This is a genomic window from Gallibacterium trehalosifermentans, assembly GCF_042433055.1.
Lineage (GTDB): Bacteria > Pseudomonadota > Gammaproteobacteria > Enterobacterales > Pasteurellaceae > Gallibacterium > Gallibacterium trehalosifermentans.
Genome location: NZ_JBHLWB010000004.1, coordinates 1 through 57,474, shown reverse-complemented (window position 1 = coordinate 57,474; position 57,474 = coordinate 1). Strand labels below are relative to the sequence as shown.

The 57,474-nt window shown below is 37.9% G+C and carries 59 protein-coding genes and 4 tRNA genes (1 of these 63 only partly in view); 34 read left to right on the top strand and 29 right to left on the bottom strand.

Annotation, left to right across the window (positions count from 1 at the left end):
• A protein-coding gene (dnaA, locus tag ACFFHK_RS04745) for a chromosomal replication initiator protein DnaA (protein ID WP_382370071.1) crosses the window boundary here: on the bottom strand, positions 1–590 show its 5' end (the start). The gene continues 772 nt to the left of window position 1, outside the view; only the first 590 of its 1,362 coding nucleotides appear in the window; the start codon lies at positions 588–590; its stop codon lies beyond the left edge, outside the window.
• 330 nt (positions 591–920) lie between these two features.
• On the opposite strand from dnaA, the gene rpmH reads away from it, so the two are divergent.
• The 5 genes from rpmH (at position 921) to mnmE (ending at position 4,720) form a co-directional block, all read left to right on the top strand.
• Positions 921–1,055: a 50S ribosomal protein L34 gene (gene rpmH, locus ACFFHK_RS04740; protein ID WP_013745661.1), complete on the top strand. Its 135-nt coding sequence runs from the start codon at positions 921–923 to the stop codon at positions 1,053–1,055.
• Between the two features lie 15 nt (positions 1,056–1,070).
• Positions 1,071–1,430, top strand: a complete 360-nt coding sequence (gene rnpA, locus ACFFHK_RS04735; protein ID WP_382370068.1) for a ribonuclease P protein component — start codon at positions 1,071–1,073, stop codon at positions 1,428–1,430.
• Positions 1,394–1,657, top strand: coding sequence for a membrane protein insertion efficiency factor YidD (gene yidD, locus ACFFHK_RS04730; RefSeq protein WP_382370066.1), 264 nt, complete (start codon positions 1,394–1,396; stop codon positions 1,655–1,657). Before rnpA ends, yidD begins: the two co-directional genes overlap by 37 nt.
• On the top strand, positions 1,657–3,279 hold the full coding sequence (gene yidC, locus ACFFHK_RS04725; RefSeq protein WP_382370064.1) for a membrane protein insertase YidC: 1,623 nt from the start codon (positions 1,657–1,659) through the stop codon (positions 3,277–3,279). The genes yidD and yidC overlap by 1 nt, the downstream gene beginning before the upstream one ends.
• A 76-nt stretch (positions 3,280–3,355) precedes the next feature.
• Positions 3,356–4,720 carry a tRNA uridine-5-carboxymethylaminomethyl(34) synthesis GTPase MnmE gene (gene mnmE, locus ACFFHK_RS04720; protein ID WP_382370062.1) on the top strand — a complete coding sequence of 455 codons (1,365 nt, stop codon included), beginning with the start codon at positions 3,356–3,358 and terminating at the stop codon, positions 4,718–4,720.
• Positions 4,721–4,779: 59 nt separating this feature from the next.
• Here mnmE and accC read toward each other — a convergent pair whose 3' ends face one another.
• The 3 genes from accC to aroQ form a co-directional block, all read right to left on the bottom strand.
• Positions 4,780–6,126, bottom strand: a complete 1,347-nt coding sequence (accC, locus tag ACFFHK_RS04715; protein ID WP_382370060.1) for an acetyl-CoA carboxylase biotin carboxylase subunit — start codon at positions 6,124–6,126, stop codon at positions 4,780–4,782.
• Between the two features lie 69 nt (positions 6,127–6,195).
• Positions 6,196–6,657, bottom strand: a complete 462-nt coding sequence (accB, locus tag ACFFHK_RS04710) for an acetyl-CoA carboxylase biotin carboxyl carrier protein (RefSeq protein WP_382370058.1) — start codon at positions 6,655–6,657, stop codon at positions 6,196–6,198.
• Between the two features lie 59 nt (positions 6,658–6,716).
• The gene (gene aroQ / locus ACFFHK_RS04705) at positions 6,717–7,169 is read right to left on the bottom strand and encodes a type II 3-dehydroquinate dehydratase (protein WP_382370056.1); all 453 of its coding nucleotides are present in this window, start codon (positions 7,167–7,169) and stop codon (positions 6,717–6,719) included.
• A 219-nt stretch (positions 7,170–7,388) separates the two neighbouring features.
• Between aroQ and ACFFHK_RS04700 the strand changes: the two genes are divergently transcribed.
• Positions 7,389–8,375: a 2-hydroxyacid dehydrogenase gene (locus ACFFHK_RS04700; protein ID WP_382370054.1), complete on the top strand. Its 987-nt coding sequence runs from the start codon at positions 7,389–7,391 to the stop codon at positions 8,373–8,375.
• A 147-nt stretch (positions 8,376–8,522) separates the two neighbouring features.
• Complete coding sequence (trxA, locus tag ACFFHK_RS04695) at positions 8,523–8,849, top strand: thioredoxin (protein WP_382370052.1); 327 nt, start codon at positions 8,523–8,525, stop codon at positions 8,847–8,849.
• 63 nt (positions 8,850–8,912) lie between these two features.
• Here trxA and ACFFHK_RS04690 read toward each other — a convergent pair whose 3' ends face one another.
• The 5 genes from ACFFHK_RS04690 to smpB form a co-directional block, all read right to left on the bottom strand.
• Positions 8,913–9,599 (bottom strand): NTP transferase domain-containing protein, encoded by a 687-nt coding sequence (locus tag ACFFHK_RS04690; protein WP_382370050.1) that lies wholly within the window; start codon positions 9,597–9,599, stop codon positions 8,913–8,915.
• Positions 9,596–10,504, bottom strand: coding sequence for a DMT family transporter (locus ACFFHK_RS04685; protein WP_382370048.1), 909 nt, complete (start codon positions 10,502–10,504; stop codon positions 9,596–9,598). The genes ACFFHK_RS04690 and ACFFHK_RS04685 overlap by 4 nt, the downstream gene beginning before the upstream one ends.
• A gap of 163 nt (positions 10,505–10,667) precedes the next feature.
• Positions 10,668–11,459 carry a phosphotransferase gene (locus ACFFHK_RS04680; protein ID WP_382370046.1) on the bottom strand — a complete coding sequence of 264 codons (792 nt, stop codon included), beginning with the start codon at positions 11,457–11,459 and terminating at the stop codon, positions 10,668–10,670.
• Positions 11,452–12,264 carry a LicD family protein gene (locus ACFFHK_RS04675; RefSeq protein WP_382370044.1) on the bottom strand — a complete coding sequence of 271 codons (813 nt, stop codon included), beginning with the start codon at positions 12,262–12,264 and terminating at the stop codon, positions 11,452–11,454. Before ACFFHK_RS04675 ends, ACFFHK_RS04680 begins: the two co-directional genes overlap by 8 nt.
• Positions 12,251–12,730, bottom strand: a complete 480-nt coding sequence (gene smpB / locus ACFFHK_RS04670) for an SsrA-binding protein SmpB (RefSeq protein WP_382370042.1) — start codon at positions 12,728–12,730, stop codon at positions 12,251–12,253. The genes ACFFHK_RS04675 and smpB overlap by 14 nt, the downstream gene beginning before the upstream one ends.
• 144 nt (positions 12,731–12,874) lie before the next feature.
• Between smpB and ACFFHK_RS04665 the strand changes: the two genes are divergently transcribed.
• The 3 genes from ACFFHK_RS04665 to ACFFHK_RS04655 are packed head-to-tail and all read left to right on the top strand — an operon-like array spanning position 12,875 to position 16,971.
• A complete protein-coding gene (locus tag ACFFHK_RS04665) occupies positions 12,875–14,182 on the top strand; it encodes an acetyl-CoA C-acyltransferase (RefSeq protein ID WP_382370040.1) in 1,308 nt (435 codons plus the stop codon).
• Positions 14,182–16,323, top strand: coding sequence for a 3-hydroxyacyl-CoA dehydrogenase NAD-binding domain-containing protein (locus tag ACFFHK_RS04660; RefSeq protein ID WP_382370038.1), 2,142 nt, complete (start codon positions 14,182–14,184; stop codon positions 16,321–16,323). The genes ACFFHK_RS04665 and ACFFHK_RS04660 overlap by 1 nt, the downstream gene beginning before the upstream one ends.
• Before the next feature lie 12 nt (positions 16,324–16,335).
• On the top strand, positions 16,336–16,971 hold the full coding sequence (locus tag ACFFHK_RS04655) for a class I SAM-dependent methyltransferase (protein WP_382370036.1): 636 nt from the start codon (positions 16,336–16,338) through the stop codon (positions 16,969–16,971).
• A gap of 25 nt (positions 16,972–16,996) precedes the next feature.
• Here ACFFHK_RS04655 and cpdA read toward each other — a convergent pair whose 3' ends face one another.
• The 4 genes from cpdA to ACFFHK_RS04635 form a co-directional block, all read right to left on the bottom strand.
• Entirely contained in the window at positions 16,997–17,824 is an 828-nt protein-coding gene (gene cpdA / locus ACFFHK_RS04650; RefSeq protein ID WP_382370034.1) for a 3',5'-cyclic-AMP phosphodiesterase, read from the bottom strand.
• Positions 17,825–17,964: 140 nt separating this feature from the next.
• Positions 17,965–18,597 carry an ADP-ribose diphosphatase gene (gene nudF / locus ACFFHK_RS04645; RefSeq protein WP_382370032.1) on the bottom strand — a complete coding sequence of 211 codons (633 nt, stop codon included), beginning with the start codon at positions 18,595–18,597 and terminating at the stop codon, positions 17,965–17,967.
• A 9-nt stretch (positions 18,598–18,606) separates the two neighbouring features.
• Positions 18,607–19,038 carry a phosphate-starvation-inducible protein PsiE gene (gene psiE, locus ACFFHK_RS04640; protein ID WP_382370030.1) on the bottom strand — a complete coding sequence of 144 codons (432 nt, stop codon included), beginning with the start codon at positions 19,036–19,038 and terminating at the stop codon, positions 18,607–18,609.
• Positions 19,035–19,751 (bottom strand): 4'-phosphopantetheinyl transferase family protein, encoded by a 717-nt coding sequence (locus ACFFHK_RS04635; RefSeq protein WP_382370028.1) that lies wholly within the window; start codon positions 19,749–19,751, stop codon positions 19,035–19,037. The genes psiE and ACFFHK_RS04635 overlap by 4 nt, the downstream gene beginning before the upstream one ends.
• Positions 19,752–19,966: 215 nt before the next feature.
• Between ACFFHK_RS04635 and leuS the strand changes: the two genes are divergently transcribed.
• The 3 genes from leuS to holA are packed head-to-tail and all read left to right on the top strand — an operon-like array spanning position 19,967 to position 24,136.
• Positions 19,967–22,549, top strand: coding sequence for a leucine--tRNA ligase (leuS, locus tag ACFFHK_RS04630; protein ID WP_382370026.1), 2,583 nt, complete (start codon positions 19,967–19,969; stop codon positions 22,547–22,549).
• A gap of 57 nt (positions 22,550–22,606) precedes the next feature.
• Complete coding sequence (locus tag ACFFHK_RS04625; RefSeq protein WP_382370024.1) at positions 22,607–23,095, top strand: LPS-assembly lipoprotein LptE; 489 nt, start codon at positions 22,607–22,609, stop codon at positions 23,093–23,095.
• A gap of 3 nt (positions 23,096–23,098) precedes the next feature.
• On the top strand, positions 23,099–24,136 hold the full coding sequence (gene holA / locus ACFFHK_RS04620) for a DNA polymerase III subunit delta (protein WP_382370022.1): 1,038 nt from the start codon (positions 23,099–23,101) through the stop codon (positions 24,134–24,136).
• Positions 24,137–24,150: 14 nt separating this feature from the next.
• Here holA and mutT read toward each other — a convergent pair whose 3' ends face one another.
• The 3 genes from mutT to secM all read right to left on the bottom strand — a co-directional run bounded on the left by mutT (position 24,151) and on the right by secM (position 27,768).
• Positions 24,151–24,558, bottom strand: coding sequence for an 8-oxo-dGTP diphosphatase MutT (gene mutT / locus ACFFHK_RS04615; RefSeq protein ID WP_382370020.1), 408 nt, complete (start codon positions 24,556–24,558; stop codon positions 24,151–24,153).
• A 94-nt stretch (positions 24,559–24,652) separates the two neighbouring features.
• Positions 24,653–27,337 carry a preprotein translocase subunit SecA gene (gene secA / locus ACFFHK_RS04610; protein ID WP_382370018.1) on the bottom strand — a complete coding sequence of 895 codons (2,685 nt, stop codon included), beginning with the start codon at positions 27,335–27,337 and terminating at the stop codon, positions 24,653–24,655.
• 98 nt (positions 27,338–27,435) lie between these two features.
• On the bottom strand, positions 27,436–27,768 hold the full coding sequence (gene secM, locus ACFFHK_RS04605) for a secA translation cis-regulator SecM (RefSeq protein ID WP_382370016.1): 333 nt from the start codon (positions 27,766–27,768) through the stop codon (positions 27,436–27,438).
• 97 nt (positions 27,769–27,865) lie between these two features.
• Here secM and ACFFHK_RS04600 point away from each other — a divergent pair, with 97 nt between their 5' ends.
• Positions 27,866–28,186, top strand: coding sequence for a DciA family protein (locus ACFFHK_RS04600; protein ID WP_382370014.1), 321 nt, complete (start codon positions 27,866–27,868; stop codon positions 28,184–28,186).
• Here the strand turns inward: ACFFHK_RS04600 and ACFFHK_RS04595 are convergent.
• The 7 genes from ACFFHK_RS04595 to ACFFHK_RS04565 form a co-directional block, all read right to left on the bottom strand.
• The gene (locus tag ACFFHK_RS04595) at positions 28,167–29,057 is read right to left on the bottom strand and encodes a Dam family site-specific DNA-(adenine-N6)-methyltransferase (RefSeq protein WP_382370012.1); all 891 of its coding nucleotides are present in this window, start codon (positions 29,055–29,057) and stop codon (positions 28,167–28,169) included. The two genes, ACFFHK_RS04600 and ACFFHK_RS04595, sit on opposite strands and share 20 nt — an antisense overlap.
• A 3-nt stretch (positions 29,058–29,060) precedes the next feature.
• Positions 29,061–30,152 (bottom strand): 3-dehydroquinate synthase, encoded by a 1,092-nt coding sequence (gene aroB, locus ACFFHK_RS04590; protein ID WP_382370010.1) that lies wholly within the window; start codon positions 30,150–30,152, stop codon positions 29,061–29,063.
• Between the two features lie 35 nt (positions 30,153–30,187).
• Positions 30,188–30,715, bottom strand: coding sequence for a shikimate kinase AroK (gene aroK / locus ACFFHK_RS04585; protein ID WP_382370008.1), 528 nt, complete (start codon positions 30,713–30,715; stop codon positions 30,188–30,190).
• A 268-nt stretch (positions 30,716–30,983) separates the two neighbouring features.
• Positions 30,984–32,132 carry a type IV pilus secretin PilQ gene (pilQ, locus tag ACFFHK_RS04580; protein WP_382370007.1) on the bottom strand — a complete coding sequence of 383 codons (1,149 nt, stop codon included), beginning with the start codon at positions 32,130–32,132 and terminating at the stop codon, positions 30,984–30,986.
• Entirely contained in the window at positions 32,129–32,656 is a 528-nt protein-coding gene (locus ACFFHK_RS04575; RefSeq protein ID WP_382370005.1) for a hypothetical protein, read from the bottom strand. Before ACFFHK_RS04575 ends, pilQ begins: the two co-directional genes overlap by 4 nt.
• 11 nt (positions 32,657–32,667) lie before the next feature.
• Positions 32,668–33,237 carry a hypothetical protein gene (locus tag ACFFHK_RS04570; protein ID WP_382370003.1) on the bottom strand — a complete coding sequence of 190 codons (570 nt, stop codon included), beginning with the start codon at positions 33,235–33,237 and terminating at the stop codon, positions 32,668–32,670.
• A complete protein-coding gene (locus ACFFHK_RS04565; protein ID WP_382370001.1) occupies positions 33,230–33,871 on the bottom strand; it encodes a hypothetical protein in 642 nt (213 codons plus the stop codon). Before ACFFHK_RS04565 ends, ACFFHK_RS04570 begins: the two co-directional genes overlap by 8 nt.
• A gap of 225 nt (positions 33,872–34,096) precedes the next feature.
• On the opposite strand from ACFFHK_RS04565, the gene ACFFHK_RS04560 reads away from it, so the two are divergent.
• The gene (locus tag ACFFHK_RS04560) at positions 34,097–36,664 is read left to right on the top strand and encodes a penicillin-binding protein 1A (RefSeq protein ID WP_382369999.1); all 2,568 of its coding nucleotides are present in this window, start codon (positions 34,097–34,099) and stop codon (positions 36,662–36,664) included.
• Positions 36,665–36,718: 54 nt separating this feature from the next.
• Here ACFFHK_RS04560 and ACFFHK_RS04555 read toward each other — a convergent pair whose 3' ends face one another.
• A complete protein-coding gene (locus ACFFHK_RS04555) occupies positions 36,719–37,705 on the bottom strand; it encodes an Asd/ArgC dimerization domain-containing protein (protein ID WP_382369997.1) in 987 nt (328 codons plus the stop codon).
• A 68-nt stretch (positions 37,706–37,773) separates the two neighbouring features.
• On the opposite strand from ACFFHK_RS04555, the gene ybaK reads away from it, so the two are divergent.
• The 10 genes from ybaK (at position 37,774) to hisIE (ending at position 42,948) form a co-directional block, all read left to right on the top strand.
• The gene (gene ybaK / locus ACFFHK_RS04550) at positions 37,774–38,250 is read left to right on the top strand and encodes a Cys-tRNA(Pro)/Cys-tRNA(Cys) deacylase YbaK (protein ID WP_382369995.1); all 477 of its coding nucleotides are present in this window, start codon (positions 37,774–37,776) and stop codon (positions 38,248–38,250) included.
• A gap of 169 nt (positions 38,251–38,419) precedes the next feature.
• Positions 38,420–38,495: transfer RNA gene (locus ACFFHK_RS04545), tRNA-Lys, on the top strand.
• A 24-nt stretch (positions 38,496–38,519) separates the two neighbouring features.
• A tRNA-Lys gene (locus tag ACFFHK_RS04540) sits at positions 38,520–38,595 on the top strand.
• Between the two features lie 24 nt (positions 38,596–38,619).
• Positions 38,620–38,695: transfer RNA gene (locus ACFFHK_RS04535), tRNA-Lys, on the top strand.
• Positions 38,696–38,714: 19 nt separating this feature from the next.
• Positions 38,715–38,790 (top strand) — tRNA-Lys (locus tag ACFFHK_RS04530).
• A 359-nt stretch (positions 38,791–39,149) separates the two neighbouring features.
• Complete coding sequence (locus ACFFHK_RS04525; RefSeq protein WP_382369993.1) at positions 39,150–39,785, top strand: TfoX/Sxy family DNA transformation protein; 636 nt, start codon at positions 39,150–39,152, stop codon at positions 39,783–39,785.
• A gap of 420 nt (positions 39,786–40,205) precedes the next feature.
• Positions 40,206–40,799, top strand: coding sequence for an imidazole glycerol phosphate synthase subunit HisH (gene hisH, locus ACFFHK_RS04520; RefSeq protein WP_382369991.1), 594 nt, complete (start codon positions 40,206–40,208; stop codon positions 40,797–40,799).
• A gap of 14 nt (positions 40,800–40,813) precedes the next feature.
• Positions 40,814–41,560 carry a 1-(5-phosphoribosyl)-5-[(5-phosphoribosylamino)methylideneamino]imidazole-4-carboxamide isomerase gene (hisA, locus tag ACFFHK_RS04515; RefSeq protein ID WP_382369989.1) on the top strand — a complete coding sequence of 249 codons (747 nt, stop codon included), beginning with the start codon at positions 40,814–40,816 and terminating at the stop codon, positions 41,558–41,560.
• Entirely contained in the window at positions 41,542–42,315 is a 774-nt protein-coding gene (gene hisF / locus ACFFHK_RS04510; protein ID WP_382369987.1) for an imidazole glycerol phosphate synthase subunit HisF, read from the top strand. The genes hisA and hisF overlap by 19 nt, the downstream gene beginning before the upstream one ends.
• A gap of 24 nt (positions 42,316–42,339) precedes the next feature.
• Positions 42,340–42,948 carry a bifunctional phosphoribosyl-AMP cyclohydrolase/phosphoribosyl-ATP diphosphatase HisIE gene (gene hisIE, locus ACFFHK_RS04505; RefSeq protein WP_382370382.1) on the top strand — a complete coding sequence of 203 codons (609 nt, stop codon included), beginning with the start codon at positions 42,340–42,342 and terminating at the stop codon, positions 42,946–42,948.
• A 61-nt stretch (positions 42,949–43,009) separates the two neighbouring features.
• On the opposite strand, the gene bcp is transcribed toward hisIE, so the two are convergent.
• Entirely contained in the window at positions 43,010–43,480 is a 471-nt protein-coding gene (gene bcp, locus ACFFHK_RS04500; RefSeq protein ID WP_382369985.1) for a thioredoxin-dependent thiol peroxidase, read from the bottom strand.
• Between the two features lie 161 nt (positions 43,481–43,641).
• On the opposite strand from bcp, the gene dapA reads away from it, so the two are divergent.
• Positions 43,642–44,535, top strand: a complete 894-nt coding sequence (gene dapA / locus ACFFHK_RS04495) for a 4-hydroxy-tetrahydrodipicolinate synthase (protein WP_382369983.1) — start codon at positions 43,642–43,644, stop codon at positions 44,533–44,535.
• A gap of 54 nt (positions 44,536–44,589) precedes the next feature.
• A complete protein-coding gene (locus ACFFHK_RS04490; RefSeq protein WP_382369981.1) occupies positions 44,590–45,402 on the top strand; it encodes a pyridoxal phosphatase in 813 nt (270 codons plus the stop codon).
• Positions 45,403–45,589: 187 nt separating this feature from the next.
• Here ACFFHK_RS04490 and ACFFHK_RS04485 read toward each other — a convergent pair whose 3' ends face one another.
• Positions 45,590–46,894, bottom strand: a complete 1,305-nt coding sequence (locus tag ACFFHK_RS04485; protein WP_382369979.1) for an MFS transporter — start codon at positions 46,892–46,894, stop codon at positions 45,590–45,592.
• A gap of 173 nt (positions 46,895–47,067) precedes the next feature.
• Entirely contained in the window at positions 47,068–47,436 is a 369-nt protein-coding gene (locus ACFFHK_RS04480; RefSeq protein WP_382369977.1) for a PepSY domain-containing protein, read from the bottom strand.
• 178 nt (positions 47,437–47,614) lie between these two features.
• Here ACFFHK_RS04480 and ACFFHK_RS04475 point away from each other — a divergent pair, with 178 nt between their 5' ends.
• A complete protein-coding gene (locus ACFFHK_RS04475) occupies positions 47,615–48,088 on the top strand; it encodes a DUF192 domain-containing protein (protein ID WP_382369975.1) in 474 nt (157 codons plus the stop codon).
• A gap of 825 nt (positions 48,089–48,913) precedes the next feature.
• Here the strand turns inward: ACFFHK_RS04475 and ACFFHK_RS04470 are convergent.
• Positions 48,914–50,584, bottom strand: coding sequence for an autotransporter family protein (locus ACFFHK_RS04470; RefSeq protein ID WP_382369973.1), 1,671 nt, complete (start codon positions 50,582–50,584; stop codon positions 48,914–48,916).
• A 221-nt stretch (positions 50,585–50,805) separates the two neighbouring features.
• Here ACFFHK_RS04470 and ACFFHK_RS04465 point away from each other — a divergent pair, with 221 nt between their 5' ends.
• The 6 genes from ACFFHK_RS04465 (at position 50,806) to prmA (ending at position 56,299) form a co-directional block, all read left to right on the top strand.
• On the top strand, positions 50,806–51,513 hold the full coding sequence (locus ACFFHK_RS04465; protein ID WP_382369971.1) for an AzlC family ABC transporter permease: 708 nt from the start codon (positions 50,806–50,808) through the stop codon (positions 51,511–51,513).
• On the top strand, positions 51,510–51,803 hold the full coding sequence (locus ACFFHK_RS04460) for a branched-chain amino acid transport AzlD family protein (protein ID WP_382369969.1): 294 nt from the start codon (positions 51,510–51,512) through the stop codon (positions 51,801–51,803). Before ACFFHK_RS04465 ends, ACFFHK_RS04460 begins: the two co-directional genes overlap by 4 nt.
• 131 nt (positions 51,804–51,934) lie before the next feature.
• A complete protein-coding gene (gene proS, locus ACFFHK_RS04455) occupies positions 51,935–53,641 on the top strand; it encodes a proline--tRNA ligase (RefSeq protein ID WP_382369967.1) in 1,707 nt (568 codons plus the stop codon).
• A gap of 87 nt (positions 53,642–53,728) precedes the next feature.
• Positions 53,729–53,986, top strand: a complete 258-nt coding sequence (locus tag ACFFHK_RS04450; protein ID WP_382369965.1) for a YhdT family protein — start codon at positions 53,729–53,731, stop codon at positions 53,984–53,986.
• Positions 53,986–55,437 carry a sodium/pantothenate symporter gene (gene panF, locus ACFFHK_RS04445; protein ID WP_382369963.1) on the top strand — a complete coding sequence of 484 codons (1,452 nt, stop codon included), beginning with the start codon at positions 53,986–53,988 and terminating at the stop codon, positions 55,435–55,437. Before ACFFHK_RS04450 ends, panF begins: the two co-directional genes overlap by 1 nt.
• Positions 55,418–56,299, top strand: a complete 882-nt coding sequence (gene prmA, locus ACFFHK_RS04440) for a 50S ribosomal protein L11 methyltransferase (RefSeq protein ID WP_382369961.1) — start codon at positions 55,418–55,420, stop codon at positions 56,297–56,299. Before panF ends, prmA begins: the two co-directional genes overlap by 20 nt.
• A 62-nt stretch (positions 56,300–56,361) precedes the next feature.
• On the opposite strand, the gene ACFFHK_RS04435 is transcribed toward prmA, so the two are convergent.
• Positions 56,362–57,399, bottom strand: coding sequence for a M10 family metallopeptidase C-terminal domain-containing protein (locus ACFFHK_RS04435; RefSeq protein WP_382369959.1), 1,038 nt, complete (start codon positions 57,397–57,399; stop codon positions 56,362–56,364).
• Between the last annotated feature and the right edge of the window lie 75 nt (positions 57,400–57,474).

The following is a 57,474-nucleotide window of genomic DNA, read 5'->3' as shown; positions in this document are numbered from 1 at the left end:
ACCAACTCTTGCACAAAACGCTCTGAATGAATATAAACAACCTTTGCATCTGGTTTATTTTTTAAAATACCATTACCAATAGCGTGCAATAAATGCGTTTTGCCTAATCCAGTACCACCATATAAAAAGAGAGGGTTATAACCTTCGTCGCCAATTTTTTCTGCTACTTTTTGCGCCACAACACGCGCTAATTGGTTAGATTTACCTTGCACAAAATTGTGAAATTCATACTTAGGATTCAAATTTGTTTTAAGTTTACTATTTTGCGAATTCACTACCTGCAATGTTTCTGCAGACAATGTCATTTCTCTTACAGGTGCTACATCTTTTACAGGGCGAGTTCCTTCACGTACCCGTACGCTAAATTGCGGGTTCGCTGTTAAAAAATGAACAATTTCTTCAATCTGAACGAGATATTTATCCTGCACCCAATCACGCACAAAACGATTTGGGGCGTAAAGTACCATTGTATTTTCTGAAATATCTGCTTGTAATGGGCGAATCCATGTACTGAAATCCAGCTGGCTAATTTTATCCTGTAACTGTAAAAGGCAACTTTGCCAAAGAGAAGCTAATCTGTGCTGTTCCATAGGTATGTAATATTAATTGTTAGCAAAATTTTTCAATAATCCATCTAAAACCGAGCGATATCATACAATAAACTCAGGTTAAGATCTTCTCAAAAGATCAATTTTTCTCGTCGGGTTTATATGGATTATTACGCATTACTTCATTTTCCTAAGTAAAAGCGATAAAAAGTAAATTTTTATATTTATCCATTTGACGAAAGGCAAATTTCTGATTAGAATTGCGTCCTCTTTTTATTATAACTTTTTGTTTTAATATCTTGCTTGGTTCAAAATAGTTTGAATTTTGCTTGATTATCCATATTAAAACGTCATTATTAGGTAGATTAGAAAATGAAACGTACTTTCCAACCTTCTGTATTAAAACGTAGTCGTACTCACGGTTTCCGTGCACGTATGGCAACCAAAAAAGGTCGTCAAGTTTTAGCTCGCCGTCGTGCTAAAGGTCGTGCACGTTTAAGTGCATAATCTGCTGATCCACGAGTGTCTAAGCTAGGATTTTCAAGGGAGTTACGTTTGTTAACTCCCGCTCAATTCAACTTTGTATTCCAACAACCTTTCAGAGCGTCTTTGCCTGAACTTTCTATTATCGCTCGTCCTAATACACTTCAATCACCTCGATTAGGTTTAACTATTGCCAAAAAATATGTAAAGCGTGCTAATCAACGTAATCGAATTAAACGCATTTGTCGTGAAAGTTTCCGTTTACAACAATGCCAATTACCGAGTTATGACTTTATTATTATTGCGCGTAAAGGGATAGGTGAATTAGATAATGCGTTGTTATTTAAAGCGTTGAATAAATTATGGCAACGACATCTACGTTTCTCAAAAAAATCTTAATTGGTTTAATCCGCTTTTATCAACTTTTTATTAGCCCATTAATTGGTCCACGTTGTCGCTTCACGCCAACATGTTCACAATATGGCATTGAAGCAATTCAAACGCATGGAGTGATAAAAGGGGGTTGGCTTACTGCGAAGCGTATATTAAAATGTCATCCTTTTGGTTCGTCAGGGTATGACCCTGTACCACCTATTGATAATCATAAACCACAGAGAAAAAAATAATGGATTCAAGACGTAGTTTACTTGTTCTTGCGTTGTTGTTTATCTCATTTCTTATCTATCAACAATGGGAAATCGATAACAACCCGCAATTAGCTCAAACTCAACAAGCACAGACTCAGGCTACTCAAACTGATACCCCAGCAAGTAGTAACAGTGCTATTCAAGATGTAACGAATAACAGTCAGTCAGGACGTATTATTACAATAGAAAGTGATGTATTACGTTTAAAAGTTGACACCCTTGGTGGAGATGTTGTTAAAGCACAATTATTAAAATATGGTGCTGAATTACATTCAAACACACCATTTTCATTATTAAAAAATACACCTGAGCATGTTTACATTGCCCAAAGTGGATTAATTGGTCCAAATGGTAGTGATAATGTTTCTGGTCGTGCAAATTATCAAGTAGATGGTGAGCATTTTGCTTTAGCAGAGGGGCAAAATGAACTTACCGTTCCGTTAACTTATACGAAAGATGGTGTTATTTACCGTAAAACTTTCACGCTAACACGTGATAGCTATGATGTAAAAGTTAATTTTGAGATCAACAATACCACTGCCACACCAATTCAAGTTCAACCTTATGCACAACTTAAACATACGTTAGTGGAAAGTTCTGGTAATATTGCGATGCCAACTTATACAGGTGGCGCTTATTCTTCTGCAGATACAAACTATAAAAAATATTCGTTTGATGATATGAAGAAAGCAAATTTAGATATTAAAACGAAACAAGGTTGGGCTGCTGTTTTACAACACTATTTTGTATCAGCTTGGATCCCTAACCAAGATGCAGAAAATCAACTATATAGTTCAACACAAGGTAATTTTGCTTATATCGGCTATCGTGGTCCAATAACAACGATTGCTAGCGATGCTACAGATACAATTACAAGTCAGCTATGGGTTGGTCCTAAATTACAAAACCAAATGGAAACTGTTGCCCCACACCTTGATTTAACCGTGGATTATGGCTGGGCATGGTTTATCGCAAAACCACTCTTTAAATTATTACAACTCATTCAAGATCTAGTACAAAACTGGGGGTTGGCAATTATTGGGGTAACTATTGTAGTTAAAGCAATTCTTTATCCTTTAACAAAAGCACAATATACCTCAATGGCGAAAATGCGAATGTTACAACCAAAAATTCAAGAATTACGTGAACGTTTTGGTGAAGATCGTCAAGCAATGAGTCAAGCGATGATGAAACTTTATAAAGAAGAGAAAGTAAATCCGCTTGGTGGCTGCTTACCACTAATTCTACAAATGCCAATTTTTATCGCGTTATATTGGACTTTCTTAGAAGCAGTAGAACTACGACACGCGCCATTCTTTGGTTGGATTCAGGACTTGTCTGCACAAGATCCGTATTATATCCTACCGCTATTAATGGGGGCATCTATGTTCTTATTACAAAAAATGTCGCCAACACCTGTTGCAGATCCTATGCAACAAAAAGTGATGACATTTATGCCAGTCATGTTTACATTCTTCTTCCTTTGGTTCCCGTCAGGTCTAGTGCTTTACTGGGTAGTATCTAATGTAATTACCATTATCCAGCAACAACTTATTTATCGAGGCTTGGAGAAGAAAGGTTTACATACACGTAAAAAATAAGATTTAAACAAATAAGGCATCTTCTACAAGATGCCTTAAATTTATGCAAAACTGAATTTATTTAGCAAAAAGAGTTATGGTACAAACAGAAACAATCGTTGCACAAGCAACCCCTCCTGGTCGTGGAGGAATTGGTATTTTACGCATTTCAGGCCCTCTGGCTAGTGAAGTTGCACAACAAGTTTTAGGGAAATGCCCAAAACCGAGAGTAGCAGATTACTTACCTTTTAAAGATAGTGATGGAACTATTCTTGATCAGGGTATCGCCCTCTTCTTTAAAGCACCAAATTCTTTTACGGGCGAAGATGTTCTAGAACTACAAGGGCATGGCGGACAAGTTATACTCGACATTCTCTTAAAACGCGTGTTACAGATCCATGGTGTACGTTTAGCTCGCCCTGGTGAATTTTCTGAACAAGCATTTTTAAATGATAAAATCGATTTAGCACAAGCAGAAGCAATCGCCGATCTGATTGATGCCAGCTCAGAACAAGCGGCACGCTCTGCCCTAAAATCATTACAAGGGGAATTCTCAAAACAGATTCACCAGTTAGTTGATCAATTAATTTACCTACGAACTTACGTTGAAGCAGCGATTGATTTCCCTGATGAAGAAATTGATTTTCTCGCCGATGGTAAAATTGAAAATTTATTAAATCAAATTATCCAACAGGTTGATCATGTACAAGCACAAGCCAAACAAGGCTCTTTACTACGCGAGGGCATGAAAGTCGTTATTGCAGGACGACCAAATGCAGGCAAATCTAGCTTATTAAATGCACTTGCTGGTCGAGAAGCCGCTATTGTTACTGATATTGCAGGAACCACTCGAGATGTCTTACGTGAACATATTCATTTAGATGGAATGCCATTGCATATTATTGATACCGCAGGTTTACGCATCGCTACCGATGAAGTGGAACGCATTGGTATTGAGCGTGCGTGGCAAGAAATTGAACAGGCTGATCGCGTCTTATTTATGCTTGATAGCACCACCACCAAAGAAACCTTACCCGAAAAAATCTGGCCTGATTTTATGGCAAAATTACCGCAATCTATGCCAGTAACCATTATCCGCAATAAAGCAGATCTGAGTGGTGAAACAGAAGGCATTTCATTAGAGAATGGTTATACCACAGTTACCTTATCAGCAAAAACACAACAAGGTCTTCAGTTACTCAAAGAGCATCTAAAAGAAAGCATTGGTTACCAAACTGTAACCGAGGGTGGTTTTCTAGCGCGCCGCCGTCATTTAGAGGCATTAAATCAAGCCACCGAACACTTGCAAAGAGGTCATGTCCAACTCACTCAATTCTATGCAGGGGAATTGTTAGCAGAAGAATTAAAAATGGCACAAAATGCGTTAAGTGAAATTACTGGGGAATTTACATCAGATGATTTACTTGGCAATATTTTTAGTTCTTTCTGTATTGGGAAATAGGTTTAGTTAAACATTAATGATAAAAATATGTCGGATAAAAATATCCGACATACTACTAGCTAATCATTTAAGCCAAGTTTCTTCTCCAAATAGTGGATATTTGTCCCACCTTGTTGGAAGTTTGTATCATTGAGAATCATTTCATGAAGAGGAATATTGGTTTTAATTCCTTCAATAATTGTTTCATTTAATGCCGTTTGCATACGACGGATTGCTACTTGACGATCTTCACCATAACTGATCAATTTACCAATCATTGAATCATAATTAGGTGGAACAGTATAGCCACCATAAATATGTGAATCCCAACGGATACCAAAGCCACCTGGTGAATGCAGATGCTCAATTTTACCTGGTGATGGTAAGAACGTCGCTGGATCTTCTGCATTAATACGACATTCAATCGCATGACCACGTACTTTAATATCTTCCTGTTTGAATGAAAGTGGTAATCCTGCCGCAATGCGTAATTGTTCTTTCACTAAATCTACACCAGTAATCATTTCTGTAACTGGGTGTTCTACTTGAATACGTGTATTCATTTCAATGAAATAGAATTCACCATTTTCATAGAGAAATTCAAATGTACCCGCACCACGATAACCAATTTCTTTACAAGCATTTGCACAGCGTTCACCAATATAACGGCGCATTTCTTCCGTAATTCCTGGCGCAGGTGCTTCTTCCACAACTTTTTGGTGGCGGCGCTGCATTGAACAATCACGTTCTGCAAGATAAATTGCATTACCATGCGTATCTGCTAACACTTGAATTTCGATATGACGAGGATTTTCTAAATATTTTTCCATATATACCATATCATTATTGAACGCCGCTTTTGCTTCCGCTTTCGTCATTGCAATCGCTTCTTCTAATGCACTTTCTTGACGAACCACACGCATACCACGACCGCCACCACCACCAGAGGCTTTGATAATGATTGGATAACCAATACGTTTTGCAATCTCTTTATTCTTATTAATATCTCGCCCTAATGGTCCATCTGATCCTGGTACGCAAGGAACACCTGCTTTTTTCATTGCCTCAATCGCAGAGACTTTATCCCCCATTAAGCGAATAACATCTGCGGTTGGACCAATAAAAATAAAACCCGAACGTTCTACTTGCTCAGCAAAATCTGCATTCTCAGATAAAAAACCATAGCCAGGGTGAATGGCATCTGCACCAGTTACCTCAGCGGCGGCAATAATTGCTGGAATATTTAAATAGCTTTTTGCTGAAGGTGCAGGTCCAATACATACCGTTTCATCTGCGAGTAGTACGTGTTTCAACATACGATCTGCTGTGGAGTGAACGGCTACCGTCGCAATATTTAATTCTTTACAGGCCCGTAAAATACGCAATGCTATCTCACCACGGTTGGCAATAACCACTTTCTCTAACATAACTTATATCCATGAGTTAAAATTTAACGACACAACTAGGGAAATCGTTGTATCGCATATTGACGGAGTTTATTCAATAACAATTAATTGTTCGTCAAACTCTACTGCATCACCATCATTGACTAAAATCGCTTTAACGACACCCGCTTTATCAGACTCAATACGATTCATCATTTTCATTGCTTCAACAATGCAAAGGGTATCCCCTACTTTAACGGTTTTTCCTACCTCAACAAATGGTGCCGCATCTGGGCTTGGGCTACGATAGAAAGTTCCCACCATTGGAGAGCGAATAATATGACCAGAAATAGCTTCTTTCGCTTCTGGTTGTGCTGGTTTGGCTACTGAATCAACGACGGCTGGCGCGACAGGCTGAGGAACAACGATTGATTGTGGCATAACAGGGGCTGGTGCGGCAGCAACATTACCACGACTAATACGCACAGACTCCTCACCTTCGGAAATTTCAATTTCCATAATGCCTGACTCTTCAACTAATTCAATAAGTTTTTTAATTTTACGAATATCCATAAATTTGATCCGTTATAAGTTAATTGTTTAATCGACAAACCACACGATTGTGGCAATGATTAATTTGCTTGTTGCTGCTGCAAATGTGCAACGGCAAACTGTAACGCATATTGATATCCTGCCGCCCCTAAGCCACAAATCACACCTACAGCAACATCGCTTAGATATGAATGATGACGGAAAGGTTCACGACGATGAATATTGGAAAGATGAATTTCCACAAAAGGAATTTCAACTGATAATAAAGCATCTCGCAACGCTACACTGGTATGAGTAAACGCTGCTGGATTAATTAAAATAAAATCCACAACACCTAAACTTTCATGGATTTTATTAATAAGTTTTTCTTCACTATTAGATTGGAAACACGTCAATTCTACACCAGATTGCCTTGCTGCTTGCTGCAGATCGCGCTCAATATCTTGTAATGTCTGCTTACCATAATGCTTAGGTTCTCTCTTCCCTAACATATTTAAATTTGGTCCATTTAACAGCAAAATACGAAATGACATAGTTCCCCTCTTCATTTTCTAAATGAAAAGCCAACATTATAATATTTTTCTCGAAAATCGCAGCATTTATCTGCTTGTACCACTCAATTTATTCTAAGTTTCCCTAAAAAGATTTCTTTTTTACCTCAAAATATCTCTTTTTCACGATAAAATCTGATTCTTAGTAACACTTCCTTCTCAAGACGCGGTAAGATACAACAATCAACAAGGAGTATTATTATGAAAATTGCTGTTTATAGTACGAAAAGTTATGACCGAAAATATCTTGAACTCGTCAATGTCAAATATGGCTTTGAGTTAGAATTTTTTGATTTTATGCTCAGTAAGCGCACGGCAAAAATGGCGGAAGGCTGCCAAGCTGTCTGTATTTTTGTTAATGATAATGCTGATCGAGAAGCACTTACGCAGCTCGCGCAATTAGGTATCCATACCGTCGCTTTACGCTGTGCTGGGTTTAATAATGTTGATCTTATTGCAGCAAAAGAGTTAGGTATTAATGTGGTACGTGTTCCAGCCTATTCACCCGAAGCAGTAGCTGAACATACTGTTGGTCTTATACTCACACTAAATCGTCGTATTCACCGCGCTTATCAACGCACCCGTGAAGCCAACTTCTCGTTAGAGGGATTAATTGGTTTTAATATGCACGGACGCACTGTTGGGGTAATTGGTACAGGGAAAATTGGTCTCGCGGTTATGCGAATTCTTAAAGGCTTTGGTATGAATATTCTTTGTTACGATCCTTACAAAAATCCAATCGCTGAAGAATTAGGTGCGACTTATGTTTCATTAGCGGAATTATATGCCCATTCACACGTCATCACCCTACATTGCCCTGCTACCGATGAGAATTATCACCTTCTTGATATGAACGCATTCAATAAAATGAAAGATGGCGTGATGATTGTTAATACTAGCCGAGGTTCACTAATTGACACTCAAGCAGCGATTGAAGCGTTAAAAGCACGGAAAATTGGTGCACTTGGCATGGACGTTTATGAAAATGAGCGTGATTTATTCTTTGAAGATAAATCCAATGAGGTGATTTTAGACGATGTTTTCCGCCGCTTATCTTCTTGTCATAACGTATTGTTAACAGGGCATCAAGCATTTTTAACCGAAGAAGCGTTAACGAGTATTTCTGAAGTTACCTTAAATAATATTGCACAACTTGTACAGCATAAGCCTTGTGCCAATTTACTCTAACACCAGTTATTGACAACAAAAATTTAACAATCCTCTATTACAAGAGGTCATGTTTTTTTAGAGAATAGTGGTATAATGCCCCATGTTTTTAACATTGCTTAAAAAATAGCGCATTATTTCTTATTTTTTTAACAAAAGGATTAAATTATGAGTGATAAAATTGTTTACTCAAGTGATGCAAATTTTGCTGCAGACGTTCTCCAATCAGATGTACCAGTATTACTAGACCTTTGGGCACCATGGTGTGGACCGTGCAAAATGATCGCACCAATCTTAGATGAACTTGCTGAAGAGTTTGCAGGTAGAGTAAAAATTGTCAAAATCAATATTGACGAAAACCAAAACACCCCTAGAGATTTAGGTGTGCGTAGTATTCCTACTTTAGTGGTGTTTAAAGATGGGCAAGCTGTCGCAACCCAAGTCGGAGCATTACCAAAACAAAAACTGGCTGAGTTTTTAAATAATGCTATTTAATTGATATTAACAAGTTATCCGCCACAAATATAATTGTTTGTGGCGTGATTTTATATAAACATTTTAACAGTTTAGCAAATTCAAATAGTCTTCAACAGTATCCATTTCTCCAGCATCATTGTCTTGTAGTAATAATGTTCTAACATTTAGTATGCTATCTAAAATTAATTTTCTAGGAATATCGTCCCAATAATATTTTGGATTACTTAAAATATCAGGCGTTAAATAGTTCGGTAGTGCTTCTTTAATTAAAAAACTATCTTTTTTATTCCAAAATGAGACACCTAAAAGGGAAGGTTTATGATCATTACTAACATCTATTCGTTGAATAGATCCATTTTCATTCATAATGGGTATCCATTCTTTCTCATTTTTAGCTCGCTGAATTAAAAAATAAGTACTACTTTCTAATTTTTCTAGAAAAATATTTTTAAATAAAACAACATCGGCATCAATAATATAGCTATCTGCAAAAAAATTAGCGATCTTAGAGAATGAATAAATACTATTATACTCCTTATAATTTTCATTATAGATAATATTACACTTATATTTATCAATTAAATATTCAAACAAATGAGAGTTATAACCAGTAACAATAAATATATTAGAAATATTCGCCGCTTGAAGAAATTGTATCGTTCTTTCTATATTAGGTATCGATGAAATTGGTAGTAATGCCTTATGGCTATTATTAATAAAATCTTTAAATCTACTTCCCAAACCTGCTGCCAAAATAATTGCATTCATTTTCCACCTCTCAAAAAAGAAATAACTATTGCACAAAAAACACTGAAACCACCAATAATATTTATAACAGTAAAACTATATGTCATAAATAAAAAAAACATAACCCATAATATATAGCTAACATTAAGGATTATTGCATATGATGCGCCAATAATACTTATCGAAGTGTAATAAAATAGATAAGATAATAATGAAAAAATACTAACTAAGATAAGATAAAGTAAATAACCACTCTCTAAAATAAATATTCTATCAAAAGAAAAAAATGTCAAAAATAATACAACACAAATAAATATTGAAATAATATATCTAAAAAATAGAAGTGTTTCAGGAGATATTGATTTAATAGAAAAATATTCACAACATACCGACTCACTCCCCCAAGAAAATGCACAGAGTAACGCTAAACCAATACCCAAAATAGAATAATTATCAACAGGTGATGATTCTATGGTTAAATAAAGACCAATAACAGACAATACAATAGAAATTACTGTTCTATAATTAAACTTTTTGTATAAAAAGAATAGTATCACTAAAGAAAATATTGGATATATTGCCGTAAAATAAGCTGTAACAGATATTCCAGAAAATATAATAGATAATATATACAATCCCATACCAACTGAGGGAAGTATCAAAAACAATGTATTCTGTCTAAGCACATAAATATTTTTAGAAAGATCTAAAGTAATTTTTTTAACTCTAAATAAAAGTAAAAATATTAGAGAAAAAAACTCTGTAGTAAGAAGCAAAACAATAGATAAAAAAAGATAATCATTACTTAATTCTTTATATAAAGAGGTTGCACTATCAATTAAAATTAAATTTATTGCCCAAAATAACCCAGATAGGATTCCAAAAATTTCCCCTTTAAAATTACAAATAAAATTTTTCTGTATCATGCATATTTCCCCTTATATTCTTGATATAAAGAAAATACTCTTTCTAAACGCTGATATTTATAATTTCCAAAAAAATCGCCTCTAGACTCTTTTGCTAATGTCCATAAATACCAAAGTGCATTTTGTAGGATTTTATATATAAGAATTTTTTCTTCTAAAATATTTAGTTGATAACGTGAAAGTAGGTGGGGGGGGGGGTATCAGCATTATTAGAAAATATATTTTTCACTTTAATATTCCACAAATCATAATAGTTTTCTAAAAATTCTTTTTCAATATTTTGTGGAAAACTTGACTCTTCAAATAATGAAGCAAGATCCCACATAGGATCATTTAATCCAGAATACTCCCAATCTATTAAATATAATTTCTTTTCACCTAAATTATCATCGCCAATAACAAAATTTTCAGCAACAAGATCATTATGGCATGGTGATAAATATACACCCAAATCCAAAAATAATTTTTCATATAATTGTAAAATATTGGATTCTAGCCCTAAATATTTTTCATCTATTACAACATTACTATCTAAAGTGAGATTTTTATACATAGTATATTCTTTTAAGTAATCCCACCTATTTTCAAATTTAATATCAGAGGCATGAATTCTGACTAATAAATCTAAAATAGTTTCTAAATATTCAAAAATATTGTAAGGAGATAATGTCTTTGCATTGTTAATATATTTAGTAATTTTATCTCCATTACTTTTATCAAAATAAATAACCTCAGGATTAACACCCAATTTACTCATTAATAGACTATTATTATATTCATATTGCCTATTAATAATTTTATTTGATGCCTTACCTGCAGTTCTAAATACAAATTTTCCACTTTTTGTGGTCAATAAATAATTTGTATTTGTCATTCCACCTATTCTGTTACAATCTACTATTAAGTGTTCTTCTAAATCTATTAAAGAACAAAAATAAGATATAACATCATTCATATATATATGCCTCAATTTTATGCCCAATTCTTTCACTTTCAGGTGGTAGAGTCATATAATCACCATATTTCTGTTTTAACAAATTATCATACTGCGCTGACACAGGAAACATATGCCCTTCAAATGGCAAATAAATTACATTATTAAAATCTTCTCTTTTATAAATTTGCTTATCTACAGGTGCATATACAGAAACATATTCAGATCTTTCTTGTTTGGTAATATTTTCTAATTTATTCATAAAAAAATATATAGAAGGAATTTTTTCAGAGAGTTTTTTAGCCAAAATATTTAAATACTTTCCATGCTTATAGAAATGAGATAATAATTTTCTATACAGTTTATATTGCTTCTGTTGTTTATTGGATTTTTCAGCATCAGCAGAGATATCTTCTAATATAAAAATATCAATAAAAACCCCATATTCAATAAGGTGGTTCTTCGTTTTTTCTATTAATAATGTATTTTTATCAAAGAACTTTACTAAATGACCATAAAAGAAATTTTTTTCATCATCAATACCCCATAGCTCATAATTATTTTTTAAAATATTATTGCTTTTATTCCATATTTCTACAAACTTTTCATATTCTTCCCTAAACATTAGAATATCAATATCATCGTCCCAAGGAATAAACCCTTGATGTCTTACAACGCCTAACATTGAGCCATATGCTAATGAATAAGAAATATTATTGTCTTTACAAACCTTATCAAAGGTTATTAATGTATTAAGTAAAAATATTTTATATTCTTGATGAGTTAATTTTCTCTTTATTTTCATTGCTAATTTAACGTCCTGCATTTTTCATAATACGATCTTTCATTAACTTCCATTCGCGTTCTTTAATATCTTCGCGTTTATCGTGCTGTTTTTTCCCTTTGGCAATGCCTATTTTGACTTTCGCCCATGCGCTTTTCCAATATAAAGAAAGTGCGACAATCGTATAACCATCACGGTTAGATTTGCCAAATAAAGAATCAATTTCTTTTTTACTTAATAATAACTTACGGGTACGAGTAGGATCACAAACTACATGAGAAGAAGCAACATTTAATGGTGTAATATTCGCACCAAATAAGAAAGCTTCTCCATGTTGAAAAATCACATAACTATCACCAATATTTACTTTCCCTGCGCGTAGTGATTTTACTTCCCAACCTTGTAAAGCAAGTCCAGCTTCAATTTCTTCTTCAATAAAATAGTCATGTTTAGCACGTTTATTTAATGCAATCGTATTATCTTTTTTTGTTACTTTTTTCTTAGCCATATTAAATATCTCTATCATTTTGGCGGTTATTTTACCTAATCACTTTTAGAAAAACAAAGAGAAGCGTCCCTATTTCCAGTTATCGCGCTCTAGTATAGAATGCACTACAATTTAATAATATTATTTTAAATAAGCGAGGACGTTATGTCTGAACTGCCGATTTTAACAACATTTCAAGGAGCTAGAGTCGCCGTCGTAGATGGGCTTCGTACTCCTTTTATTAAGCAAAACACACTCTTTAAAGAAGCTAAAGCTAAAGATCTTGGGGCGATGGTAGCCAATGAGTTGCTCAGCCGTTTAGCAATCCCTAAGCAAAAAATCGAACAAGTTGTCTTTGGGCAAGTTATTCAAGATCCTGATATTCCTAATATTTCTCGAGAAATCTCTTTACTACTTAATATGCCATTTGCGCAATCTTATACCGTCAGTAGCTCTTGCCCAACTGGCCTACAAGTATTGGTCAATTTGAGTAATAGTATTTTAATGGGCAATACGCATTATGCACTGGCTGGCGGCGCGGACTCTTTATCCAATGCACCAATTAGACTAAATTCACATTTAATTCAATTAGTTAGAGATATTCTTTCTGCTAAAAGTTATGAAGAAAAATATCGACTATTTCGTCAAATTAGTTGGCAGGATCTAAAGTTACAAGCCGTAAATTTAAAAGATCCGTTGACTCAGCTCTCTCTCTCAGATGTTTCCGAACAGATGGCACAAGATTTTCATCTAAGCCGCCAAGAATTGGACGAGTATGCAGCGAGATCACATCGTCTAGCACATCAAGCATGGCAAAGTGGCGTATTACGCCAACAAGTTATGGTTTCATTCCCTACGCCTTATGAAAAATTTGTCATTTCTGATAATCAAATTGAGCGCCATTTGAAGTCCGAATTTTATCAAAAATTTAAGCCATTTAATGGTAAAAAATATGGTACCGCAACAGATTGGAATACCTCTCACTCCTGTGATGGTGCCGCTGCCGTATTATTAATGAATGAGCACACTGCAAAAGCCGAAGGGCTAAATATTTTAGGTTATATCCGTCATTACACAATGACCGCTAATGATGTTTGGAAAAATATGTTTGTTGGGGTAACACACTCTGTTGCTAAAGTGTTAGATAATGCCAATATGAAACTAAATGATCTTGATTTAATCGATTTTCATGAAACCTCTTCTGCACAGATCTTAGCCAATTTAAAATTATTAGAATCAGATACGTTTGCCCGTCAACATCTCAATCGTTCTACTGCAATCGGCTCCATTGATATGAGTAAATTTAATGTTCTAGGTGGCTCACTTGCCTATGGCAACCCCCGTGCGGTAAGCAGCCTACGCCTAATTATTCAATCTTTATATGCGTTAAAACAACGTGGCGGCGGTACATCTTTAATTGCCTCTGGCGGTCTAGGGGGTATTGGTGGTGCGATGATTTTGGAGAGTGAATAATGGATATTAAGCAGCAACAACCCCAGTTATCACCATTTACTTTAAACATTGATGAGCAAAAAATTGCTACATTATTAATCAATGTACAAGATAAAAAACGCAATGTACTTTCTGCAAATTTTGTTACCGATTTAGAGCAATTATTAACCTCTCTTCCAGCGGAAACAAAAGGGTTGATTTTTCAATCTACGAAAGAAAATAACTTTATTCAGGGGTTTGATCTCAATAGCCTCGTTGAAAAATCTGAACCAGAACTCGAAAGCTTTCTGACACAAATCAATCTATTAATACAAAAAATCCAACATTTACCTTTCCCAACTATTGCTATTATTAATGGCGCTTGTTTTGGTATTGGCTTGGAGTTAGCCCTTGCTTGTCGCTATCGAATCGCCTCAGATAACATTCACACACAATTTGCGATGCCACAAATACGTTCAGGGATTGTGCCATTTGCTAATGGTATTTCTTCTCTTGTTGAACGAGTGGGATTAAAAAATGCGCTCTCTTTTTTGCTTTCTGGAGATAAATTAGATGTACATACAATGCAATCTTTAAATTGTATTGACGAAGTTGTTCCAGCAAGTTTATTAACCATTACTGCTTATGAGTATTTTGGCAAACAAAATTTTGTTAACAAAACCTTCTCTCAAACAGCACTATTATGGCAAAAAGTACAACATTATCTCCATAATAATATCCTCTCTCGCAAAATCTTATTTGATGCAGCAGAAAATAAAGAGTGGCTAGGGCCTATCGATAACTATCCTGCGATGTCCAAAATAATAGAGATTTTAAAACAGCCTACACAAACACAACGTTTGGAATCGGGAAAACGTGCTTTTATTGAACTCTTTAATAGTGAAAATTCACGTGTATTGCGTAATCTTGCGCAAACCAAACGCGCTATGCGCCTACAATATGAAACTCGTGGTAATGTCCGAGACGTCAACAAATTAGCCATTATTGGCGGTGGCTTTATGGGCGCTGGTATTGCCTATATTACTGTGCGTAATGCCCGTATTCCAGTAAGAATCAAAGATATTCACCCGAGTGGTATCACTAAAGCATTGCATATGACCCATTCTCTTTTACAACGTGAAGTGAGTAAAAAACTGTTATCTTCTGGCGAAATGCAACAAATGATGTACTTAATTTCTGGTGGAGAACGTTTTCTGGCTGCACCAGATGCAGATTTTGTCATTGAAGCCGTGTATGAAGAGCTAGATGTAAAACAACGTGTCTTACAAGAGAGCGAGGATTTTTATGGTGAGAATACGATTTTCGCAAGTAATACTTCCACATTATCGATTGCCGAGCTTGCAAGTGTAGCCAGTCGCCCTGAAAATGTCATTGGTTTCCACTATTTCTCACCTATTTCACAACGAAAAATGTTGGAGATTATTCCTCACAAAACAACATCTGAGAAAACCATTGCAACCGCTATTCATTTTGCAATTCAACAAGGCAAAATCCCATTATTAGTCGCAGATAAACCAGGCTTCTTCGTTAATCGTATTTTGATCCCATATCTATTAGAAGCATTCTACTGCTTATGTGATGGAGAGGCTGTCGATTTTGTTGACCGTGCGTTACAGGAGTTTGGTTTTTCTGTCGGTCCTTTAGCCATGCTAGATGACTTTGGTTTAGATTTATTGGCTAAAATGTTGCCAAACTTAGAACAACATTACGGCAAACCTTTTGCTGTGCCTGCTAAACTCGGCAATTTATTACGAGATGATCGTAAAGGGCGTAAAAATCGCCGTGGCTTCTATCTTTATAATTCACAAACCGAAGAACGTACCATGGTTGATAAGAGTATCTACTATGTTATGGAAACGATCTCTGAAAATAATCTTGAAGCAGAACAGGTCGTTCGTCGCTGTATTTTAATGATGTTGAATGAAGCTGCACGTTGCTTACAAGAAGGGGTAATTAGCAGCCAAGATGAAGGAAATATGGCTTCTGTATTAGGGGTATTCTTCCCTGAGTTCCGCGGTGGTATTTACGCTTATATGCAATATATCGGAGCAACTTCGATTGTTAAAGCATTGAATGAACACGTTGTCCTTTATGGCGATCGTTTCCAACCATGTGAATGGTTATTAGAACAAGCAGCCAAAGAACAACAAACAAAACACTAATCAGGATATATCATGGTATCAGCAGCACGTTGGAATTATTACAGTAAAATCTATAATTTTTTCTTACGTGCTGCCGATAATATGCGTCAAAGTCAATTTGCCCTCCTTGATCAACAGCAGATTTGGACGGATTCGCCACAACATATTTATCTTGCTGGAGCAGGAACAGGGTTAGATCTCCCTTATCTTGCAACACGTCTCGTGCCGCAAAGTAAACTCACTTTAGTTGATTTTTCTGCCGAAATGTTAGCGAAAGCAGAGAAGCAATTACAACAACAACATTATTCTTGGCAAGTTACCACTCAAGTAGGTCGTGCAGAACAGAGTGGATTAGCTGATCAAACTTGCGATCTCGTGTTATTACATCTGATTTTAGCCGTAACCTCTACGCCAGACGCATTACTTGCAGAAGCTGTCCGTGTATTAAAACCAAATGGTGTCATCTCTTTGTGGGATAAATTTTTACCTGATGGGCAACAAGCAGGTTATTGTCGAAAAGGATTTGATCGCATCACAAGTGCATTAGGAACAACAATCAATCTACAGTTACAAAATTTAATTACGCCGTTACCATTAGTGATTGAACGACGTGAATTTTGTCATTGGGGATTAATGCAACAAGTCGTATTACGTAAAATTAGCGCGTAATACGACTATGTTGCGACAATTTGTTTTAATAGCCACTCATATTATCTTTAGGAATAAAAATTTTTTCCTTAATACGATTAACTTTTGTTTCTAATCGCCCATCAGGATAAAGCGTAATTTCTCGCCAACCAGGTTGCAAATTATCTAAAGTAAAGTGCGCACAATCTGGTTTAAATTGAATACAAGTTGATGGTGTAGCAAACACGGGGATTCCCAACCATTCTGCATTCACCTCTTGGTGGATATGACCGTAGATAATGCCTTTCACTTTCTGATGTTTTTGTAATACTTCAGAAAAATCATATGGATTTCTTAAGTTATGTTGATCCAACCAAGCTGATCGCGTCGGTAATAAATGGTGATGTAATACCACTAAAGTATTTCGCTCTGGATACATCAATAAATGTTGCTCTAGCCAAGCTAGCTCTGACTCACTCAACATACCATGCGGTACCCCATACAACTGGCTATCTAACAAGAGAATCTGCCAATTTTCACCAAGTAACAGATGTTTATGTGGTTGAATAATGGCTTTGTAAACCTCAAATACGGCTTCCATTTTTGGTTGAAAATCGTGATTACCTGGAATCCAAAACACTTTTTTGCCTAATTGAGCGATTTCTTTCACAAAACGGTGATACGCTTCTTCGCTACTATCCTGAACGAAATCCCCTGTTGCAAGAATAAAATCACTCTCAAATTCAGACTGTTTTATTTCTCTTAATACCTGCTGGAAACTAGCAAAAGTATTAATGCCCAGCAACTCACCTGTTGACTCGGCAAATAAATGCGGATCTGTTATCTGGAGCAATCGAATCACTCCCTCCGACTCATCTTGAAATAGATCTGACATAATGCCCCCTAAAATATTTTCAAATTACTATTGACTACTTTAGACTTTTCAATAAAAAAGTCAGTAAGAAAATAGTAAAAATGTTAGTTTCCGCACATTTTTGTCAAAAATTTTTTAGAAATAACTGTTCTATCACAGATTTACTGCCATAACTGTTGCAATTTCACATAATTTAATTGCAACCATTGCAAACCAATTACCGCGACACCGTTATTAATTTTTCCAGATTCTAACCACTGGTAAGCGACTTCTCGTTGCACAACATGAACACAGATATCTTCATTTTCCTCTGGCACCCCATAAATCCCACCTACTTGGCTAGAATCTACTCGTCCAGCAAATAAATGGATACGCTCTGACATTCCACCTGGACTATCCCAAAATTGCATAATCGGATAGAGTCGCGTTGGCTTCACACCAGCCTCTTCTTCACTTTCACGCATCGCTACTTCATCTGGTTGTTCACCCGTTTCAATCATTCCTGCAACTAATTCCAATAACCAAGGTGAAGCATGAGATGTTGGATTAACGGCGCCAATTCTTACTTGTTCCACCAGCACAACATTGTCTCGTTGTGGATCGTATAAAACAACGGCAGTAGCTTCATTTTTCGTTAAAACTTCTCGTGTTACAACACCGCTCATTTCACCTGAAAATAAGCGATGGCGGAATTGTACACGTTTCATAGTATAAAACCCTTTAAACACCACTTCGTCATGTAATATTTCAATATCTTTTTGCCCATACTGGCGAATAATGAATCCGGATTCCATTGTTAACTCCTATTTTCTTTTCTCTGCTATATTCGCTAAAAATAATGCCCCTACCATCAATAAAATGGCAGCCGAAATTGCTAATGTACCTAACGCACTAGAATGATCAACGATAATTAAACGAATCATTGCCGTGATCCCAATATATAAAAAATAACGCAATGGAAAGTGAAAACCTGCATTAAAGTATTTCACAATCAATGCAAGAAACTCAAAATAGAGAAAATAGACAACAATCCGCTCTGCCAGCACATAGGCAATCGTGGTATCACTGGCTTTCAACACTAAAATTTCAGCTAATTCAAATGTTTGTTTACCTAGCAAACACACTAAAATCACAGCAAGTACAATCAAAGCAACATTCAAGATCCATTGTAAAATATTAGCGAATTTCGCCACAAAACGATGTTGGTGCTGTTGATCAAAATGCTCTTCTGTCATGATAACTCCCTATTTACGACACAATAATCACTAAAACTAAGATGCACTTTTTGCAAAGTCTCATCACTCCATTGATAACAATAAAATTGTTCTGCTGAGAATTGTTCAACAAAACAAGCTAAATAAAATGGTAACGATTGGCAAAAACGTAAGAGCCCATTAGGGGCATCTGACGTGATGAAGGTTGCTTGTTGTGGTTGAAAAGTAACTTTCGAAATCGCCCCAATTCCCCGACCTTTCGCTTTTAAAATCGCCTCTCTGGCACACCAACTCAAATAAAACGCAGTTGCTTGATCGTCTTGTTGTTGCCACCATTGCAACTCTTCCTTTTGAGCATAATAACCCAGTAAACGTTCAAATGAACGTTTTTTACTTGGTTGTTCAATATCAATCGCCACCACCTCCTGCGCCGCACTCTGCTTAGTAACAATGACAGCTACCCACTCACCTGAATGACTAAAATTAAAATCAATACCTGATGAGATTAAATAAGGACGTCCATTTTCATCTTTAGAGATGCCTTGAAAAAACAAATTTTCACAGCCTATTTTCTGCAATATTTCCCATAGCAAAAAATAAGCAACTTGTCGTTGTTGCTTCACTTTGGGTAACAGAGTTTTCTGCGAATTTGCATCAGAATAAACAAGAGGTGGCTGTAAATGAAATGGATAAGTTTGCTGGAGATTTCCCCACGCGATAAAAACATCAGACATAATATGATTATCATTTAAAACATAATACAAGTGTACTCAAATTTACCGCTAATACCAATAAGAATTCTCAGATCTAAGGTGATTTGTTTTTATCTGTACTACAGGCAAAAATTGTCATAAACCCTATTAATTACCCGCATTTTAAGCTATTCTATACCACATTTTTTAATTCTAAATATTCCTTTAAATTTTGGTACTAAATAGGACAACTTATCATGCAAGAACAATATCGTCCCGATGTAGTAGAGAGTCGAATTCAACAATTCTGGCAAGACAATAAAACCTTCAAAGTTCAACAAGATCCACAAAAAGAAAAATATTACTGTTTATCTATGTTCCCTTACCCATCTGGTCGTTTACATATGGGACATGTTCGCAATTACACCATTGGCGATGTGATTTCGCGTTATCAACGTATGAACGGTAAAAATGTCTTACAACCCATTGGTTGGGACGCGTTTGGTTTACCTGCAGAAAATGCTGCAATCAAAAATAAAGCCGCGCCCGCGACTTGGACTTACGACAATATCGAATATATGAAAAACCAACTCAAAATGTTGGGATTCAGTTATGATTGGGATCGCGAAATTGCAACCTGTAAGCCTGAGTATTATAAATGGGAACAATGGTTCTTCACCGAACTCTACAAAAAAGGATTAATTTATAAAAAAACCTCAACCATAAACTGGTGTCCAAACGATCAAACGGTATTGGCTAATGAGCAAGTTAATGAGGGCTGTTGTTGGCGTTGTGATACCCCAGTGGAACAAAAAGAGATTCCGCAATGGTTTGTGAAAATTACTGACTATGCAGAACAATTATTACAAGGTTTAGATCAACTACCAGATTGGCCAGATCAAGTCAAAGCAATGCAACGCAACTGGATTGGTCGTTCAGAAGGGGTAGAAATTACTTTCAAAATGCAAGGCAGTGATGAAACTGTAACCGTTTATACCACGCGTCCTGATACCTTTTATGGTGTTTCATATTTAGCCGTTGCGGCAGGGCACCCACTTGCAGAACACGCAGCGCAAAATAATCCTGAATTAGCGCAATTTATTCAAGAATGCCGTAACACCAAAGTTGCCGAAGCTGAATTAGCAACAATGGAGAAAAAAGGAATGTTTACTGGTCGTTATGCTGTACACCCAATAACGGGCGAAGCGATACCAGTTTGGGTTGCTAACTTTGTCTTAATGCATTACGGTACGGGTGCCGTCATGGCCGTACCTGCACACGATCAGCGTGATTATGAGTTTGCACAAAAATATCAATTACCACTGAAACCTGTCATTAAACCACTTGATGGAAGTGAATTAGACCTTAGCCAAGCCGCTTATACTGAACATGGTATTACCATGAATTCTGCCGAATTTGATGGTTTAGACTTTGCGCAAACTTTCAATGGTATTGCGGATAAACTTGAGGCAATGGGTGTAGGGAAACGTCAAGTAAATTACCGCTTACGCGATTGGGGAGTGTCTCGCCAACGTTATTGGGGAACGCCAATTCCAATGATGACCCTCGAAAATGGTGAGGTTGTTCCTGTTCCATTGACAGATTTACCAGTGGTGTTGCCTGAAGATGTTGTTATGGACGGGGTACAAAGCCCGATCAAAGCAGATCCTAATTGGGCAAAAGCGACGTACAACGGACAACCTGCATTACGTGAAACGGATACATTCGATACCTTTATGGAGTCTTCTTGGTATTACGCACGTTATACTTGCCCACAATATCAACAAGGTATGTTAGACAGTGAAGAAGCCAATTATTGGTTGCCAGTTGATCAATATATCGGTGGTATTGAACACGCGACAATGCACTTACTCTACTTCCGTTTCTATCATAAACTCTTGCGCGATGCGGGATTGTTAACGAGCGATGAGCCTGCAACGAAACTATTGTGCCAGGGTATGGTATTAGCAGATGCTTTCTATTACACCTCACCAACCAATGAACGCATTTGGGTATCTCCAACACAAGTTACTATTACACGTGATGAAAAAGGGCGCATTATCAAAGCTGTTGATACTGAAGGTCATGAACTTGTGCATGCTGGCATGACTAAAATGTCTAAATCGAAAAATAACGGTATCGACCCCCAAGAAATGGTTGAAAAATATGGTGCTGATACCGTCCGTTTATTTATGATGTTTGCTTCGCCAGCGGAAATGACGCTTGAGTGGCAAGAATCTGGGGTTGAAGGGGCAAATCGCTTCCTACGTCGCTTATGGAAATTAGCCTATGACTACCAACAACAGCCTGCAACAGGTGAACTTGATGTCAACGCACTCAATGCAAAACAAAAAGCATTACGTCGTGATTTACATAAAACTATTGCCAAAGTGAGTGATGATATTGGGCGTCGCCAAACATTCAATACTGCTATCGCTGCGATCATGGAGTTAATGAATAAATTAACCAAAGCGCCACTTGCTAGCGAACAAGATCGTGCAGTAATGAAAGAAGCATTAAATGCGGTTGTTAAAATGCTTTACCCAATTACCCCACATATCTGTTTCCAATTATGGCAAGATCTCGGTAACCAAGCGTCTATCGACTTCTCACCATGGGTTGTAGCTGATGAAAAAGCGATGATTGATGATGAAAAATTAGTCGTAGTACAGGTAAATGGTAAAGTGCGTGGTAAGGTTACGGTACCAGCAACTGCGTCAGAAGATGAAATCAAAGCCACTGCTATGGCAGATGAAAATGTACAAAAACATTTAGCAGGGTTAAATATTATTAAAGTCATCTATGTACCAGGTAAATTACTCAGTTTTGTTGCTAAATAATGACGAATGCCATAGTTGTAATAACACCACTATGGCATATCACATCAAGGAACCCTTATGAAAAAGCTAAAACACATTTTAATTTTATCTGTAACCTTATTGTTATCTGCTTGTGGATTTCATTTTGCTAATGATGCCCTCTCTCAATGGGTGTTCAGTGAGGTGCAATTACAAACTGGAGATAAATATAGTGATATTGCCTTGGCAATGAAAAAAGAGTTACGTTCTCGTGGCGTAAATTTAGTTGAACAAGGAAATGTACCTATTTTACGCCTCAATGGTACATCTACTGATGATAAAGTTGCCTCGGTATTCAAACAAGGTCGCGAAGCAGAAAGTTTGTTAACTTTATCGGTTAGCGCCTCATTACAAATGCCAGATAACAAACGCTATCCAATTAACGTTCAAGTTTCTCGAACATTTTTTGATAACTCTCGTGCAGCATTAGCAAAAAATGCTGAACAACGCGCGATCTGGAATGATATGTATCGTCAAGCTGCACAACAAATTGTGATCAAGATGATCAGCGTACAACAACAATATTAATTGATGTTAGTTAGGATCTTTGCCAATAAACTTTCTTATTCACTACAACAGCAGGCTTATTTAGGCTATCTGTTAGTAGGGCAAGATCCTTTATTATTAGAAGAAAGTAAAGCCACCATTCTTGAATTTGCTAGACAACTTGGCGTGGAACAAAAACAAGATGTTGTGATTGATAGCTCAACAGATTGGTCGCATTTATTTAGTGAATTGCAGACTTTCGGGCTATTTTCTCATAAGCAAATTTTCTTTCTTACCTTACCAGAAAATCTTACCACTGCTATACAGCAGCAATTACAACAATTAGTCTCCTTATTTCATTCTGATATTATTATTGTCTTACAACTCGCGAAATTAACTACTGCGATTGAGAAACAGGCTTGGTTCGTCGCATTAACGCAATTACCGATTTTACAAGTTAACTGCCAGACACCTACCATTGAACAATTACCACAATGGATTCAACAACGTGCAAACGCGATGTCCATTGAATTAGAGCCTGCTGCAATAGAATTACTGGCATATAATTACGAAAATAATTTAGCTGCACTTAAACAAGTATTGCAACTAATGCAATTATTGTATCCTCAACAACACATCACGCTATTAAACGCAAGCCAGTGCATTGAGCAATCTGCTGTATTTAGCCCTTATCAGTGGGTAGATGCCATTTTGCAGGGCAAAAAATATCGGGCAGCACGCATTCTTGAGCAGTTAGAAAATGAAGGTGATATTCAACCTGTAATGTTATTAAGAATTTTACAAAAAGAGTTATTTTTGTTATTGCAATTAGGTTGTGATTCTCAGGCTAAAATCCACCCTCATCAATCCCTGATGACAAATGGATTAAAAGAACGTTTTGACCAACTGCGTATTTGGAAAAATCGTCGCCCCCTCTATTCAGCGACGATCCAACGTCTAACCTATCAACAGCTATACCATTTGATTCATCAATTAACTGAAGTAGAGAAAGAGTTAAAACAAAATAACGAAACAAAGGTGTGGCAAAAATTGCAAGAAATTTCGATTAAAATGGCTAGCTAATCTTAATTAGATAGCTATTCTTGTTCTGTTTCCGCTAATAAACGTTGAATAATTTTTACATTTGCGGGTGGAAATTGTCCAATGTCCAGTTGTTTCTGCTCAAGCCAAAAACCTTCTTGTCCTTCACGTCCAAATGGCTCTCCCACCCACTCTTCCACTAAATAAAAATAAAAAGAAATCACTTTTGTTGGATATTCAAATTGGAAATGTTCATACAACTTAGCATTTAAAACAAATATACCTATCTCTTCTTCCAATTCCCGTTTCAATGCTTGTTCTGGCGTTTCCCCTTTATCAATTTTACCCCCAGGGAATTCCCACGACTGCGCAAAATCTTTTCCCTCCAACCGCTGGGTTAGATAAATCTGTTTAAATTCATTACGGATAATACCCGCCGCGACTTTTACTAAAGGTTTTTGCATATATTTCTCTTTTTCATTTAGATAAAAATAAGCTGTACATCTTGTTTCAATTCTGTACAGCTTACCGATTTACATTGCAAATAAAGATGAGACGTTATTTAACTTGCCCACAACAATGCTTATATTTCTTACCTGAACCACAAGGACAAGGTTCATTACGCCCAATCTTACGTTGCGAGTGTTCTGTATCCTGTTGTGCCTCACTATGATATTGCACTTGTGTTGCTACTTTAGCTGCAGCTTGCTCTCTGGCTTGTTCTGCTGCCTCAATCTCTTCTTGCGTGCGCACTTGGACTTTGGTCAAAATACTTACCGCATTGAATTTTAATGTTTCCAACATATCTGTAAACATTTGGAATGACTCTTTTTTATATTCCTGTTTCGGATCTTTTTGCGCATAACCACGTAGGTGAATACCTTTACGTAAATGATCCATTGCAGAAAGATGCTCTTTCCAGAGCTCATCTAGCGTTTGTAACATCACCCCTTTCTCAAAATTGCGCATGGTTTCAGAACCAACCATCGCTTCTTTCTTCTTATAATCTTCAATCGCTATGTTGATGATACGCTCACGCAAGGTTTCCTCATGCAAGTTATGATCTTCATCTAACCATTTTGCAATCGGTAGATCCATATTGAAATCTGCTTTTAAACGGCTTTCTAATCCTTCAATATCCCATAATTCTTCTAAAGATTGTGGTGGAATATATTGATCAATCACATGATTAAAGACATCTTCTCGGATCACATCAATCGTATCAGAAATATCATCATTTTCTAACAACTCATTACGCTGTGCATAAATCGCATGACGTTGATCGTTTGCAACATCATCAAACTCAAGTAAATTTTTACGTCCATCAAAGTTATGCGCTTCCACTTTTGCTTGGGCAGATGCGATCACTTTAGTCAGCATCTTAGACTCCATTGCTTCACCTGGTTCAGTAAAAGCTTTACGCATCAAATTGAGTTTTCCTTCATTGAGATAAATACGCATTAATGCGTCATCTAACGATAAATAGAAACGTGAAGATCCAGGATCCCCTTGACGTCCAGAACGTCCTCGTAATTGGTTATCAATACGACGAGATTCATGACGTTCTGTACCAATAATATGTAATCCCCCTGCTTGCATAACAATATCATGACGCACCTGCCACGCTTGTTTAATTGCTTCAATTTGTTCTTCAGTTGGATTTTCTAATTTTGCAACCTCCGCTCTCCAGTTACCACCCAGCACAATATCCGTACCACGACCAGCCATATTCGTCGCAATCGTTACGGCGCCAGGATACCCTGCGTCAGCCACAATTTCTGCTTCTTTGGCATGGAACTTCGCGTTCAAAACATTATGTTTAATGCCTTCTTTTTGCAAAATATCGGATAATAATTCTGATTTTTCGATAGAAACTGTCCCAACTAACACTGGTTGCTGACGAGCAACACAATCTTTGATATCTTCCACAATCGCATTAAATTTATCTGCTTCACTTTGGAACATTAAATCGGTTCTATCATCACGAATCATTGGTTTATTGGTTGGAATAACAATGGTTTCTAAGCCATAAATTTGTTGGAATTCAAAGGCTTCAGTATCTGCAGTCCCTGTCATACCCGCTAGTTTTTCATATAAGCGGAAGTAATTTTGATAAGTAATAGAGGCTACCGTTTGGTTTTCACTTTGGATTTTCACGCCCTCTTTCGCTTCGATTGCTTGGTGCAAACCATCTGACCAACGACGCCCCGCCATGGTACGTCCAGTATGCTCATCGACAATCACTATTTCGCCATCTTTTACAATATAATCCACATCGCGTTCAAAGAGAGAGTGTGCTCTTAATGCTGCATATACATGGTGTAACAAGGTAATTTTTGACGGGGAATACAAGGATTCATCTTCTTTCATTAACCCTGCTTGCATCAATAATTTTTCAATTTTAATTTGTCCACGTTCTGTGAGATAAGCCTGTTTATTTTTCAAATCTACCGTATAATCGCCATCGCCTTGGAACTCTTCGCTATCTTCTTTTTCTTGTTTCACTAATTGTGGAATTAATTTATCAATCGCAATATAAAGCTCTGAGCTATCTTCCGCTTGACCAGAAATAATCAGGGGTGTACGTGCTTCATCAATTAAAATAGAGTCCACTTCATCGACCAAGGCATAGTGTAACGGGCGCTGAAAACGTTCGTGCATTGTGTGAGCTAAGTTATCACGCAAATAATCAAAGCCTAATTCACTGTTAGTTGCATACGTAATATCTGCAGCATACGCAGCTCGTTTATCCTCTGGCGCCATTCCAGGAACATTCACCCCAACCGTCATGCCTAAGAACTCAAATAATGGGCGATTAGTCTCTGCATCACGACGAGCAAGGTAATCATTAACCGTTACTACATGAACACCTTTCCCTGTCAACGCATTCAAATAGCAAGATAAGGTTGCGGTTAACGTTTTCCCTTCCCCTGTACGCATTTCTGCAATACAACGGTTATTCAACACCATGCCCCCAATCAACTGTACATCAAATGGGCGTAAACCTAACACTCGTTTACTCGCTTCACGTACAGTAGCAAAAGCTTCTGGCAAGAGTTGTTCTAGCGTTTCTCCTTTTTCTAAACGATCACGAAACTCCGCAGTTTTGGCTTTTAATTGTTCGTCCGAAAGCTCGGCATATTGAGGTTCTAATTTATTTATTAAAGCAACACGTTTATTTAAACGACGTAAAATACGGTCATTACGACTACCAAAAAGTTTTCTTGCAATAGCTGATAACATAATAATTTCTTCTTTCTAATAAAATATATAACACGACTAGATACCATAATAAGCATCATTTTATCTGCTAACAACGATACTGTTAGCGCTTTATTCAATTAAATAAAAGTGCTCTGCGGTCCCGCTCGGATTTGAATAGAATAGTGATGAGCCTGAAATAGTAGAGCTTGCTGCTCTAAATAAAATTGTGGTTGGATCTTAACCTGATGATGAGATAACTCAAACTGTTGCTGTACTTTTCGCAGCAATAAAAAAGGAGAATTGATTAGTTGCGACTCAACTGTGGAAACGGTTTGTCTGGTTTCTAACTGAGTTAAAATCGTTTGATTAGGTTGTTCTGCGTGAAGAGGTAAAAAGAATAGGGTTAATATCCCTAATAAAAGCCGATGCCATAATGCTTTTTTTCCGACTTTTGTTAATTGATAATCCACGATAATAGCCCTAACAATCCTATTCAAAATAACAAGTTACGATTATAAAATAAATCCTCTATAATGTCATACAAATTGCTTGGGTTAAGGTACGAAGATGACAGCCAAAAAAGAAGTACGCCATCAAAAAGTTTTAAATGTAAATGATGTTTTACAACGTTCTTCACTTTCTGCCTTAATTGAGCGCCATAATCAATTACAACAGTTCTATTTTGATATAGAAAAACTGATTCCTGCACAATTTCAAGGCAAAATTCGGCTTGCCGAACAAAACAAAGATACACTACTTTTCCATGTCGCGAACGGAATGATCTATCAAAGTTTACGCTTTCAACAAAGGCAATTATTAAGCCAAATTCAGCAAAAATACCCGAACATTCAAAAAATTGAGTTTAAAGTTATTCCAAGCCTGAATTAGCTTGTTGTTTCTTTTTCCATTGCAATAATTTTTGTTGAGAAAAAACGGCGATCAATTCTTTCACTTTGACACGCCTTTCACTCGCTTGACTAATCGAACGCTGAACATTGATCTTGCTAATCTTCGCCCCTTGATATAAATCTCGTGTGAAGCGTGTATCATGATTCGAGATTAAAACGGTTGCATTCTGTTGCAACGCTGCTTTATACGCCAATTCTGCTAGCCTTTTCTGATCTTGTAAGCTAAATTCATTGCCTGAATAACGCGTAAAATTTGAATCTTGTTGCAGGGGAGCATAAGGAGGATCACAATACACCACACTCTGTGCTGTTGCTAAGGTAAATATTTGATCAAATGACGCACAAATAAACTCCGCTGCTTGCGCTTTTTCTGCAAAATAATGCAATTCATTTTCAGGGAAATAGTGCTGTCGATATGCCCCAAATGGCACATTAAATTCATTATCACTGTTATAACGACATAACCCATTAAAGCCAAAACGATTCAAATATAAAAAGAGAGTCGCTCTCCGCCACAGATCAGTGCTACGGTTGAATTCATCTCGCAAACTATAATAACGCAATGCAGTATTAGCATCAGGGTGGGTAAATAATAGGCGCGTTTCTTTGATATATTGTTTAACATCAGATTTCACTAATTTAAATAAATTAATCAAATCTGGATTAATATCCGCTAGCAAATAATGCTCAAACTCACTATTGAGGAAAACCGTCCCTGCCCCGACAAAAGGTTCAATGAGTTGTGTCTTCCCTTGCGGATAAAGTCGCTTAATTTCATCTACTAAACGATATTTCCCACCAGCCCATTTTAAAAACGAACGATGCTTTGCTTTATGTGTATTAGATGACATGGATTAGTGAGAATGAATACAATCTTGGATAGCTTGCAACACTAATGTTTTATCAACATCAGCTGTAACGTAAGCCTGTCCTAGAGACTTGAGTAATATTAAACGTAATTGCCCTGCTAATACCTTTTTATCACGCATCATATGTGGCAAATATTGCTCTGCGGTCATGCCTTCTGGAGAGAACACAGGGAGTTTTGCCGCCAAAAGCAAGGCTTGTAAACGAGTAATATCTTGTTGTGTTAAATCTCCTAAATGATAAGAAAGATAAGCTGCCATCATCATTCCTGTTGATACAGCTTCACCATGCAACCATACCCCATAACCGAGATGCGTTTCGATAGCATGCCCGAAAGTATGTCCTAAATTGAGTAACGCTCGCTCACCTTGCTCAGTTTCATCTTTTGCTACTGTCATCGCTTTTAGTTCACAACAGCGCTGAATACAATACTGTAATGTCGCTGTATCTAACTGTACCAATGCATCAATATGTTGTTCTAACCAAACAAAAAACGCCTGATCTAAAATTGCTCCATATTTGATCACTTCCGCTAAACCAGCACTGACCTCACGCTCTGGTAATGTACGCAAGGTATCTGTATCAATAATCACTTTTGCTGGTTGATAAAAAGCACCAATCATATTTTTACCTAATTCATGATTAACTGCTGTTTTTCCGCCAACAGAAGAATCTACTTGTGCCAGTAATGTTGTCGGTACTTGAATAAAACGTACACCACGTTGATAAGATGCCGCAGCAAATCCCGCAACATCACCAATTACCCCACCACCTAGCGCCAGAATAGTGGTATCTCGTCCATGTTTAGCCTCTAACAAGGCAGTAAAAATTAAATTTAATGATGCAAACGTTTTATACTTTTCACCATCAGGTAAAAGCACTTCACTGACTTGGCAACCAATTTGCGACAAAGTCGTTTTTACGGTTTGTAAATAATGTGCTGCGACCGTTGGATTGGTAACAATCATCACCTTGTCGCCACGTTTTAAAGGATAGTAACTACTTGGCTCTGCTAATAATCTCGCTCCAATACTAATTGGATAACGTCGTTCTTTAAGTTCTACATAAACATCTACCATTTTTCTATCCTTTAATATGTTAATTATTGATCGGACTAACCAGTGAAATTCTCTAACAAATCAATAATATTGTTAGCCATTAGTTTGGCACTTTGATCATCTGTTTGCAAAGTAATATCCGCAATTTCTTCATATAACGGTGTACGAATTTTTGCTAAATCTTCTAACACTTGGCGAGGGTCGTCTACACCTTGTAATAAAGGACGTTTTTTATCACGCAATGTACGCTGATGTTGTTTTTCAACTGTTGTTTCTAAATAAATCACAATTCCTCGTGCAGAAAGGTAATTGCGATTTTCTTTTGACATTATCGCGCCACCACCTGTGGATAACACAATACCTTGCCGTTGCGTTAATTCATTAATAATACGCTCTTCTCTTTTTCTAAAGCCATCTTCGCCCTCAACATCAAAAATCCAACTGATGTCGGCGCCTGCACGTTGTTCAATTTCAGTATCTGAGTCCACAAAATCCATACTTAATAATTGAGCAAGTTGGCGACCTATTGTACTTTTCCCTGCTCCCATAGGACCAATTAAAAAAATATTTCTTTTTTCTGCCATGTTTTTTATCGTTCTAAATAATTTAAAGATAAATGAATAGTTCGATCTTTGAGCGCCTGTAACTCAATAAAAGTTACCTTATTATGTTGTTTTTACTAGGTGTTATGACTACTGTATTACGATACACCTGACAAAAGAAAAAGAATACCGTAGTATTCTTCTATTAGCACCACACTCAAAAGATCCCCAAGACCTCGAATGTTCATTGAGATAGCGTGCTATTATCTCAATAAATCGGCGTATTTTTCAACCTTACCGTGCATTTTTATCAAAGATTATTCTTGTGCATAAATTCATCTTTACGTTTCTGATAATTTTCTAACGTCTCTGCCGCATTATGAATAATTCTTGGCGTAATAAAAACGACTAATTCTCGTTTTTGATGTCGTTCCGCTTTACTACTAAATAATTTGCCTAACCCAGGAATATCGCCCAATAAGGGAACCTTATTTTCACCTTTACCAATCAAATCATGAAAGATTCCGCCTAAAACCACTGTTTCACCATCTTTGACCATGACTTGAGATTGCACTTCTTGTTTATCAATCGTAACAACCTGCCCTGCACCGTAAGGAATAGTTGCACCTGCTGCATTCTGTGTTACAACCAGATCTAATGCAATCATACCTTGATGAAGCACTTGTGGCGTAACTTCTAAGCCCAAAACTGCCTCTTTAAATTCAATATGTGTACGGCTTCTTTTCTCATTATCATCTTCGATAACATAAGGGATTTCTGAGCCTTGTTTAATCAAAGCGCGTTTTTGGTTTGAGGTTAATAGATGTGGACTAGCAATAATTTCAACGTTATTTTCTTGTTCTAGCGCTTTTAATTCCAGATCCAATAATCGCCCATGGATCTTTGCAACCTGTAAAGCAATCGATGCCGCTTCAGCACTCGTGGAAAAATTCACATTTAAATGTGCATTTAAATTATCTACGCCAAAACTATCTAATTTTGCCGCCACTTTATGAAAACCATCTGTTTGATTAAACATTCCCCAACGCACACCTAATTCATTTAAGCTTTCATTATTAATCGTAACAATCCTTGCCTCTATGGCAATTTGCTCGCCTGGTTTATCTAATTGCTCAATTAACTTTTTAAATTGACTAATCTGTTGCTTTGTTCCTTTGATCAAAATTAAGTTATTTTGTGGCGCAACACTAAATCCAGATAAACTTGATAATAAACCACCACCATTTTCATTAAAAACTTTTGCTAATTCATTTACTTGGATATATTTCACTTTTACGGTTTCAAATTCATCTAAATTTTCTTGTGCCTGATAATTATTTTGTCTCTCGGCAATAAAATCTGGCGCTGAATGTTCAAAAAAAGGATCCTTGATTGACGGTTTTGCTATACTCGTCAATGCTACTAAACTCAATAATAGATAAAGTATTAATTGTTTCATTCACGTAGCTCCTCAGAAAATAGATGAATTGCAATATGTAATACTCCCAGCTGATCTGATTCCGCTCCTCGTTCGATACGTAATGATGAAATCGCCCAGTCAGCAAGAATAACTTGAAATAACAGGTCAAAATTTTCTATAAAATCTTGGAAAGAAGCATATAAATGTAGCTCAACACGTAATAAATCTTTATTACTCATCTGCATATCAAAACGTATTGAGGTATCATCAGACAAATCGGTTAATTGTTGATGTAATGTTGCTATTTTTTGCGTATTTTTTTGTGTATCTTGTCGCTCACTGACTCTTTTTTGTAAATGTTGTAGCGTTTGTTGCTGCTTTAACATTAGTGCGGATTCGCTGGCTAGCCTTGCTTCTAATGTTGCAATCTGTTGAAAAAGCGTCCAATTTTTCCAGATAGGGTACGACAACAGTAATAATAATAAAAATAGCCCAATTAAATACAATAGGTGATTAGGCAGATGTAATAGATACCAATGAATACCTTTAGGAAACCTCATCATATTCTTAGCCATTACAACGCCTCTTTTTGCTGAAAACGTAAAGTAAAAGTAGTGTGTTTTTGTGTATTTTTACTGGTTAATATCGTAGGTTCTAACGTAATTGGATATGGCCAATGCGTTAATAGATATTGTTGTAATTGATAAAATTCTTGTTGTGCAATATTTTCTCCCATAATCATAAAATGCAATTTTGCCTTTTGTTCATTAGCAAAAGAGCTTGCTTCAATTTGCGCGAGAGATAAACGCCCATTTCCTAACGGTAGATGTGAGAGAAATTGTACAAAATAAACCAGCTCATTTAATGGTACTTTTTCTAATGATGAATGTTCACTTAACAGGTGTTGTTGTTTAGACAAATCTTGTTTCACTTGCTGTAAACGATTATTGAGTGCTTGCTGTTGCTGGTTTAGCGTATGGTATCTAGCAGATTGTTGCTGTGCAGATGTCAATAAACGATAACCCGCTAAACTAACGATAATTATCAACAATAATATGAATATACTGACCTGACGATAACGTCGGCGATAATGTTGTTGGCGCCAATCTAAGAGATTAATTTCAAATAACTTTTTATTAATCATCTCGCCCCCATAATGCACACCCTAAACAAATAAATTCCCCCTCGGATAAAGTCGTAATTTGTTGTACATTTTCATGATTAATGATAGCTGTAATATCCACTGACTGATGTTTATCTGTCTGAAATAAAATAATTCTGGAGAAATTATTGCGAAATGCCGTGATATACTTTTCCCAACTAGAATAAAAATCTTCTTGTGTTACAAATAGTTCCGTTTTAAAAGGTGAGTCCAAAAGAAAAATACACTGTTCTGCATAATAACAATACAGCACACTTTCCGTTGCATTTCTCTCCGACAAATGACGAAAGGCTCGTAATAAAACGCGAGGAAAGACATCTAATATACTCAACGGTAATGGATAATATTTTTCTATCTCTTGCTGGGCATTGTGCTGTTTAACCACATATAAATCGAGATATTCACCTTGATAGATATAATCAAACCAAATAGGACTCCCATCATGTGGCAAATCATTTTCCAGTAGATGATAGACTTGCTGTTCAAGGACATATTGCGTTAATTTTTGTGGATAGTGATAACTTCTGCGCCACACTAAATGAATTGGCAAAACAGAAACATAAAGAATTTGTTGGGCTGCGTAACGATACTGTTTGGTCAATAATGTTGTTAACATCGTTATATCTTTAACAACACCCGATATAACTTGCTGTTCAGGAGTAAAAAAAGAATAATGTAAACAATTAGATACAAAAAACACGCCCACTCTAATGGTAGCAGTTTTGTCTTTTTTTCGTGGAGGAAATAGAACTTTCATCGTATAATCAACATTCAATTTTAAAACATAAGTACACTTTACTTTCATTTAGTAGCTTTATTTTTATAGAGAGAATTTTTTTCGATGAAGATCGTAAAATTAATATTTAGTTCTATTTTCACGTTGTTTATTCTTGGGTGTGTAGCTGGTGGAATATTTTACTTTCACATCAAATCTCAATTACCTAATGTTAATGAATTAAAAACTGTTGAATTACAACAACCTATGCAAGTTTTTACCGCAGATGGTAAGTTAATTGGTGAAATTGGTGAACAACGTCGTATTCCTGTTCCATTAACACAAATCCCTCAACAGATGATCAATGCAGTGATTGCCACTGAAGATAGCCGTTTTTATGAACATTATGGCATTGATCCGATTGGTATTGCTCGGGCAGTAAAAGTTGCCATTACCTCTGGTGGCGCTTCTCAAGGTGCGAGTACTATTACACAACAAGTTGCACGTAATTTCTTTTTAACGCCTGAAAAAAAATTAATACGTAAGTTAAAAGAGATCGTTCTCGCAATCGAAATTGAAAATAATTTAAGCAAAGATGAAATTTTAGCCCTTTACCTCAATAAAATTTACCTTGGTTATCGTGCCTATGGTGTTGCAGCAGCAGCACAAACTTATTTTGGCAAAACGCTTGATCAGTTAACACTAAGTGAAATTGCTGTCTTGGCTGGTTTACCGAAAGCTCCCTCTACAATGAATCCAATTTATTCATTAAAACGAGCAACCGAACGGCGTAATATTGTGCTTAGTAGAATGTTAATTGAAAAATATATTACCGAAGCCCAATATCAGCAGGCACTACAAGAACCCATCATTGCGAGCTATCATGGTTCAAAATTAGATCTGCAAGCAGATTATGTTGTTGAAGCTGTTCGTCAAGAAATGGTCAAGCTATATGGTGAAGAACAAGCGTATACAAAAGGCTATCAAGTATTTACTACCATCAATTCTACTGATCAGTTAAATGCACAAAAGGCATTAAGAAATAATCTGATTGCTTATGATATGCGTCATGGTTATCGTAAAAATGCAACATTATGGAAAGCAGATGAAATCGCTTGGGACAAAGATCGCATTATCGCTTTCTTAAACAAACAGCCTGATAGTAAACCATTACAACCTGCTGCAATTCTAGAAATGAAAAACAACCAAGCACAAGCAATGCTGGCGAATGGTGAAATAATTACTTTAAACCAGAATGCAGTTAAATGGGCTGGAAACATTAATAAAATATTGCATAAAGGCGATATGATTTGGCTAATACAGGATAATAAACAGCAATGGGGATTACGCCAAATTCCACTTGCTAATTCTGGTATGGTTTCATTAGATAGCACCAATGGTGCAATTAAAGCAATGGTTGGTGGCTTTAGTTTTGCACACAGTAAATTTAATCGTGCAACGCAATCTATGGTTCAGGTTGGCTCTTCAATTAAACCTTTTATTTATACAGCAGCATTAAATAAAGGTTTAACGCTCGCAACAATTTTAAATGATGCGCCAATAACACTCCGCAAAGCAGGACAAACTCCGTGGCAACCTAAAAACTCACCTAATGTATTTAATGGTCCTTTACGCTTACGTGTCGGGTTGGGGCTATCAAAAAACGTGATGATGGTACGTGCCGTCAATATGGTTGGCATTGACTATATTGCTGATTATTTGCAACGCTTTGGCTTCCAAAAAAATCAATATGCCGCAACTGAAGCCTTAGCTTTAGGAGCTGCTTCTTTTACGCCATTAGAAATGGCTAGAGGTTATGCAGTAATTGATAATGGCGGATTTCTTATTGATCCTTATATAATCCAATCTATTAAAGATAATACTGGTAATGAAATTTTTACTGCAAAACCAAAAGTTGCTTGTTTTCAATGTAGTGATAAACAAATTCCTGTCATTTACGGCGATATAACCCCTGCCGATTTTCTCTCATTAAAAATTGACAATTCAGCAACAGAGGGGGCTATTCTTGATACTCCGCTTTCAGCCAATACTTCTGGCGATGAAGACAATACTGAAGCGGTTCCAGATGTACCCGAACTCAATACAAACAATATTCAACTAGAAAATGCACCAAGTCTACTTAGTCATAACACTAATGATCCTCAACAATCCATAGAACCTCAATATGCACCACGTGTTATCAGCGGTAAAATTGCTTTCTTAATGCGTAGTGCGTTGAATTCTGGTATTTATGGTGAACCAGGCGGTAATTGGACAGGTACAAGCTGGCGTGGTAAAGCGATTGCACGGACTGACATTGGCGGAAAAACAGGGACAACAAATAATTCTAAAGTTGCTTGGTATGTTGGTTATGGTGGAGATTTAGTTACATCGGTGTATATCGGATTTGACGATAATAAACTTGATCTTGGGCGAGGTGAGTCTGGTGGTAAATCAGCTATGCCTGCATGGATTGATTATATGAGTAACGCACTAAAATCACTACCTGTGAGAAATGATCCAATACCTGATGGCGTTATCCAAAAACGTATTTCAATGGAAAACGGTTTACTTTCAGATTCTGGTGGCAGATTAGAATATTTTATTGAAGGTACAGAACCTACCCAATACTTTGTCCCTGAACAAGGTAATCAAATCATAGACAGCAAAGGTGAAATGAAAGAACTTTTCTAAAGATCCATTACAATTAAGGGGCTATAAACAGCCCCTTATTACTTAACATAAACATTAGCCCTGCCATTCATCAATTATTTGTAATAGCTCAATGGCTAATCTTGCTCGAGCAAAACCACGCTCATCGCTTACCGCCCATAAGCTTAATTGCCCCTCTTCACTAAACATTGAATGAAGATGTAATTGTGGTAATTGTTCTGTATCACTTTCCATCTCCCCGTTAGTTACAGGCGTCAATAATTTTTCTGAATGAATTTGTAATAACTTACTTTGTTGCCACAAATTATTCTTATCTAATTGTTCTAAATCGTAACCTGACAAGGTAATTTGTTGTGCAAACCCGTAAAAAACAGGCACTTGTAATTGATGAGTAATAAACTGCCCTGTAAATTCAGGTAATACTTTTGCTAACAAAATACGCTGTTTATTAAGATCCCCTTGATCACATACAGGTACCACATCAAATGCTAGACGCTGCTGTTCATCATTTAATGGTATCCCATTTAATAACTGAGCAGTTTGACCAACCAATTCCCGAATCTTATCTTCACCAAAATAGGACATTGGCAACAAGGAAGTTACTGATAATTGAGTAACTTGATACTGCTGCAATAAAGGTTTTAATGCTAATGCTAATTGTGAAATTATTGGGTTTGGCAAAGAGGCAATATTACGCTGTCTAATATCGGCTACTCTTTCATTATTTACTGTTGGCACTATCGCAGGAATATCACTTAAATAGGCACAAATACCAAGCATATCAATCGCAATACACCCTGCTTCTGCAGCGGCCGCTAAATGAGTAACTTGCTCTAAGTTACCTGCAAATAATAAATAATCATATCCTCGCCAATCTACATCTGTAAAATTTAATTGCTCAACATATTTACCCTTAAAACGAATTGTCTGTTCTTCAGAAAATTTCTCTGCTTCAATAATGGCAACTTTCGCTGAAACAAATTGACTCTGCTCCAAAACAGCAACTAATTTTTCTGCTAAGGAAAAATCTGCTGCAATAATAATATTTATATTTGAACTCATTTTGTTCTCCGTGCTACTCTTCGACTCGTTATTTTATCAAATTAATTTTTACGACGGGAATGTTTTCCATGACACCAGCAATCAACCTGTTAAAGAAACAAAAAATATCTTTTCAAGTTCATCAATATAATCATGATCCTAATAACACCAATTTTGGTAAAGAAGCAGTAGAAAAATTAAATCTCTCTCCATTACAAACTTATAAAACACTACTGGTTACTGCAAATGGTGATGATAAACAACTGGCAGTAATGGTAGTACCTGTTGCGTTTAGTTTAAATTTAAAAAAAGCAGCTAAAGCCTTAGGCGTAAAAAAGGTCGAACTTGCAGATAAACATCTCGCAGAAAAAGCTACTGGTTATCTTGTTGGCGGAATTAGCCCATTAGGACAAAAAAAACATTTACCAACAATTATTTCCATTACCGCTCAACAGTTTCAAACAATTTTTATTTCAGGTGGAAAACGAGGAATTGATATTGAATTGCAACCACAAGATTTAGCACAACTTACTCAAGCTAATTTTGCTGATATTAATGAAGAATAGTAAAAAATATTATCATCTTGATAAAATTCCACACTATTCGCCTAAATTTATGCCTATTTTTCAAGCAAAGTGTTTTTGATTAAATCAAACAGCAAAAAATATAAAAATTTTTATTGATTAGTTCCCGAAAATCAGTATTATAAGCACCCGTTGCAATATGGTAAGACATGGGTCGTTAGCTCAGTCGGTAGAGCAGCGGACTTTTAATCCGTTGGTCGAAGGTTCGAATCCTTCACGACCCACCATTTAATCCATATTTTACCCTATTAGGGTCGTTAGCTCAGTCGGTAGAGCAGCGGACTTTTAATCCGTTGGTCGAAGGTTCGAATCCTTCACGACCCACCACTTAACATTTAATCAAATTTAAGTGGGTTATTAGCTCAGTTGGTAGAGCAGCGGACTCTTAATCCGTCGGTCGAAGGTTCGATCCCTTCATGACCCACCACATATTAACTCACATCTCTGGGTCGTTAGCTCAGTCGGTAGAGCAGCGGACTTTTAATCCGTTGGTCGAAGGTTCGAATCCTTCACGACCCACCATTTCAAATCATTGTTACATTTCATCTGAACTAAATCAGTTGTTAAGCTTAGCTAATAAATTGATATAAAATCCCTATCTATTCTCTGCTATAAATTAGTAAGCCAGCAAAAAGTAATTTTTTCCGTCTATATTTCTGAAAAATTTATACAAAGTTTTTAACTCACCTTGCATAAAAAATCACCCAAAATGCTTAAAATATAATCTAATTTTATTAAAAATCATTTCCATTTGTCGATTTATATCACACTTTTAACATTTTTATTACAAAATATTTTTGTCAATTAATACTCTACTGTTATAGTGCATTTGTAAGTAATGATATTACCATGTGTTTATTATCAATTTAAGGAGATTTTTTATGCAAAAATTTACTCAAACTGAAATCAACACTGCCGTTATTCGCGAAAAATTAGAACAACTAATCGGTTCCGTTACGGCAAAAAGTTTATTTTATGGGTATGGTCTGTTCAAAAATAATTGTATGTTTGGTATTTATCAGAAACACTTTTTCTATATTAGAGCGACTGGAGCTCTAGCCAAACTGTTATTACAAAAAGGAGCGATACCAAATCCGTATACTACACCATCTAATCAATATTTTTATTTACCAGACGAAATTATAAATAATGATGATGAATTTCGCTTATATCTTAATTTATCTATTGAACAGGTAAAACAAGAAAAACAAAAATTAATTAAGAAAAGAAAAAATCAGATTAGAGATTTACCTAATTTAAGTATTAAACATGAAAGATTGTTAGCTAAAATTGGGGTAAAAAATGTAAAAGAGTTTAAAAAACGAGGTCCTGAAAAGATCTTTGTTGAATTAAAAGATATGATCCTAATAGAAAGCCTCGATCTCTATTGGAAGCTTATCGGCGCATTTTATCTGAAACATGAATCGCTACTCAGCAAATCTGAAAAAGAGGAACGACTAAAATTATTGAATCTACTACTCATTCAAGCAGGTTACCCTGAAGAACCTAATCAATAATATAACTCTTTATAAATTTACTTTTTAAAATACTAGCCCCTAAATAAAGGGGCTTTTTTCTAGAAAAAATAAATTTCCCTTAAACCTAAAAGCTGGTTTATCATCTGTTTATGCTTACAGGTTTACTGATGCAACAATTTAGTTCCTCCTTATGATAGATGTAATTCGTCAAAAGGATACAAAGTATAGAGTGAATAACTAGAAGCTAATCGTAAGGCTTCATTAAAAATTTGACAGAAAAATCTTAAACAGAGAGAAACTATCCAGAAAGAATTTATTAAGTTACTAAGGAGGAACAAATCTTAAAAAATTTATATAGAAGTTAGAACAAGATATTTCAAGTAAACTAAACTGATGCAAAAGAAAAAGCTTACATCATAAGAGAAGAATTAGAAAAAAACACAAATAAGAAGGAATAAAATGCCAAACATTATCATCATCGACACGGGCTGTGCCAATCTTTCTTCGGTGAAATTTGCCTTTGACCGATTGGGTTATCACGCCAACATTAGCCGTGATTTAAACGAAATTACCCAAGCGGATAAGCTGATTTTACCCGGTGTTGGCACGGCGAAAGCGGCAATGCACAATTTAGCTGAACGCCAGCTGATCGCCACCATTCAACAGCTCAAACAGCCTGTGCTGGGGATCTGCTTGGGAATGCAGTTGATGACCGAATTTTCAACCGAAGGCAACGTCAGCACCTTAGGCTTAATGCAAGGGAAAACCGAAACCTTGCCAGCTCAAGGCTTGCCGTTACCCCATATGGGTTGGAATCAGGTAAAATTTGCTGAAAATGAACCGCTCTTTGCTGAGATTGCGGTCAATAGCCATTTCTATTTTGTGCATAGTTATGCTGTGTTGCCAAATGCCAATACAATTGCCACTTGTGATTATGGCGTGCCATTTTCAGCTGCCCTAAAGTGCGATAATTTCTATGGCGTGCAGTTCCACCCAGAGCGTTCAGGGCAAGTCGGCTCGCAGTTATTGCGTAATTTTGTGGAACAGATTTAACATAAGGAATAATAATGAAATCACAAATTATCCCTGCTCTTGATTTGATAAACGGGCAGGTGGTGCGGTTGCACCAAGGCGATTATGCCAAACAAACGACTTATAACGACAACCCGATTGAACAATTTGCCAGCTATATCGCTCAAGGGGCGAAGCAGTTGCATTTGGTCGATTTAACAGGAGCGAAAGATCCAGCAAAACGCCAAACAGCGTTAATTGGGCAGATTATTGAAGCGACACAAAGCCAAATTCAAGTTGGCGGCGGTATCCGCACGGAGCAAGATGTGGCGGATTTATTGGCAGTTGGGGCTAATCGTGTTGTGGTGGGTTCAACGGCGGTCAAACAAGCTGATATGGTCAAACGCTGGTTTGAGAAATATGGGGCGGAGAAATTTGTGTTGGCGTTAGATATTCACATCAGCCCACAGGGGAGCAAGCAAATCGCCATTCACGGCTGGCAAGAAACCAGCGATTTAACCCTTGAAGCGGTGATTGACGACTTTCAACAAGTCGGCTTACAGCACGTTTTATGTACCGATATTTCACGAGATGGCACACTGCAAGGCTCAAATGTGGCACTGTATCGTGAAATTTGTGCCAACTTCCCTCAAGTGCAATTTCAATCTTCAGGCGGCATTGGGACATTAGCCGACATTGAAGCCTTAAAAGGCACAGGGGTTGCTGGCGTGATTGTTGGGCGTGCGTTATTAGAGGGTAAATTTAATGTGGAGGAGGCGATAAAATGCTGGCAAAACGGATAATTCCTTGTTTAGATGTGCGTGATGGGCAGGTGGTTAAGGGCGTGCAGTTTCGCAATCACGAAATCATTGGCGATATTGTGCCACTGGCTCAGCGTTATGCCGAAGAAGGGGCAGATGAGCTGGTGTTTTACGATATAACCGCCTCATCAGACGGTCGCACGGTCGATAAAAGCTGGGTAGAGCGTGTCGCACAGGTGATCGATATTCCATTTTGCGTTGCGGGCGGAATTAAAACCATTGCCGATGCCGAGCAAATTTTCGCCTTTGGGGCAGATAAAATTTCGATCAATTCGCCCGCTCTTGCTAACCCTGATCTGATTAATCAACTAGCAGATCGCTTTGGTGTGCAAGCGATTGTAGTCGGTGTGGACAGTTGGTTTGAGCAGGAAACCGGCAAATATTGGGTTAATCAATACACAGGCGATGAAAAACGCACACGCCAAACCCAGTGGCAAACAGTCGATTGGGTGCAAGAGGTGCAAAAACGTGGTGCAGGGGAAATTGTGCTGAATATGATGAACCAAGATGGCGTGCGTAACGGCTATGATTTAGTTCAACTGAACAAAGTGCGTGCAGTTTGCCAAGTACCACTGATTGCCTCAGGTGGCGCAGGTGAGATGGTGCATTTCCGTGATGCTTTTATAGAGGCCAACGTCGATGGTGCATTAGCTGCAAGTGTGTTTCATAAACAGATCATCAATATTGGTGAATTAAAACAGTATTTAAAAGATGCAAATATTGCAGTGAGATGTTAGGTAGTGATTATGTTAGAAAAACAAATGATTGAAACAATCAACTGGCAAAAAGTCGATAATTTATTACCAGTTATCGTTCAAAATGTGGACACTTGCGAAGTGTTGATGTTAGGTTATATGAACCCAGAAGCGTTAGCAAAAACGCAGGCAGAAAAACGCGTAACGTTTTTTTCTCGCACCAAACAGCGGTTATGGACAAAGGGCGAAACGTCGGGCAATTTTTTGAATGTGGTCGATATGAGCCTTGATTGTGATAACGACACCTTATTAATTTTGGCGAAACCTGTTGGCGAAACTTGCCACACAGGGGCGGAAAGCTGTTTTCATCAGTTTGAAAAGCAAGATGAGCCAGATTGGATCTTCTTTAGCAAGCTAGAACGGTTGATCGCCAGCCGTAAAGGGGCAGATCCTGACAGCTCTTACACCGCACACCTTTACTCACGTGGCACAAAACGCATCGCACAAAAAGTGGGCGAAGAAGGTGTGGAAACCGCACTGGCAGCCACCGTAAAAGATCGTGAAGAAACGATTTGCGAAGCGGCAGACTTGGCTTACCACTTAACCGTGTTATTGCAAGATGCCAACTTAGCGTGGGCAGATGTAATCGAAAAACTGAAAGAACGGCATAAATAATCAAATAATAAAAAGGCTTAATTTTTTGCATGAATTAGCCTTTTTTACTATTTACTATTAATTAAGCATTGTTTTTCAAATAATCTAAAACCACTTGATGGTGTTCACCTGTTTTAAACTTAGCAAAAACCTTTTCAATTACGCCCTGCTCATCAATTAAAAAGCTAATGCGATGAATACCATCAAACGTTCTTCCCATAAATTTCTTTTCGCCCCAAACACCAAACGCGTCAGCTACTTGATGATCTGGATCAGAAAGTAAAGTGAAATTAAGCTCTTTTTTCTGTGCAAATTGCGCTAATTTACTTGGTTGATCAGGACTAATCCCTAAAACGTTAACATTCAACGCTTGCCATTCAGCTTGACTATCACGAATAGCGCACGCTTGAGTCGTACAACCAGGTGTTAACGCTTTAGGATAAAAATAAACAAGGACTTTTTGCCCACGAAAATTCTCCAATGCGACCGATTGATTATGTTGATCAACTAAACAAAATTCAGGTGCTTTATCACCAATTTCCAACGTTTTCATCTTTTCTCCTTTTTTGCGAGCATTTTTCACAAGAATTATAGCGAAAAATAAAAAAATTGCTTGCAATGTAAGGTATTTTTGGCAAGCTAGAAAACATTGTTTCGATTTAAACTGTATGAGCAAAATTGCGAAATATAGAAGAAAAAATATCAGGAGTAGTTATGTCATCACAACCTTTATTTTCAGGCAGTATTGTAGCCCTAGTTACCCCGATGGATAGCGCAGGCGAAGTCAATTATGGACAACTCAAAAAATTAGTTAACTACCATATCGATGCTGGTACGAGCGCGATTGTTTCAGTAGGAACAAGCGGTGAAGCAGCAACATTAAGTATCGAAGAAAATATTAAAACTATTTTAAAAACGGTCGAATTTGCCGATGGACGCATCCCCGTTATTGCTGGTGCGGGTGCAAATGCTACTAGCGAAGCAGTAACCATGACAAAATTATTAAATGGTAGTGGCATTGCAGGTTGTTTGACCGTTGTCCCTTATTACAACAAACCAACCCAACAAGGAATGTATCTCCATTTTAAAACCATTGCCGAATGTACAGATTTACCACAAATTCTTTATAACGTGCCGGGGCGTACAGGGAGCGATCTGTTGCCAGAAACCGTTGGTCGCTTAGCTGAAATTCCAAATATTATTGGGATTAAAGAAGCAACAGGCGATGTTAGTCGTGTGCAAAAAATCAAACAATTAGCAGGCGAAGATTTTATTGTGTTAAGTGGTGATGATGCCACTTTCTTAGACTCCATGAAAGCAGGGGGAGAAGGCGTTATTTCCGTTACTAACAATGTTGCAGCGGCTGATATGGCAAAAGTATGTAAATTAGCTCTTGAGGGCAATTTTGCTGAAGCAGAAAAAATTAATCAACGTTTAATGGCATTGCATCACGATCTCTTTGTCGAATCTAATCCAATTCCAGTGAAATGGGCGTGTTATAAATTAGGATTAATTGATGAGCCGACATTACGCTTACCGCTGACGACACTAAGCGAGGCAGCCCAACCAAAAGTAATGGAAGCGTTGCAGATTGCAGGTTTACTATAAATTAACACAGATAAAACAGGCAACTCGCCTGTTTTTTTATTTTAGGGGAAGAAAATGAATTACCAAGTTATTGCTTTTGATTTAGACGGCACCTTATTGAACCATGAGGGAAAAATTTTACCAAGTAGTCTCGCTGCGATTCAGCGCGCAAAAGAAAAAGGGGTAAAAGTAGTGTTAGTAACAGGACGACACCATACTGCCGTCAAACCTTATTATTACGAGTTAGGTTTAGATACCCCTGTTGTCTGTTGCAATGGTACCTATGTATACCAAATGGAAACAGATAACGTATTAACCGCCAACCCATTAAGCGCAGAAAAAGCGAAGAAAATCCTTGATCTCGCTTATCACTATGGTTCTCATGTTTTATTGTACTCACGTGATGCCATGAACTTCCAAACCTTTAACCCACATATGGAAAAATTTAAAGCATGGGTTGAAAGTTGCCCAAGCGAAGTACGCCCAAATGTACAACAAGTACCTGATTTATATCATTTTATTACTAGTGGCGATACCATTTGGAAATGTGTGATTAGTGCGCCGAGTCGGGACGTGATGACAAAAGTTGTGAATGAATTACCCGAGGATCAATTTAGCTGTGAATGGTCTTGGGTTAATCGCGTGGATATTGCCAATGTTGGCAATAGCAAAGGGGGGCGCCTATTAGAACTTTTAGCCTCATGGAATATTGCCCCAGAACAGGTGATCGCGTTTGGCGATAATCATAATGATACCAGTATGCTAACCGCAGTAGGTTTAGGGGTAGCAATGGGAAATGCAGAAGAAGAAGTGAAACAACAGGCGAAATTAGTTACCTTAAACCACAATGATGATGGTATTGCTCAAGTGTTAGATAAATATTTGTAAAATAAGCATTATTTCATCACCACGAATAGCCTAAATCACGTATCGCGTTTACCGCTTTATTACTAGAATTTGCTACTTTTTAATGAAATTTAGCTTGAGGTTCTGCCCCAAGCTAAATTATATAAAGCAATAACTATTTGATAAAATTCATAAATTTAAGAAAAAACCAAATATTCTCAATATGAAATTAACTCTCTTGATGGCTCTTCAAATAAAACAAAGCTAGCGTAGAAATTAATAACACAGCTGCCACACCAATATACAAGCTCTGCTTATCCCAACCTTGATCTAATAAAATACCTGCAATCGTTGGCGCGAGAATAGCACCAATACGCCCCACCCCAATCGCTGTTCCCACGCCAGTGCTACGAATATCTGCTGCATAAACGCTTGGGTTTAAGGTATAAAGTCCACTAATACAACCATTAATCAATGCGCCAACCAAAATCGCTAATAGCATCGCTAGCCACAGCACAGCACTCGATAAAATAAATAAAACGACGGCAAATGCAGCGGCAACGGTAAAAAAGAGCAAAACCGATTTTGCGCGCCAATATGTCGCAATAAAGCCATAAAGTAAGGCACCCGCCGTGCCTCCTAATGAAATCATCATGCCAATACTTACGCTTTGTTCAACCGTCATTCCTGCTTCTTTCAATAAGGCTGGCGTCCACGAACTAATAAAATAAAAACTAAACATAATGGCAAAAAATGCCGTCCATAATAATAACGTCGAGCGACGATAACTGTGATCCAATAAACGCGAGAACGAAATACGCGGCACAACCGCAGAGGTTTCCACTTTATTAGGTAACTGCCATTGATCACCCAATCCCATTTTCATCGTAATACGATTTAATTTTGCTAACGCATTTTTAGGTTGTTTCACCAATAAAAACTCAATGGATTCAGGCAACCAAAAGATAATCACCACCAAACAGACTGCCGTTAAAATAGCGCCAACCAAAAAGACCGAACGCCAGCCATATTCTGCTTGTAACATCACGGAAAAGATTCCGCCCAAAACTGCGCCAACGCCAAAACCAGCGGCATAAATACTGATCGCCAAGCTGCGCCAACGGCGAGAGGAATATTCACTCGTCAATACATTGGTACCCACCAAAATACCACCCACACCCAGCCCAGTGATCACTCGCCATACACCAAGCCAAAATTGACTATCCGAAAAGGCAGAGCCAAACATACCAACCGCTGAGAGTAACACGGCAATAATCAATAAAGGACGCCGCCCGATTTTATCAGCAAACGGTGCTAAAAAGAGGGATCCAGCCGTCATACCAAATAATCCCGCACTTAACAGCGTTCCTAACTCTACGCCACTTAAGCCAAACTCTTGACGAATTGCCGTTGCCGTAAAAGCCAGCGCCAACACATCAAATCCATCTAATAAATTCATAATGGCTGCAATAATCACAATGCCCCATTGATAAGGACTCATTGGACTACGACTAATTGCCTCACGTAAATTCATACAACTTCCTTTATTTTTATGTGTTACTACAAAAATCCTAGATGATAGCGGAAATATAGCAACAAAGGAATGGATCTTGACAGATAAAAAAACAGTAGCCACAACGGCTACTGTAAAAGAGTGGGGTAATTATTTAATGTTTATAAGTTATGGAGAATAATTGAGTAATAATATTAATCTTTATGCTTTTTATGGTGATGTGGTTTCCGTTCTTTCACATCATTGCGCAAGATTTCCGACGTTACCGCATCAATGCGAACTTCTTTAATCTGCTTCTCTTTGGTTAAAATTTCGATGTCATAAACAGGGTGATGTTCTCTTCGTGGGTGGAACTCAGCTTCTAAAACCGTTCCCTCTGCTTTTTGTTGTGCAATCTCAATCGCTTGCACTAACGTAATTTTACTCACGGCAACAGCTTGTTCTAAATACTGTTGTTTTTCCAATGGTTCTGCATGTTTACCTGCCAACACAGATGACGCTGAACCTAACGACAATAATGCCACTGAAGAGAGTACAAATAATCTTGAAGTAAATTTAGTCATTTGTTTACCTTTATAATTTATCTAGAGTTAAATGCTGGAAAAAATTTGTCTCCTTTTGTTTCACAGCGCTGCGTAATATAAAAGGGAAAAATTAGCAAAAAATTAGTAAAAGACTTCAGGATCAACGAACGTTATAATCAACCTTAATTTTCATTCAAGATTTACGCAGGATAAACAGATGTCTTACCGCTCGTTATTACTGGCACTATGCTTATCACTTCATATCCCAACCGTATTTGCCGTGCCATCACTCATTGATGCGCTCACCAATCCACCGATGCCTACAGCAACCTTGCCAATCAAAAACACAATCCTTCACATTGAGATTGCCAATACCCCCAAAAACCGCATCTTGGGTTTAATGTTTCGCCCCTATTTATCCGAAAATGACGGTATGTTATTTATCTATAAAACGGAAAGAAAACGCTGTTTTTGGATGAAAAATACTTATCTGCCTTTATCCATTGCCTATATCAACAAACAAGGCAAGATCACCGATATTCTGGATATGCAACCGCTCGATACACGTCTTATCTGTCCAACTGCGCCAATGCGTTATGCCTTAGAAGTCAATCAGGGTTGGTTTAGCAGAAATGCGGTCAAAGTGGGGGATAAAATTTATCTTAGCCGAGATATTTTGCGGAAAAAATAAAAGGTGCTCTATTCTTACATCACCTTTATGTAGATATTAGGTTTCGCCTAAAGGCGAGTTGCTTTTTTGTTCAAATTGATATTTGGGTTTCGCCCTAAAGGGCGACCTACTTTTTTGCTCGTACAAAAAAGTAGGCAAAAAATTACGCCCTAGTGCCTTGCTGTTTCCTCATTCCGTCAAGATTTTTCGGGCGGCAAAAAACTGATATTTTTCTGCGAAAAATTAGACGTTTTTTGCCTAAAAATCTTTCCTGCACTCGGGCAAGACACAAGGGGATCCATTTGGGATTTTTATACAATTCTTCCTTAAATCTCAGTTTGTTTGTTAGTAGGGTTATAAGTAAATTTTTAGATTATTGATAGATTTAGGTTTTGGTTAAAGACAAGCGCCTTTTTTCTCAAATAAAAATTTTTTTGTTTAAATTGGTATTTAGGTTTTATAACAATTTAGGTTTCGCCTAAAGACGACCTACTTTTTTGCTCGTACAAAAAAGTAGGCAAAAAATTACGCCCTAGTGCCTTGCTACTTCCTCATTCCGTCAAGATTTTTCGGGCGGCAAAAAACTGATATTTTTCTGCGAAAAATTAGACGTTTTTTGCCTAAAAATCTTTCCTGCACTCGGGCAAGACACAAGGGGAGGGGGGGGGGAACATTTAACACGTGTTGTATTTTAAAATTGGTGTTTATTACTAACGTAACCTAGCCTGCTATTTTGTTTAAATCCCTACAAAAAAATTCTATTTAAACAACCAAAAACACCCTCTAAGGCAAAATAAAAAAGGCGATGTCTCACATCGCCTTTACTTATATCGTTACTTTAGAGGTTTATTTCCAAGTATATTTGATACCAATCGTGCCGCGGTAGGCTTCATAAGCGTGGTTTTTGAAGCTGAACTCATAACGTACATCACCGTATAAGTAGGTTTGTTTGCCTAATGCGCGTTGTAAGCCAACGCCCACTTCGCCCCATGTGTTAGCGTATTTTTCGCCTACTCTCTCGGTGCCAATTCTTACTGAGTGATTTGCGTTGAAATTATGCCAAATATTCGCCACTGCATATAACGTACGGGTTTTATCGTCTTTTAAGCGATTATGGGCTAAACGTACCCCTAAACGTCCGCGTAAGCCTGTTATTGATTCTGGCGCCACGCTTCTGTATGCGTCAGCAAAGCGGTTGAATGACATATATTGGTAGATTAATTGTGCTTGTGGCTCGATAAACCATGCACTTTGTCTTTCGTTGAGTTCTTTTAACTCAATCGGTTTACCCACTTCCGCTGACAGCGCAAACCCTTTTCCGCGTTGTTTGTTGGTTTTTTCTCCTTGGTTATCAACAGAGTAACCTCTTAACCAGTGGAGTTGTCCGACTAAATCAAGGTAGCCGCCATTCACGTGATAACGGGTGTGGGTTAAGCCTAAGGCGTATAATTCTGAACGTCCTTTGCCTGTGTATTTGTTGGATTGCAATATATACTGACCTGCGCTGTTTTGTACGGCGTAGTATTGGTCGTAGAATTTGCTGTTCGCGCGGCTATAGGCTAAATATAACCCTGTTAAGGAATGTCCACCTTTGTCATCTTTTTTGATGCTGAAATCGTGTCCGACTTTGATGCCGTACATTTTGGTTGCAAAGTCGAGGCGTTTTTTGCCATCTAGACTAAAGGTTTTGCCCCATACTTTCACCCAAGTTTGTCCGTCCACTTGTTCTTCATCACTACAGGTATCGCAACGTTCCCATGAGAGGATTTGGTTTTCGCCGCGTCTTTCGTGTAAGGTGCCTAGGGTGCTGTAACCTAATTCCATGCCAATGCGTGGCATTAATGTATACGCTGCAACAGGGGCGTCATACACGCGTTGTTGCGTATCGGTGGTGGTTTGTGGCACAGTTGGGTCTGCGGCCAATACGCTTGCCCATTGGCTTTCGGTATTATGACCTACAATCACGTTGCTTGGTGCTGCTGGTGTTGAAGGTGCAGCAGGATCTGCAGTAGTTGTTGGTGCATCAGGTGCTGCTGGTTGACCTGCTGTTCCTTCTACTGCTGGAGTAGTTACAGTTGGCGTTCCATTAGCGCCATCTCCTGCTGTAGTGTCGCTACTACCAGTACCACCATTGTCTCCAGTTGAAGCCTCAGGTGTAGGGGTTTCTTCAGCTCCATCACTGCCACTATCACCATCAGTTGCTGGTGCATCTGCAGGAAGATTATCCTCTTCTGCTTCTCCGCCTGCTGCTGGAGCAGTTGGAGGAGTTGGAGATTCTGGCTCTGCTGGAGCAGCTGGAGGAGCAGGTTGACTTTCTCCCTCAGCAGCTGGCTCGTCATCTTCCTCGTCCTCTCCCTCTTCCCCACCTGGTCCCTGTGCATACACATGGTTAGAAGCAAGGAAAAGCGCCGTACTTACGGTTGCAATAGGCAAGAATTGCGCTGCAAGGTTCCCCACAAATAGCAAACACACGAATAACAACTTTGGTAGGGTTATTATTTTTTGTATTTTATTCATCTTTATATTCTCACATTGAAATGTAAAACATTATTGCAATACCACACCAAACTATAGTCAAACTTCGACTATAATCCATTGGTTATTTTCCCCCCCCCCATAGCCTTTTGTCAACAAATGTAATAAAACATATTTTTTATTTACAATAGTGGCATTTTTTTAAATTCTCGCTATAGTAACTCCTTTTTTATTGGTCAAATATTCAACAGTATCACACTACTATGCCAACAATATATATACCAAGCACGCACCGTCCGATGACGCAAGCCATACAAGATACGCTGCCAGTGCTGATTGGACTAATTCCTTTCGGTTTAGTTTTAGGGGCGCAAGCTACTGCCCAACAGATGACTTTATGGCAAGTGCCATTAATGACGGGGATCAATTTTGCAGGTGGTTCGGAATTTGCGGCGATAAGCTTATGGACTTCTCCGCCTCCTTTATTATTAATTGCATTAACCACGCTATTAGTGAATTGTCGCCATATTTTGATGAGTGCGACATTAGCGCCTTATCTTAAAGGCTTACCGTTATCTAAGGCATTAATCGTTCTCTTTTTTATGTGCGATGAATCTTGGGCATTAGCACTTAATCACCATAAAAAACACGCTTTACAGCAGTTAAACCTAAGCTACTATTTTAGTGTGGCGTTATCACTGTATATCACTTGGATTGCATCGAGTGCTGTTGGCGCATGGTTAGGTCCAATTATTGGAGATATTCGGATTTATGGTTTAGATATGGCGTTTGTCGCTGTGTTTTTAGTGTTACTGAAAGGTATGTGGAATGGTGGGCGAGCTGCGATAGCGTGGGTAGTCAGTTTAGTGGTTGCAGCACTTTCTTATAAATTTATTGAAGGGGCTTGGTATGTGCCATTCGGCACGCTGAGCGGTTTGGCAGTGATTTGGTGGTTGGAGAAAAGCAAATGAGCTGGGAAATTTTAACCATTTTCGTTATGGCTGCCGTAACCTATTCAACCCGTTTACTCGGCTTTTTTCTTTTGCAAAACAAACACCCCTCTCCTATGACACGTAACTTATTGGCTCAAGTCCCAGCGTGTGTCTTAATTTCTATTATTGCGCCTGAATTTACTAGCGACCAACCAGCAGATTGGCTGGGCTTAATTATTACGCTACTTGCGGCAATGCGTTTTTCCTTTCTCCCTACGGTAACCATTGGCATTATGGCGACTGCCTTAGCACGTTATTTGCTCGTTTAGCGGCGTGGTTTGCTCATCTCGTCGCACATTTTATTTCCACCGCATAGAATAAATTTCATTTCTGTATTTCACCAACTAGGGGCTAATGCTAGAATACGGGCAATTTTTTTGTTTTATGATGGAATTTTATTATGCGTACAAGTCAATATTTACTTTCTACCCTTAAAGAAACCCCTGCCGATGCAGAAGTGGTGAGTCATCAATTAATGTTACGAGCAGGTATGATCCGCAAACTGGCTGCGGGATTATATACATGGCTGCCAACGGGGATGCGTGTCTTGAAAAAAGTCGAACAGATTGTGCGTGAAGAGATGAACAAAAGTGGCGCTATTGAAGTGATTATGCCTGTTGTTCAACCTGCTGATCTGTGGCAAGAATCGCAACGCTGGGATCAATATGGTCCAGAATTACTACGTTTGAATGATCGTGGCGATCGTCCGTTTGTGTTAGGTCCAACCCATGAAGAGGTGATCACCGATTTAGCACGCCGTGAACTCTCGTCTTATAAACAATTACCACTCAATCTGTATCAAATTCAAACCAAATTCCGTGATGAAGTGCGCCCTCGTTTTGGTGTTATGCGTTCGCGTGAATTTATTATGAAAGATGCTTACTCATTCCACTTAACCAGAGAGAGCTTGCAAGAAACCTATGATGTGATGCATCAAACGTACTGCAATATTTTTAACCGTTTAGGTTTGGATTTCCGTCCAGTACAAGCTGATACAGGATCGATTGGTGGTAGTGCTTCACACGAGTTCCAAGTATTAGCTGCAAGCGGAGAAGATGATATTGTTTTCTCTACTGAATCTGATTATGCTGCTAATATTGAATTAGCCGAAGCGTTGCCATTAGGTGAAAGAACAGCAGCGACTGAAGAACTGCGTATTGTAGATACGCCAAATGCGAAAACGATCGCTGCATTAGTGGAACAATTTAGTTTACCTGTTGAAAAGACAGTGAAAACGTTGATTGTACATGGTGTTGAAAAAGGTAAGTTAGTAGCGTTATTAGTGCGTGGTGATCATGAATTAAATGAAGTGAAAGCAGAAAAATTAGCACAAGTGGCTAGTCCATTAACATTCGCAACAGAAGAAGAAATTAAAGCAGCTGTTGGTGCAGGTCCGGGGTCTTTAGGTCCGATTAATTTACCATTAGAAATCATCATCGATCGTACCGTTGCTAATATGAGTGATTTCGCTGCAGGCGCAAATATTGATGGGAAACATTATTTTGGCATTAACTGGGTGCGTGATTTACCAATGCCAGAAGTGGAGGATCTGCGTAATGTTGTAGAGGGAGATCCTAGCCCTTGCGGAAAAGGGACGCTGCAAATCAAACGCGGGATCGAGGTTGGACATATTTTCCAACTTGGCACCAAATATTCAGACGCAATGAAAGCGACCGTACAAGGGGAAGATGGCAAACCGCAAATTATGATGATGGGGTGCTATGGTATTGGGGTAACGCGTGTGGTTGCTGCTGCGATTGAGCAAAGCCACGATGAACGAGGTATTATTTGGAGTGATGCTTTAGCACCATTCCAAGTTGCGATTGTGCCGATGAATATGCACAAATCACCTGAGGTACAACAATATGCAGAAGAACTTTATCAAGCCTTACAACAACAAGGTATAGATGTGTTGTTTGATGATCGCAAAGAACGCCCAGGAGTAATGTTTGCAGATATGGAGTTGATTGGTATTCCGCATATGATTGTGATTGGTGAGAAAAATCTGGAAAAAGGCGAGATTGAATACAAATCACGTCGCACAGGCGAAAAACAAATGGTTGAAAAACAGCAATTACTGGCGTTTATTCATAATAAATTGAAATAACTGTAAATTGTTATAAGATTGTTAAGGCTTGATAAAAATCAAGCCTTTTTCTTCTTTGTAATTAAATGGTTAACTCAGGAGGTATTTGTGTCAAAGCAACAACGATATAAACAAGCGACAAAGGAAGCCAAAATCACACTTATTTTAGCCGTTCTTTATGTGTTCGGTTGGTGCTTATGTGCTTACTTACCAGCAGATACTCACGGTCCTCTCGGTTTTCCACTTTGGTTTGAATTGGCTTGTATCTATTTACCAATGCTTTTTATTGTGGTGGGGTACTGGACAATCCGTATCTTCTTCCAAGAGATTTCCTTAGAAAAACAAGATGATAAGGAGAAATTATAATGAACTTAGGCGTGATTTTTCCATTAGTTATCTATCTAGCTTTTATTTTTGGAGCGGCGTTTTATGCGTATAGCAAACGTCAAAAAGGTGATTTTTTAACTGAATATTATGTCGGGAATCGTTCAATGACGGGGTTTGTCCTTGCGATGACCACCGCAGCAACCTATGCCAGCGCCAGTTCTTTTGTTGGTGGACCAGGTGCCGCCTATAAATTTGGATTGGGTTGGGTGTTGCTCGCTATGATCCAAGTGCCTGTGGTGTGGTTAGCCTTAGGGACATTAGGGAAAAAATTTGCGATGTTATCACGAGAAACAAACGCATTAACCATTAATGATTTACTTCTTTATCGCTATAAAAACAAATATTTAGTCTGGATCTCTTGTATTTCGTTACTCTTTGCCTTTTTTGCCGCAATGACCGTGCAATTTATCGGCGGTGCAAGATTATTAGAAACCACCATCGGGTTAAATTACACACAAGCATTATTGATTTTTGCCGTTACCGTAGGACTTTACACCTTTATCGGCGGCTTCCGCGCAGTGGTGCTTACTGATGCGATTCAAGGCACCGTGATGATTATCGGTACTATGATTTTACTCGGCGGCGTGATTTATGCGGCTGGCGGGGTAGAATCTGCCGTAACCAAGCTGAGTGAAATTGATCCTGCGCTGGTTTCGCCATATGGTCCGAATGAGATGCTAAGCTTCTCTTTTATGGCGTCATTTTGGATTCTCGTCTGTTTTGGGGTGATTGGCTTGCCACATACCGCCGTGCGTTGTATGTCTTACAAAGATAGTAAGGCATTACATCGAGGTATGATTATTGGCACGATTGTATTAAGTATTATTATGCTTGGTATGCACCTTGCAGGGGCGTTAGGGCGTGTCATCATTCCTGATCTCACCATTCCAGATCAAGTGATTCCAGCGTTAATGGTGCAAGTGTTGCCGCCGATTGTTGCAGGCATTTTCTTAGCCGCACCGATGTCGGCAATTATGTCAACGATTGATGCGCAACTGATTCAATCCTCATCTATTTTTGTGAAAGATCTCTATCTTTCCGCGAAACCAGAAAGCGCGAAAAACCAAAAGAAAATTAGTCGTTTTTCTTCGCTGATTACCTTGCTGTTCAGTGGTTTGCTGGTGTTAGCGGCGTTAAATCCACCTGATATGATTATTTGGTTAAATTTATTTGCTTTTGGTGGTTTGGAAGCGGCGTTTTTATGGGTTATCATTCTCGGTCTTTACTGGGATAAAGCGAATGCCTACGGGGCGATTGCATCAATGGTAACAGGGTTGGGGAGTTATATTGCTTTTACCACTGCAGCCTTGAAACCATTTGGCTTACACGCGATTGTGCCATCGCTCGTTTTTGGGTTAGTCGCATTTTTAATTGCAAACAAATTTGGTGAAAAACAAAGTAAGGATAAGTATGGCGTGGCTACAAATTAGAATAAATAGTACAAACGAACAAGCAGAACAATTAAGTGAGTTGTTGGAGGAATTAGGCGCAGTCTCTGTTACCTTTATGGATAGTAAGGATACGCCGATTTTTGAGCCGCTCCCAGGGGAAACGCGCTTGTGGGGAAATACCGATGTGATGGCGTTGTTTGATGCCGAAACGGATATGCAGGCGATTGTGCAAGCGCTGTTTGCCGCACAAGCGATGACAGTGGAAACTGCATATAAAATTGAACAAATTGAAGACAAAGATTGGGAAAGAGAATGGATAAAAAATTTCCACCCACTTAAATTTGGTCAACGGTTATGGATCTGTCCTAGTTGGCATAAAATTCCCGATCCAACGGCAGTGAATGTAATGCTTGATCCAGGTTTAGCGTTTGGCACAGGTACTCACCCAACCACTGCACTTTGCCTAGAATGGCTAGATTCACTTGATCTTAGTGGTAAAACGGTGATCGATTTCGGTTGTGGCTCAGGCATTTTAGCAATTGCTGCGCTAAAACTTGGTGCAAAACAAGCGATTGGTATTGATATTGATCCACAAGCGATTCAAGCCAGCCGTGAAAATGCCAAACGTAATAATGTGGAAGATCGTTTGCAACTATATCTTTCTGCCGATATGCCGCAAGATCTGCAAGCTGATGTGGTGGTAGCCAATATCCTTGCTGGTCCGTTAAAAGAATTAGCACCGATCATCTCTACACTGGTGATTCCACAAGGGCATTTAGGTTTATCTGGTATTTTAGCAACACAAAGTGAAACGGTATCTGCGGCTTATGCAAGCCAATTTACCTTAGATGTTGTTGCGGAAAGGGAAGAGTGGTGTCGGATCACAGGGGTAAAGGGGTAATTTAAATTTTGGTTTATAGAGATTTAGGTTTCGTCCTTTAGGGCGAAACCTAACGCTATTCTCTAAACAACCTCAATATTAGCATGAAGCAAATCCGCATGATTTTGCAACGTCGCAATCGTTACAGCAATTTTATTCCCCGTGCCATCTTCGTCATATTGCAACTTACCGCTCGCTTTATCATAAATTAAGAAATCATCTGCATCGGCTGGCGCGGTGCCTGAATGGAAGTGTGATTGCGCTAAAGTGCCGCGCGTTAACGCTTTAAAGAAGCGGCTATCTAACACAATCTTATCCCCCTCAGCGGCATTAAAATCAACAATCGTATCCGTTTTACCGTCAATCGGACTCGCAAAGATAAATTGGTCTGCGCCAGTGCCACCTGTTAACGTATCCGCACCGCGCCCGCCATCTAATTGATCGTTGCCTGCGCCGCCAATAATAGTGTCATCACCATCATAGCCATATAAATAGTTTGCCCCATCATTACCAATCAAGGTGTCGTTTCCTGTGCCACCTTTCGCATCTTCAATAATACTATTGTAGCTAATGAATAATTGTCCTGCTTGTGGTGTTGCATTCTCTGGATTATCCGCTGGTTGGTAAGCAATCGTATCGTTTTTTTGATTGACATAATTCCAGCTACCTGGGGTTAAATCGATATGCACACTTGCCGTTTGATCCGTCGCATCAATCACATCTCGCCCATTGCCATCAACAATCAACACGCCATATTCAGCACCATTGTTTGCCTCACTAGACTGTGGATTAAACGCTGCAAAACGATAGGTATTATTATCCGCATGATACGCTTGGTTTACGCCATAAAAATAGGTCATATAGGCAATATCAAACAGACTTAACTGCGTTTTTGAATCATTAAATTGATAATACGAACCGTCGCTATCCCCTGTCGGCACATTTACCACCGTTCTTGAGTTATAATTCATAATACTGGTATCGGTAAATTGTTCGCTTGGCTCTGCCACCGTAGGATTGCGCTGCCCGCTAGCAAAAGGATGCTTCATACCCAAGCTATGCCCCAATTCATGAATTAAAGTATTGAAGCCTGATACCGTTGGGAGTTGCTGCTCGCCCACAGTTTGACATCCTCCCCGCCCTAAAGGACGGGGATTCCTACTAGTGCCAATTGCAAGCAATGGACTACTCTCGGT

Bases quoted from the DNA above. Each gene is read 5' to 3' on its own strand.
- rpmH (WP_013745661.1), top strand. From the start codon at position 921: ATGAAACGTACTTTCCAACCTTCTGTATTAAAACGTAGTCGTACTCAC.
- yidD (WP_382370066.1), top strand. From the start codon at position 1,394: ATGGCAACGACATCTACGTTTCTCAAAAAAATCTTAATTGGTTTAATC.
- yidC (WP_382370064.1), top strand. From the start codon at position 1,657: ATGGATTCAAGACGTAGTTTACTTGTTCTTGCGTTGTTGTTTATCTCA.
- mnmE (WP_382370062.1), top strand. From the start codon at position 3,356: ATGGTACAAACAGAAACAATCGTTGCACAAGCAACCCCTCCTGGTCGT.
- accC (WP_382370060.1), bottom strand. From the start codon at position 6,126: ATGTTAGAGAAAGTGGTTATTGCCAACCGTGGTGAGATAGCATTGCGT.
- accB (WP_382370058.1), bottom strand. From the start codon at position 6,657: ATGGATATTCGTAAAATTAAAAAACTTATTGAATTAGTTGAAGAGTCA.
- aroQ (WP_382370056.1), bottom strand. From the start codon at position 7,169: ATGTCATTTCGTATTTTGCTGTTAAATGGACCAAATTTAAATATGTTA.
- ACFFHK_RS04700 (WP_382370054.1), top strand. From the start codon at position 7,389: ATGAAAATTGCTGTTTATAGTACGAAAAGTTATGACCGAAAATATCTT.
- trxA (WP_382370052.1), top strand. From the start codon at position 8,523: ATGAGTGATAAAATTGTTTACTCAAGTGATGCAAATTTTGCTGCAGAC.
- ACFFHK_RS04690 (WP_382370050.1), bottom strand. From the start codon at position 9,599: ATGAATGCAATTATTTTGGCAGCAGGTTTGGGAAGTAGATTTAAAGAT.
- ACFFHK_RS04685 (WP_382370048.1), bottom strand. From the start codon at position 10,504: ATGATACAGAAAAATTTTATTTGTAATTTTAAAGGGGAAATTTTTGGA.
- ACFFHK_RS04680 (WP_382370046.1), bottom strand. From the start codon at position 11,459: ATGAATGATGTTATATCTTATTTTTGTTCTTTAATAGATTTAGAAGAA.
- ACFFHK_RS04675 (WP_382370044.1), bottom strand. From the start codon at position 12,264: ATGCAGGACGTTAAATTAGCAATGAAAATAAAGAGAAAATTAACTCAT.
- smpB (WP_382370042.1), bottom strand. From the start codon at position 12,730: ATGGCTAAGAAAAAAGTAACAAAAAAAGATAATACGATTGCATTAAAT.
- ACFFHK_RS04665 (WP_382370040.1), top strand. From the start codon at position 12,875: ATGTCTGAACTGCCGATTTTAACAACATTTCAAGGAGCTAGAGTCGCC.
- ACFFHK_RS04660 (WP_382370038.1), top strand. From the start codon at position 14,182: ATGGATATTAAGCAGCAACAACCCCAGTTATCACCATTTACTTTAAAC.
- ACFFHK_RS04655 (WP_382370036.1), top strand. From the start codon at position 16,336: ATGGTATCAGCAGCACGTTGGAATTATTACAGTAAAATCTATAATTTT.
- cpdA (WP_382370034.1), bottom strand. From the start codon at position 17,824: ATGTCAGATCTATTTCAAGATGAGTCGGAGGGAGTGATTCGATTGCTC.
- nudF (WP_382370032.1), bottom strand. From the start codon at position 18,597: ATGGAATCCGGATTCATTATTCGCCAGTATGGGCAAAAAGATATTGAA.
- psiE (WP_382370030.1), bottom strand. From the start codon at position 19,038: ATGACAGAAGAGCATTTTGATCAACAGCACCAACATCGTTTTGTGGCG.
- ACFFHK_RS04635 (WP_382370028.1), bottom strand. From the start codon at position 19,751: ATGTCTGATGTTTTTATCGCGTGGGGAAATCTCCAGCAAACTTATCCA.
- leuS (WP_382370026.1), top strand. From the start codon at position 19,967: ATGCAAGAACAATATCGTCCCGATGTAGTAGAGAGTCGAATTCAACAA.
- ACFFHK_RS04625 (WP_382370024.1), top strand. From the start codon at position 22,607: ATGAAAAAGCTAAAACACATTTTAATTTTATCTGTAACCTTATTGTTA.
- holA (WP_382370022.1), top strand. From the start codon at position 23,099: ATGTTAGTTAGGATCTTTGCCAATAAACTTTCTTATTCACTACAACAG.
- mutT (WP_382370020.1), bottom strand. From the start codon at position 24,558: ATGCAAAAACCTTTAGTAAAAGTCGCGGCGGGTATTATCCGTAATGAA.
- secA (WP_382370018.1), bottom strand. From the start codon at position 27,337: ATGTTATCAGCTATTGCAAGAAAACTTTTTGGTAGTCGTAATGACCGT.
- ACFFHK_RS04600 (WP_382370014.1), top strand. From the start codon at position 27,866: ATGACAGCCAAAAAAGAAGTACGCCATCAAAAAGTTTTAAATGTAAAT.
- ACFFHK_RS04595 (WP_382370012.1), bottom strand. From the start codon at position 29,057: ATGTCATCTAATACACATAAAGCAAAGCATCGTTCGTTTTTAAAATGG.
- aroB (WP_382370010.1), bottom strand. From the start codon at position 30,152: ATGGTAGATGTTTATGTAGAACTTAAAGAACGACGTTATCCAATTAGT.
- aroK (WP_382370008.1), bottom strand. From the start codon at position 30,715: ATGGCAGAAAAAAGAAATATTTTTTTAATTGGTCCTATGGGAGCAGGG.
- pilQ (WP_382370007.1), bottom strand. From the start codon at position 32,132: ATGAAACAATTAATACTTTATCTATTATTGAGTTTAGTAGCATTGACG.
- ACFFHK_RS04575 (WP_382370005.1), bottom strand. From the start codon at position 32,656: ATGATGAGGTTTCCTAAAGGTATTCATTGGTATCTATTACATCTGCCT.
- ACFFHK_RS04570 (WP_382370003.1), bottom strand. From the start codon at position 33,237: ATGATTAATAAAAAGTTATTTGAAATTAATCTCTTAGATTGGCGCCAA.
- ACFFHK_RS04565 (WP_382370001.1), bottom strand. From the start codon at position 33,871: ATGTTAACAACATTATTGACCAAACAGTATCGTTACGCAGCCCAACAA.
- ACFFHK_RS04560 (WP_382369999.1), top strand. From the start codon at position 34,097: ATGAAGATCGTAAAATTAATATTTAGTTCTATTTTCACGTTGTTTATT.
- ACFFHK_RS04555 (WP_382369997.1), bottom strand. From the start codon at position 37,705: ATGAGTTCAAATATAAATATTATTATTGCAGCAGATTTTTCCTTAGCA.
- ybaK (WP_382369995.1), top strand. From the start codon at position 37,774: ATGACACCAGCAATCAACCTGTTAAAGAAACAAAAAATATCTTTTCAA.
- ACFFHK_RS04525 (WP_382369993.1), top strand. From the start codon at position 39,150: ATGCAAAAATTTACTCAAACTGAAATCAACACTGCCGTTATTCGCGAA.
- hisH (WP_382369991.1), top strand. From the start codon at position 40,206: ATGCCAAACATTATCATCATCGACACGGGCTGTGCCAATCTTTCTTCG.
- hisA (WP_382369989.1), top strand. From the start codon at position 40,814: ATGAAATCACAAATTATCCCTGCTCTTGATTTGATAAACGGGCAGGTG.
- hisF (WP_382369987.1), top strand. From the start codon at position 41,542: ATGCTGGCAAAACGGATAATTCCTTGTTTAGATGTGCGTGATGGGCAG.
- hisIE (WP_382370382.1), top strand. From the start codon at position 42,340: ATGATTGAAACAATCAACTGGCAAAAAGTCGATAATTTATTACCAGTT.
- bcp (WP_382369985.1), bottom strand. From the start codon at position 43,480: ATGAAAACGTTGGAAATTGGTGATAAAGCACCTGAATTTTGTTTAGTT.
- dapA (WP_382369983.1), top strand. From the start codon at position 43,642: ATGTCATCACAACCTTTATTTTCAGGCAGTATTGTAGCCCTAGTTACC.
- ACFFHK_RS04490 (WP_382369981.1), top strand. From the start codon at position 44,590: ATGAATTACCAAGTTATTGCTTTTGATTTAGACGGCACCTTATTGAAC.
- ACFFHK_RS04485 (WP_382369979.1), bottom strand. From the start codon at position 46,894: ATGAATTTACGTGAGGCAATTAGTCGTAGTCCAATGAGTCCTTATCAA.
- ACFFHK_RS04480 (WP_382369977.1), bottom strand. From the start codon at position 47,436: ATGACTAAATTTACTTCAAGATTATTTGTACTCTCTTCAGTGGCATTA.
- ACFFHK_RS04475 (WP_382369975.1), top strand. From the start codon at position 47,615: ATGTCTTACCGCTCGTTATTACTGGCACTATGCTTATCACTTCATATC.
- ACFFHK_RS04470 (WP_382369973.1), bottom strand. From the start codon at position 50,584: ATGAATAAAATACAAAAAATAATAACCCTACCAAAGTTGTTATTCGTG.
- ACFFHK_RS04465 (WP_382369971.1), top strand. From the start codon at position 50,806: ATGCCAACAATATATATACCAAGCACGCACCGTCCGATGACGCAAGCC.
- ACFFHK_RS04460 (WP_382369969.1), top strand. From the start codon at position 51,510: ATGAGCTGGGAAATTTTAACCATTTTCGTTATGGCTGCCGTAACCTAT.
- proS (WP_382369967.1), top strand. From the start codon at position 51,935: ATGCGTACAAGTCAATATTTACTTTCTACCCTTAAAGAAACCCCTGCC.
- panF (WP_382369963.1), top strand. From the start codon at position 53,986: ATGAACTTAGGCGTGATTTTTCCATTAGTTATCTATCTAGCTTTTATT.
- prmA (WP_382369961.1), top strand. From the start codon at position 55,418: ATGGCGTGGCTACAAATTAGAATAAATAGTACAAACGAACAAGCAGAA.